The sequence below is a fragment of the Blastococcus sp. SYSU D00695 genome (genome assembly GCF_054050555.1).
The window spans coordinates 1-42709 of sequence record NZ_JBJGZP010000029.1; the positions used below are offsets into that span (position 1 = coordinate 1).

Here is a 42709-nt window from a genome sequence, read left to right on the forward strand (position 1 = left end):
CCCCCCCCCCCCCCCCCCCCCCCCCCCCCCCCCCCCCCCCCCCCCCCCCCCCCCCCCCCCCCCCCCCCCCCCCCCCCCCCCCCCCCCCCCCCCCCCGGTGAGCGTGCCCGGCGGCGTCCCCGCGGACGTCCTCGACGGGTGGACCAGCACGATCATCCGTACGCTCCGGGGGGTGCAGATCCCCTTCAACTCGTCCGAGCGCGCCAGTCTCGGCGTCGAGTGGGAGCTCATGCTCGTCGACCGCCGGACCCGCGAGCTGACCGCCGGCGCCGTCGAGATCCTGGCCGAGCTGACGCCCGAGGACGCCGAGGAGCCGGCCAAGGCCAAGCACGAGCTGCTGCAGTCGACCGTCGAGGTCATCACCGGGGTGTGCACCACGGTGGCCGAGGCGACGGCCGACCTCGCGGGCACCGTGGCCGAGGTGGCGGCCGCCGCGGACCGGCGCGGGCTGGACCTCGTGTGCGCCGGCACGCACCCGTTCACCGACTGGCAGACCCAGCTGATCTCCCCCAAGGAGCGCTACCTCCAGCTGGTCGAGAAGATGCAGTGGCTGGCCCGCCGGCTGCAGATCTTCGGCGTCCACGTGCACGTCGGTGTCCGCGCGCCGGAGAAGGCCGTGCCGATCGTCAACGCGCTCACCCAGTACGTGCCGCACTTCCTGGCGCTGTCGGCGTCCTCCCCGTACTGGGTCGGCTGCGACACCGGTCTGGCGTCGGCGCGCAGCAAGGTGTTCGAGGCGATGCCGACGGCGGGGCTGCCCTACCAGCTCTCCGGCTGGCCGGAGTTCGAGACGTACATGGAGACGCTGATCTCCACCTCGGCCATCGAGAGCGTCCGCGAGGTGTGGTGGGACATCCGCCCGCACCCGGACTTCGGCACCGTGGAGCTGCGGATCTGCGACGGGTTGCCGACCCTCGACGAGATCGGCGTCGTCGCCGCGCTGTCCCAGTGCCTGGTCGAGCAGTTCGACACCCAGCTCGACCGCGGCTACACGCTGCCCACCCCCGCCAGCTGGGTGCTGCGGGAGAACAAGTGGCGGGCGGCCCGCCACGGCCTGGACGCCGACATCGTCGTCGACGACAAGGGCACCGTCCGGCCGGTGCGGCAGGCGCTGCTGGACCTCGCCGAGGAGCTGGAGCCCACCGCCCGCCGGCTGGACTGCGCCGAGCAGCTCGCCGACCTCGAGCGCGTGCTGGCCGCCGGCGCCTCCTACCAGCGGCAGCGGGCGGTCGCCGCCGCGCACGGCGGCGACCTGCGGGCCGTCGTCGACTCCCTCGCCGTCGAGCGGCGCGACGGTCTCGGCGCCCGGCTGCCGGAGCCCTGGCCCCCCGCCGACCGGCCCGCCCCGCCGACGGGTGACCCGACCTGCGGGCCGGGATCGGCGGCATGACGGCGCTCGTCGAGCGGGCCGGGGCCGCGGTCGACGGGTGGACGGCGGCGCACGCGCAGCAGCTGGTGGCCGTCCGCCGCCACCTGCACGCCCACCCGGAGCTGGCCTACGCCGAGTTCGAGACCACCTCCTTCGTCGAGCGGAAGCTCCGCGAGGCCGGCCTGTCGCCCGAGCGGCTGCCCACCGGCACCGGGCTCGTGGTCGACGTCGGCCGGGGCGGGGACGGGCCGGTCGTCGTCCTCCGCGGCGACATCGACGCGCTGCCCCTGCCCGACCTCAAGGACGTCCCCTACGCCTCCACCCGCGACGGCATGTGCCACGCCTGCGGGCACGACGTGCACACGACGGTCGTCCTCGGTGCCGCGCTCGCGCTGGGGGCGCTGGACGACCTGCCCGGCACGGTCCGCTGCGTGTTCCAGCCCGCGGAGGAGACCGTGCCCGGGGGAGCGACGGGTGTGGTCGCGGCCGGCGTGCTCGACGGGGCGTCCCGGGCCTTCGCCGTGCACTGCGACCCGGCGATCCCGGTCGGCACGGTGGGGCTGCGGACCGGTGCGATCACCGCCGCCTGCGACCGCATCGACGTCGTCCTCACCGGGCCCGGCGGCCACACCGCGCGACCGCAGCTCACCGTCGACCTGGTCGACGCCCTCGGCCGGGTGATCACCGACCTCCCGGGGCTGCTGTCCCGCCAGGTCGACCCGCGCTCGGGCATGTCGGTCGTGTGGGGCGCGGTCGAGGCCGGGGTGGCGGCCAACGCGATCCCGCAGCGCGGGAGGCTGCGCGGCACGGTGCGGGTGCTGGACCGCGAGGCCTGGCAGTCGGCCGAGGACCTGCTGCGCACGCTGGTCGCGCGGGTCGTGGCCGCCACCGGTGCCGGCGTGGAGGTCGACTACGTGCGGGGCGTGCCGCCGGTGGTCAACGACCCGCGCGCGGTCGCGCTGCTGCGGGCGGCGGCCCTGGACACGGTCGGTCCCGACGGCGTCCGCCCGACGCCGCAGAGCATGGGGGGCGAGGACTTCGGCTGGTACGCCGACGTGCTGCCGATCGCGCTCGCCCGGCTCGGCACGCACGGCGGCGGCCCCCCGCTGGACCTGCACCGCGGCACCTTCGACGTCGACGAGCGCGCCATCGGCGTCGGGGTCCGGCTGCTGGCGCGGACCGCGCTGCACGCCCTGGTCGCCGACGCCGGCACCCCCTCGGAGGGGCGGTCCCCGGCCCCCGGCCGTCCCGCACCGCGCGAACGCCGGTAGAAAAAGCCCAGCGCACCGCCGCCGCGGCGGCCCACGAGCACCGGAGCCCGACGATGAGTTCCCCCGCACAGCCCGCCCCGGCGGACGCCACCCCGGTCGACGAGCACGTCCCGGCCGAGCACGCCGTCCCCGAGGACCTCGTCCTCGCCGGCGAGTTCCCGGCCGCCACCCGCGAGCAGTGGCGCGACCTCGTCGCCGGGGTGCTGCGCAAGGCGGGCCGCGACGACCTGCCCGAGCACGCCGAGGACGCGCTGCGCCGCACCGTCGCCACCGGCGTCGACGTGGCCCCGCTCTACACCGCCGAGGACGCCGGGGACCTGCCCACCGCGGTGGGCGTGCCCGGCGTCCCGCCGTTCGTGCGCGGCTCCCGCGCCGGGGCGGCGGGGGAGACCGCCGCGGGCGGTGCGGACGGCGACGTGCCCGGCGGCTGGGACGTCCGGCAGCGGCACGCCGACCCCGACGTCGCCGCCACCCGCGAGGCGGTCGCCGCGGACCTGGAGAACGGCGTCTCCTCGCTGTGGCTGGTGCTCGGCGACGGCGCGGTGCCGGTGGACTCCCTGGCCGCGGTGCTCGCCGACGTCTACCTCGACCTCGCGCCGGTCACGGTGCAGGGCGGCCCCGCGGCGGCGGAGGCGTTCCTCGCCCTCGTCGAGGGCCGGGACGACACCGCGCCGGCCCTGGCCCCCGGCGGCTCCCTGGGGCTGGACCCGATCGGCGTCCAGGCGGCGACGGGGGAGGAGCAGGACCTCGCCGGCCTGGCCGACGTGGCCCGCCGCGCGCAGGCCCACCCCGGGCTGCGCACCGTCGTGGTCGACGGCACCGTCTTCCACGACGCCGGCGCCGGTGCCGTCGAGGAGCTCGGCCTCTCGCTGGCCTCGGGCGCGGCCTACCTGCGCGCGCTGACCGACGCCGGGCTGGGCGTCGACGAGGCGTTCGGCCAGCTCGAGTTCCGCTACGCGGCCACCGCCGACCAGTTCACGACCATCGCCGCGCTCCGGGCCGCCCGCCGGCTCTGGGACCGGGTCGGGGAGCTGTCCGGTGCCTCGCCCGAGGCCCGGGCCCAGCGCCAGCACGCCGTCACCTCCTCGGTGATGACCACCCGCCGCGACCCGTGGGTGAACATGCTGCGGACGACGGTCGCCTGCTTCGCCGCGGGCGTGGGCGGGGCCGACGTCGTCACCGTGCAGCCCTTCGACGCCGCGCTCGGCCTGCCCGACGCGTTCTCCCGCCGGATCGCCCGCAACACCCAGAGCCTGCTCGTCGAGGAGGGCTCGCTGGCCCGCGTGATCGACCCGGCGGGCGGCTCCTGGTACGTCGAGTCGCTCACCGAGGAGCTGGCGCAGGCCGCGTGGGCGTGGTTCACCGAGATCGAGCGGGCCGGCGGCGTCGTCCGCGCGCTGGCCGACGGTCTGGTGCGCGACCGGCTGGCCGCGGCCTGGGAGGAGCGGCGCACGCGGCTGGCGACGCGCTCCGACGCCATCACCGGCGTCAGCGAGTTCCCGAACCTCACCGAGCGGCTGCCGCAGCGCCCACCGGCCGCGCAGGTGCTCCCGGCCGGGCCGGGCGGGCTCCCGCGGGTGCGCGCCGCGCAGGACTTCGAGGAGCTCCGCGACCGCGCCGACGCGGCCGCGACCCGCCCGCGGGTCTACCTCGCCACCATCGGCCCCGAGGCCCGGCACACCGCCCGCGCGTCCTTCGCCGCCAACCTGTTCCAGGCCGGCGGCGCGGAGACCCCGGCCGCCGACGGCGCCTCCGGCCTCGCCGGCGCCGGGACGACGGTGGCCTGCATCTGCGGCACCGACAAGGACTACGCCGGGTCCGCGGCGGCCCTCGCCGCCGACCTGCGGGCCGCCGGGGCCACCGCGGTGTGGCTGGCCGGCAGGCCGTCGCTGGACGTCGACGGCGTCGACGGGTACGTGTACGCCGGGTGCGACGCGCTGCAGGCGCTGCGCACCGTCCACGAGCAGCTGGGAGTCCAGGCATGACCGCCATCCCCGACTTCGGTTCCGCGGAGCTCGGCCGGCCGGCCGCGCAGGGGGTGGGCGGGTCCGATCACGCAGCCTGGGCGAAGCGCTACGAGGAGGTCACCGGCCGCAGCGTCGCCGAGGCCACCTGGCACACCCCCGAGGGCATCGCCGTCCCGCCGCTGTTCACCCCGGCCGACCTGGCCGGGGTCGACTTCCTGTCGACCTTCCCGGGTCTCCCGCCGTTCCTGCGCGGGCCCTACCCGACGATGTACACGACCCAGCCGTGGACGGTCCGCCAGTACGCCGGCTTCTCCACCGCCGCGGAGTCCAACGCGTTCTACCGGCGCAACCTGGCGGCCGGGCAGAAGGGCCTGTCGGTCGCCTTCGACCTGGCCACCCACCGCGGCTACGACTCCGACCACCCGCGGGTGCGCGGCGACGTCGGCATGGCCGGTGTCGCGATCGACTCGATCCTGGACATGCGGCAGCTGTTCGACGGCATCCCGCTGGACCGGATGAGCGTCTCGATGACCATGAACGGCGCGGTGCTGCCGGTGCTGGCGCTCTACGTCGTCGCCGCCGAGGAGCAGGGGGTGGCGCCGGAGCAGCTCGCCGGGACCATCCAGAACGACATCCTCAAGGAGTTCATGGTCCGCAACACCTACATCTACCCGCCCGCGCCGTCGCTGCAGATCATCAGCGACATCTTCGCGTTCACCGCGCAACGCATGCCGCGGTTCAACTCCATCTCGATCTCCGGCTACCACATCCAGGAGGCCGGGGCGACCGCCGACCTGGAGCTGGCCTACACGCTGGCCGACGGCGTGGAGTACCTGAAGGCCGGCCGGGACGCCGGGATGGACGTCGACACGTTCGCCCCGCGGCTGAGCTTCTTCTGGGCGATCGGCATGAACTTCTTCATGGAGGTCGCCAAGATGCGGGCCGGGCGCCTGCTGTGGGCCAAGCTCGTCAAGCAGGCCGGCGGCACCAACCCGAAGTCGCTGTCGCTGCGCACCCACTCGCAGACCTCGGGCTGGTCGCTGACCGCGCAGGACGTCTACAACAACGTCGTCCGCACCTGCCTGGAGGCGATGGCCGCCACCCAGGGGCACACGCAGTCGCTGCACACCAACGCCCTGGACGAGGCGCTGGCGCTGCCCACCGACTTCTCCGCCCGCATCGCCCGCAACACCCAGCTGCTGCTGCAGCAGGAGTCGGGCACCACCCGGGTCGCCGACCCGTGGGGCGGGTCCGCGTACGTGGAGAAGCTGACCTACGACCTGGCCCGTCGCGCGTGGGCGCACATCGAGGAGGTCCGCGAGCACGGCGGCATGGCGCGGGCCATCGACGACGGCATCCCGAAGATGCGCATCGAGGAGGCCGCCGCCCGCACGCAGGCGCGCATCGACTCCGGCCGGCAGCCGGTCATCGGCGTGAACAAGTACCGGGTGGACGCCGACGAGGCCATCGAGGTCCTGCGCGTGGACAACGCCCAGGTGCTGGCCGAGCAGACCGCGAAGCTCGAGCGGCTGCGGGCCGAGCGGGACGAGTCCGCGACCCGGGCGGCGCTGTCGGCGCTGACCGACGCCGCCCGCGCCGCCGCCGAGGGGCGCCGCGGCAACGAGCTGGACACCAACCTGCTCAAGCTCTCGATCGACGCCGCCCGCGCGAAGGCCACGGTGGGGGAGATCTCCGACGCGCTGGAGGCCGTCTACGGGCGGCACCAGGCGCAGATCCGCACCATCTCCGGTGTGTACCGCGACGAAGCAGGGAGTTCCGGCCCGGTGGAGGAGACCCGCCGCATGGCCGCGGCCTTCGAGGAGGCCGAGGGCCGCCGCCCGCGCATCCTCGTGGCGAAGATGGGCCAGGACGGCCACGACCGCGGCCAGAAGGTCATCGCGACCGCCTTCGCCGACCTCGGCTTCGACGTCGACGTGGGCCCGCTGTTCTCCACGCCCGAGGAGGTCGCCCGGCAGGCGGTGGAGGCCGACGTGCACGTCGTCGGCGTCTCCTCGCTGGCCGCCGGTCACCTCACGCTCGTGCCGGCGCTGAAGGAGGCGCTGGTCGAGCTCGGGGCGGACGACGTCGTCATCGTGGTCGGCGGGGTCATCCCGCCCGACGACGTGCCGACGCTCCAGGAGATGGGCGCCGCCGCGGTGTTCCTGCCCGGCACGGTCATCGCCGAGGCCGCCCAGGACCTGCTGCGCACGCTGTCCGCCCGGCTCGGCCACTGAGCGTCTTGGGCACCGACGTCCCGGCGCTCGTCGAGGGGGTCCTCCGCGGCGACCGGCGGTCGATGGCGCGCGCCATCACCCTGGTCGAGTCGCGGCGGGCCGACCACCGCGAGCGCGCCCAGGACCTGCTGGTCGAGCTCCTGCCGCACGCCGGGGGAGCCCGGCGGGTGGGCATCAGCGGCGTGCCCGGTGTCGGCAAGTCGACCTTCATCGACCAGCTCGGCAGCACGCTGACCGCCGCCGGGTCCACGGTGGCGGTGCTCGCCGTCGACCCGTCCTCGGCGCGCTCGGGCGGGTCGATCCTCGGCGACAAGACGCGCATGGCCCGGCTGTCGGTCGACCCGCACGCCTTCGTGCGCCCCTCGCCGACCGCCGGCACCCTCGGCGGGGTCGCTCAGGCCACCCGCGAGTCGATGGTGGTGGTGGAAGCCGCCGGCTACGACGTCGTCCTGGTGGAGACCGTCGGGGTCGGGCAGTCGGAGGTGACCGTCGCCGAGATGGTCGACTCCTTCCTGTTCCTGACGCTGGCCCGCACCGGCGACCAGCTGCAGGGCATCAAGCGCGGCATCCTCGAGATCGCCGACGTCATCGCGGTCAACAAGGCCGACGGGCCCGGCGCCGCCGACGCCCGCCGGGCCGCCCGGGAGCTGGCCGGTGCCATCCGGATGTTGCGTGGGCACGGCGAGGACTGGGACGTGCCCGTCCTCACCTGCGCCGGGCTCACCGGCGAGGGCCTGGACGTGGTGTGGGCGAAGCTGGTCGAGCACCAGGACCGGGCCCGGGCCTCCGGCGCGTTCGACGAGCGGCGGCGCAGCCAGCAGGTGCGCTGGACCTGGCAGCTGGTGCGCGGCGGCCTGGAGCACCGGCTGCGCGACCACCCCGCCGTCCGCTCGCGGGCGCCGGAGCTGGAGCGGGCAGTGCTGGCCGGGGAGGTCACCCCGGCGCTGGCCGCGCAGGAGCTGCTCGCCCTCTTCCTGGCCGCGCCCGGGGCCTGAGCCCCCGGGGCGGCACCCGCGGACGTGTGGCGTGCCCGACCGGGCACGTCCCGGCGGTGGCGGTCCGCAGCGGGGACAATGGCGCCGAGACGGCCCCCGGGCACGCCCGGCCAGCGCACAGGAGCATCCCCATGACCCGCATCGTGATCATCGGCGGCGGCCCGGCCGGCTACGAGGCCGCGCTCGTCGGCGCCTCGCTCGGCGCGGAGGTCACCGTCGTCGAGCGCGACGGCGTCGGCGGCGCCAGCGTTCTCACCGACTGCGTGCCCTCCAAGGCGTTCATCGCCTCCGCCGGCGCCATGACCAGCGTCCGCGACTCGATCGCCCTCGGCGTCCAGGGCAGCGACCTGCGCACCGCCGGCATGGACCTCGCCGCGGTCAACCACCGGGTGAAGGGCCTGGCGGTCGCGCAGTCGGCCGACATCCACGCCCGGCTCACCGCCGAGGGCGTGCGGGTCCTCGCGGGGCAGGGGCGGCTGGCCGACGACGTCCGCGGCCTGGTCGAGCACCGCGTGGAGGTCCTGGACCGCGACGGCGCCGTCGTCGAGGTGCTCGAGTGCGACGTCGTCCTGATCGCCACCGGCGCCGACCCCCGCGTCCTGCCCGGGGCCGAGCCCGACCACGAGCGGATCCTGGACTGGCGCGACGTGTACGACCTCGAGGAGATGCCCGAGCACCTCGTCGTCGTCGGCTCCGGCGTCACCGGCGCGGAGTTCGCCTCCGGCTACCTCGAGGCCGGCGTGCCCGTCACGCTCGTCTCCTCCCGCGACCGGGTGCTGCCCGGGGAGGACGCCGACGCCGCCGAGGTCCTCGAGCAGGTCTTCCAGTCCCGCGGCGGCCGGATCGCCCAGCGCGGGCGGGCGGCGACCGTCGAGCGCACCGAGAAGGGCGTGCTCGTCACGCTCACCGACGGGCGCACCGTCGAGGGCTCGCACGCGCTGATGACCGTCGGCACCGTGCCCAACACCGCCGGGCTGAACCTGGAGCGGTGCGGCGTGCGGCTGGGCGACAGCGGGCACGTCGTCGTCGACCGTGTCTCGCGGACGTCGGTGCCCGGCATCTACGCCGCCGGCGACGTCACCGGCGTCTTCCAGCTGGCCAGCGTCGCCGCCATGCAGGGCCGCATCGCGATGTGGCACGCCCTCGGCGAGGCGGTGCAGCCGATCCGGCTCAAGACCGTGGCGGCCAACGTGTTCACCCACCCGGAGATCGCCACCGTCGGCGTCCAGGAGGGGTCGTTCCCCGAGGGCATGCCGCTGGACGTCGTCCGGCTACCGCTGGCCACCAACGCGCGCGCGAAGATGGCCGACCTGCAGGACGGCTTCGTCAAGCTGTTCGCGCGGACGTCCACCGGCGTGGTCGTGGGCGGCGTCGTCGTCGCGCCCGGGGCGTCGGAGCTGGTGCTGCCGATCGCGCTGGCGGTGACCAAGGGGCTGACCGTCTCGGACCTGGCGCAGACGTTCGCGATCTACCCGTCGCTGTCGGGCTCGATCACCGAGGCGGGCCGGCGGCTGATGGGCGCCGACGCCCTCGCCTAGAGGAGGGCCCGGTCCCTCCCGTCACTCCTGTGCGCACGGCTGACTCCTGCCGCGGGGCCGGTGGGACGTGCGGGGACCGTGCGCCGGCTGTGACGGCGGGTTCGGCTCAACAGCGCCGATCCGGTGCCGACGCGCGCGCGGGCCGCCGATGGAGCAGGGGATGTCTCCCGTCCCCGCCGCCGGCCGCCGCCTGCCCGCGCTGCTGCTCGCCGCCGCCGCGCTGGTGTCCCCGCTCGCGCTCGGCGGCACCGCGCACGCCGACGAGCCCGGTGGCGACACCGTCGTCGGCGAGCTCGTCCGGGCCTGGCCGGAGGAGGCGCCGGCCGGTGAGGACGTGGCCGAGGGGCACGCCGACGAGCCGCTGACCTGGGTGCGCACCGACGCCGGCGACACCGTGCCGCTGCGCACCGGGGACGTCCCCGACCTGCCGGTCGGCGCCACCGTCGCGGTGACCCTCGGCGGGGACGACGACGCCGCGGCCGGCGAGGCGCGCCCGGTGGTGGACGGCGCGGTCGTCGCCGCCGCGGAGGTCGCCGCGCCCACGCCGGCCAACGCGGTCACCGTCGTCCGGGTGGTGCCGGCCGGGGGGACCGCGGACGGCACGCCCCTGTCGGCGCTCACCTCCGCCGTCGACGGCGTCGTCGGCCCCTTCTTCGCCGGCCAGACCGGCGGGCTGGTGCGCTTCGGCGTCGCCGCCGCCGTGCCCGGCTGGGTGCAGGCCACGGTGGGCTGCGAGGACCCCGCCCGGCTGTGGGACGAGGCCGCCGCGGCCGCCGGGTTCGTGCCCGGACCCGGCCGGCACCTGCTGGTCTACCTCGCGGCCCCGGACTCCTCCGGCTGCCCGGTCGCCCTCGGCCAGGTCGGCACCGGCCCCGGCGCCGGCGGGTCGGTCTACGTCCGCTCGACCCTGCCCGCGCTCATCGCCCACGAGCTCGGCCACAACCTGGGCCTCGGGCACTCCTCGGCCCACCAGTGCGACGGAGCGGTGGAGACCGGGTCCTGCCGCACCGCCGGCTACCGCGACTACTACGACGTCATGGGTGCCTCCTGGGAGCACCTCGGCTCGCTGAACGCCGCGCAGGCCGCCTCCCTCGGGGTGCTCCCCGCCTCGGCCCGGCGGACCCTCGCCGTCGGTGACGCCGCGGCGACCGTGGCGCTCGCCCCGCTGTCGGGCACCGCCGGCACCCGCGCGGTGCGGCTGACCACGCCCGACGGCAGCGACTACTGGCTGGAGTACCGGGCCGCCACCGGCCAGGACGCCTGGCTGGCCGGCGCACCCAACCGCTTCGGGCTCGACGCCGGGGTGCTGCTGCACCGGGCGGGCGCGGCTCCCGACACCGCGCTGCTGCTCGACGGCACGCCGGGCCCCGCGGCCGGCTGGGACGCCGACCTGCAGACCGCCCTCCCCCCGGGGGTGCCGGTGCCCGTCGGCGGCGGCTCGTTCACCGTCACCGTGCAGGCCGTGACGGACGCCGAGGCGACGCTCGTCGTCCTGCCCGCCGCCCGCCCCGTGGCGGTCCCCCCGGTCCCGTCCGCCGGCGGTCGTGCACCGGCGGTGCTCCCCGGCGGCCGCGGCACGGGCGGGACGACGGCGGGCAGCGGTGCCGACGCTGCCGCGGCCCCCGCGGACGCGTCCGCCGCCGCGTCCCGGCCGGCGCCGGTCGCCGTCCCCGGCACGGCCGCCGGCGCCGTCGACCCGGCCCCCGCGCTGGCGCCGCTGTCGCGCAGCACCTCGACGACGTGGCTGCTGCCGCTGCTGGCCGGCCTCCTCGTGACCGGCACCGTGCTGGCCGCCTGGCGTGGCGTGGTCCGGCTGCGGACCGCCCGCCGCTGACCCGCCCGCTCGGGTGGATCTGCTGCGCCTGCGTTCAGTCCGGTCCCGGGGGGGCCGATGACCTGGGCGGTGTCCCTCGACCTGGAGAAGCCCGTGCCCCTCGTCCCCCGCCTCCTGCGCGCGCGGTCGTTCGCGCTCGCCGCCGTGGCGGCCCTCCTGCCGATCGCCGCGGCCACCGGCAGTGCCCGGGCGGAGGAGCCCGACCCGGCCGGCGCGACCGCCGCCTCCGGGGACGTCGTCGTCGGTGAACTCACCCAGGCCTGGGCCGAGTACGCAGACCACGACGACGCCGCCGAGCACGCGGACGGCGCCCTGCTCACCTGGGTGACCGACGACGACGGCAGCAGCGTCCGGGTGGACCCGGCCGACGTCGACGACGTGCCGGTGGGTGCCACGGTCGAGGTCACCCTCGGCGCCGAGCTGCCCGCCGACCCGGGGGCGCCGCGGGCCGCCGAGCCGGTGCACGACGTCGTCTCCGCCACCGTCGTGGCCCCGCCCGAGCCCGACCCGGTCGCGCCGGCCAGCGCGCCGTACACCAACGAGGTCACCGTCGTCCTGACCGTCCCCGCCGGGCTGACGCGGGACACCACCACCGCGCAGGCCGTCATCGACCGGCTCAACGGGCCGGTCGCCGACTTCTGGGAGACGCAGAGCAACGGCGCCGTGCGCATCCACGCCGCGGCTGCCGGTACCGGGTGGGTGACGTCGACCGTCGGCTGCGGCTCGGCAGGGGCCCTCTGGTCCGACGTCGCCGGCAAGGTCGGCTGGACCCCGGGACCGGGCAGGCACCTGCTGCTCTACGTGCCCGGCTACCCGGCCGGCATGCCCTCGTGCGCGTACGGGCTGGCGCAGTTGGGCGCCTCGCCCGCGAGCGGCGGACTCCTCTACGTGCGGGACGTCGACACGTCCGTGATGGCACACGAGCTGGGTCACAACTTCGGCCTGGGACACGCGTCGGTGAAGAGGTGCGACGCCACTCCGGAGTCGGGCAGCTGCCAGACGGACCCCTACGCCGACCTCTACGACGTGATGGGCGGGTCCTGGTCGGAGGTCGGCTCGCTCAACGCGGCGCACGCCGCGCGCCTGGGGTTCCTCCCCGCGCCCGCGCGCCAGACCCTCGCGTCGAGCTCGCCGGGCGGCACGTACACGCTCTCCCCGATGGGCACCCGAGCCGGGCTGCGCGTGCTCGAGCTGACCGCCGGCAGCACCCGCTACTGGGTGGAGTACCGCGCCGCCGTCGGCCAGGACGCCTGGCTCGACCCGGCGCAGGGCTGGCCGTTCGACCCCGGGGTGCTCGTGCACGTCGACGGCCCCGGCCCCGCGAGCGACACCTCGCTGCTGCTCGACGGCACGTCGTCCCCGGTCGCGGGGTGGACGTCGGACGCGCAGTCCGTGCTGCCGGTGGGCGGCCGGATGACCCTGGCCAACGGAGCGCTGGTCCTCGACGTCACCGGGGCGACGGCTTCCGGCGCGACGGTCGCGGTGCACACGGCCGCCGACGACCCGGGGTCCACGCCGATCGCCGTGCGGTACCAGGAGCTCGGTGGCGCGACCGGTCGGCTGGGGTCCGCAGTCGAGGGCGAGCAGTGCGGGCTGCGCGGCGGCGGGTGTTTCCAGCACTTCCAGGGCGGGTCGGTGTACTGGTCGCCGGCGACGGGGGCGCGGGTGGTGTCCGGTCCGGTGCGGGATCGGTGGGCGGCGCAGGGGTGGGAGGGTGGCGGTCTGGGCTACCCGGTCACCGACACGGTGTGCGGGCTGCGGGACGGCGGGTGTTTCCAGCACTTCCAGGGCGGGTCGGTGTACTGGTCGCCGGCGGCGGGGGCGCGGGTGGTGTCCGGTCCGGTGCGGGATCGGTGGGCGGCGCAGGGGTGGGAGGGTGGCGGTCTGGGCTACCCGGTCACCGACACGCTGTGCGGGCTGCGGGACGGCGGGTGTTTCCAGCACTTCCAGGGCGGCTCGGTGTACTGGTCGCCGGCGGCGGGGGCGCGGGTGGTGTCCGGTCCGGTGCGGGATCGGTGGGCGGCGCAGGGGTGGGAGGGTGGCGGTCTGGGTTACCCGGTCACCGACACGGTGTGCGGGCTGCGCGGCGGCGGGTGTTTCCAGCACTTCCAGGGCGGGTCGGTGTACTCCTCTCCTGGCACGGGAGCGCGGCTGGTGGCGTTCGTGACCCGCCATCGGTGGGCGGCGCAGGGGTGGGAGGGTGGCGGTCTGGGCTACCCGGTCACCGACACGGTGTGCGGGCTGCGTGGCGGCGGGTGTTTCCAGCACTTCCAGGGCGGCTCGGTGTACTGGTCGCCGGCGGCGGGGGCGCGGGTGGTGTCCGGTCCGGTGCGGGATCGGTGGGCGGCGCAGGGGTGGGAGGGTGGCGGTCTGGGCTACCCGGTCACCGACACGGTGTGCGGGCTGCGCGGCGGCGGGTGTTTCCAGCACTTCCAGGGCGGGTCGGTGTACTGGTCGCCGGCGACGGGGGCCTGGGCCGTCTCTGGGGTCGTCAGGGACCGGTGGGCCGCGCAGGGTTGGGAGAACGGGCCGATGGGATATCCGGTCCGCCCGCTCTCCTGCGGAACCGGCTGCTACCAGGACTTCCAGGGCGGGCGGCTGTCGGCCGCGTGACGCGCTGTCGCTGACGGCGAGGGGCCCGGACCACCTGTCGTGGTACGGGCCCCTCGCCAGGCCGACTACTCGCTGTCGGCGATCGTGCAGATGACCGCGCCGCTGGTGACCGTGGCGCCGACCTCGGCGGCCAGGCCCGTGACCGTGCCGGCCTTGTGGGCGGTGATCGGCTGCTCCATCTTCATCGCCTCGAGGACGACGACGAGGTCACCGGCCGCCACCGTGGCGCCGTCCTCGACGGCGACCTTCACGATCGTGCCCTGCATCGGCGAGGCGAGGCTGTCGCCCGAGGCCGCGGAGCCGCCGTGCCCGCCACCGCGCTTGCGGGGCCGCGCGCCGCCGCCGGCCGCCGCGCCGTTGCCGCCCGCGCCGCCGCCGGCCGCCAGGCCCGCGGGGAGGGAGACCTCGAGCCGGCGGCCGCCGACCTCGACGACCACGGTCTGCCGCTCCCCGGGCTCCTCACCCGCGACGGGCGCGGCCGAGTACGGCGGGACCTGGTTGTCCCACTCGGTCTCGATCCACCGCGTGTGCACGGTGAACGGCTCGCTGGTGAACGCCTCGTCGCGGACGACGGCGCGGTGGAACGGGATGACCGTCGGCATCCCCTCGACGACGAGCTCGTCCAGCGCGCGGGCGGCCCGCTGCAGGGCCTCGGCGCGGGTGGCGCCGGTGACGATCAGCTTGGCGAGCATCGAGTCGAACGCGCCCGCGACCTCGCCGCCGGTCTCGACACCGGAGTCCCAGCGCACGCCGGGACCCTGCGGGATCTCCAGCCGGGTCACCGGCCCCGGGGCCGGCATGAAGTTGCGGCCGGCGTCCTCGGCGTTGATCCGGAACTCGATGCTGTGCCCCCGCGGGGCCGGGTCCTCGGTGATCTCCAGGGGGAGGCCCTCGGCGATGCGGAACTGCTGGCGGACCAGGTCGATGCCGCTGGTCTCCTCGCTGACCGGGTGCTCGACCTGCAGGCGGGTGTTGACCTCGAGGAAGGAGATCGAGCCGTCGGCGCCCACGAGGTACTCGACGGTGCCGGCACCGTGGTAGCCGGCCTCCTTGCAGATGGCCTTGGCCGAGGAGTGGATCCGGTCCCGCTGCTCGTCGGTCAGGAACGGCGCCGGTGCCTCCTCGACCAGCTTCTGGTTGCGCCGCTGCAGCGAGCAGTCGCGGGTGCCGACGACGATCACGTTGCCGTGCGTGTCGGCGAGCACCTGGGCCTCGACGTGCCGCGGCTTGTCCAGGAACCGCTCGACGAAGCACTCGCCGCGGCCGAAGGCCGACACGGCCTCGCGGACGGCGGAGTCGAACAGCTCGGGGATCTCCTCGATGGTGCGGGCGACCTTCAGCCCGCGGCCGCCACCGCCGAACGCCGCCTTGATGGCGACGGGCAGGCCGTGCTCCCGGGCGAAGGCCACGACCTCGTCGGCGCCGCCGACCGGGTCCTTGGTGCCCGGCACGAGGGGGGCTCCGGCGCGGGTGGCGATGTGCCGCGCGGCGACCTTGTCGCCGAGGTCGACGATCGACTGCGGGGACGGGCCGATCCAGGTGAGGCCGGCGTCGATCACCGCCTGCGCGAAGTCGGCGTTCTCGGACAGGAATCCGTAGCCGGGGTGGATCGCGTCGGCGCCGGACTGCCGCGCCGCGTCGATGATCTTGTCGATCACCAGGTACGAGTCGCCCGGGGTCGTCCCGCCGAGGGCGAACGCCTCGTCGGCGGTCCGCACGTGCAGCGCGTCCCGGTCCGGCTCGGCGTAGACGGCGACGCTGGTGAGCCCGGCGTCCCGGCAGGCGCGCGCGACGCGGACGGCGATCTCCCCGCGATTGGCGATCAGGACCTTCTGCACCGATGCACTCCCTCTCCGTGGACCGATCGGACAATAGTCACGGGCGGGCGGCCCCGTCCGGCGAGGTCCGTCGCGCGCGCTCCAGGGGTGCCCGGACCGGCGGTGCTCCGTATGGTCGCCGGGTGCGGGAGCGTGGTTCGGCCGACGGGCAGGCCCGGTGCAACGCCGGCTTCGACGAGGACCCGGCGGGCTACGACGACCTCCGCGCGGCCGGACACATGGCCCGCCGCCGGCTCGAGTACTTCCTCGGCGTCGTCGACGCGACCCCCGGCCCGGTGGTGGAGATCGGTTGCGGCACCGGCACGCTGCTGCGCGGGCTGGCGGCCGCGCGCCCGGACCGGACCTTCCTGGGCGTGGACCCGCTGCCCGGCTACGTCGGGCACGCCCGCGAGCACGCTCGCGCGGCGGCCCTGCCCGGGGTCCGGTTCGAGGTGGGGACGGCGGAGTCGCTGGACGACCTGGTGGACCCCGGTTCCGTCGGCCTGCTGGTCAGCGTCGACGCCCTGCACCACGTGGCCGACCTGGACGCCGTCGTCACCGCCGCGCACCGGGCCGTGGCACCCGGGGGGCGGTGGCGGGCCATGGAGCCCAACCGCCTGCACCCCTACGTCTGGGCGTACCACGTGCTGACGCCGGGGGAGCGGACGTTCGCGGTCGGGGACTTCCGCCGCCGGGCCCGCCGCGCCGGGTGGGCGGTGTGCGGCCGCGACGACCTGTTCCTCGTCCCCAGCGGGGTGGACCGGCTGCCGCCGTGGGCGCAGCGGCTGGAGCGGCGCGCGGAGTGGTTCCGGCCGCTCGCCGGGGCGGCCGTGCTCGACCTGGTCCGGCCGGTCAGCGCTGCCAGAGGTCGGTGACGGTCACGTCCCGGGCGGCGAGCTGCCGGCGCAGGGTCGCCAGGGACAGGCCGACGACCGCGGCCGGGTCGCCGTCCACCCGCCGGACGAACGACGCGCCCAGCCCGTCCAGGGTGAACGCACCGGCGACGGCCAGCGGCTCGCCGGTGGCCAGGTAGGCCTCCAGCTCCGCCGCCGTCGGCCGGGCGAAGTGCACGGTGGTGGAGACCACCGCGACGTCGCGGCCGACGACCGTGCCGTCACGCACGTCGTGCAGCGCCTGGCCGGTGTGCAGGACGCCGGAGCGCCCCCCCATGAGCTGCCAGCGGTCGCGCGCCTCCTGCGCGTCCGCCGGCTTGCCCATGGCCCGGCCGCGGAACTCCAGCAGCGAGTCCGCCCCGATGACCAGCGCGTCGGTCTCCCGCTCGGAGACGGCGCCGGCCTTGGCCGCGGCCAGCAGGGCCACCCGCTCGGCGACCCGTGGCGCGGTGACCGTCGACTCGTCCACGCCGCTGACCACCACCTCGGGACGCAGCCCCGCCTGGCGCAGCAGCGCGAGCCGGGCGGGCGACGCCGACGCGAGCACCAGTCGGCGCACGTCGCTCACGACGGCCGCCCGGAGGCCCGCCAGCCGCCCGGGCCCACCGGCGGGAGGGCGCGGTGGCCGTGCGCCGGGGAGGCCCACGCGCCGACCGGGGCCGGCCGGCGCCGCGGCGCGCCGCCCTGCGCCAGCGCCGCGACGACGACGGTCAGCGCGGCGAGCTCCTCGGCGGTGGGCTCCCCGCGGACGACCCGCAGCAGCGGACGCTGCGGCAGCTCCGTCTCCTCGGTCGCCATCAGAGCGGGATGTTCCCGTGCTTCTTCGGCGGCAGGGACTGGCGCTTGTTGGCCAGCAGCCGCAGCGCCTTGGTGATCTCGATGCGGGTCTCCGAGGGGCGGATCACCTGGTCGACGTAGCCGCGGTCGGCCGCGATGTAGGGCGACAGCAGCGCGTCCTCGTACTCGGTGATCAGCTCGGCGCGGCGGGCATCGGGCTCCGTGGCGTCGGCGAGCTCGCGCCGGTACAGGATGTTGACCGCGCCCTGTGCGCCCATGACCGCGATCTGGGCGGTCGGCCACGCCAGGTTGAGGTCGGCGCCCAGGTGCTTGGAGCCCATGACGTCGTACGCGCCGCCGTAGGCCTTGCGGGTGATGACGGTGATCTTGGGGACGGTCGCCTCGGCGTAGGCGTAGATGAGCTTGGCGCCGCGGCGGATGATCCCCTCCCACTCCTGGGAGGTGCCGGGCAGGAAGCCGGGCACGTCGACGAACGTCAGCACCGGCACGTTGAACGCGTCGCAGGTCCGCACGAAGCGGGCGGCCTTCTCGCTGGCGTCGATGTCCAGCGTGCCGGCGAACTGCGTGGGCTGGTTGGCCACGACGCCGACCGGGCGGCCCTCGACCCGGCCGAACCCGACGATGATGTTCGGCGCGAACAGCGGCTGCACCTCGAGGAACTCGCCGTCGTCGAGCACGTGCTCCAGGACGGTGTGCATGTCGTAGGGGGTGTTCGCCGAGTCCGGGATGAAGGTGTCGAGCTCCCGGTCCTCCTCGGTGACGCCCTCGGGGCTGGCGTCGACCGGCCCGACCTCGACGACCGGCAGCGGGTCGAGGTTGTTGCTCGGCAGGTAGGACAGCAGCGCCTTCACGTAGTCCAGGGCGTCGTTCTCGTCCTCGCCCATGTAGTGCGCGACGCCGGAGCGGGTGTTGTGCGTGCGGGCGCCGCCCAGCTCCTCGAGCGTGACCTCCTCGCCGGTCACGGTCTTCACCACGTCGGGACCGGTGATGAACATCTGGCTGGTCTGGTCGACCATCACGATGAAGTCGGTCAGCGCGGGGGAGTAGACGTGGCCGCCGGCGGCGGCACCCATGACCAGCGAGATCTGCGGGATGACACCGGAGGCGTGCACGTTGCGCAGGAAGATCTCGCCGTAGAGGCCGAGGGAGACCACGCCCTCCTGGATGCGCGCGCCGCCGCCCTCGTTGATGCCGATGACCGGGCAGCCGTTGCGGATCGCGAGGTCGAGCACCTTCACGATCTTCTCGCCGTAGACCTCGCCGAGGCTGCCGCCGAAGACGGTGACGTCCTGGCTGAAGACGCAGACCGGCCGGCCGTCGACGGTGCCGTACCCGGTGACGACGCCGTCGCCGAAGGGGCGCTTGGCGTCCATGCCGAAGTTGGTGGACCGGTGGCGGGCGAACTCGTCGAGCTCGGTGAACGAGCCCGGGTCCAGCAGCGCCTCGATCCGCTCGCGGGCGGTCATCTTCCCCGCCGCGTGCTGCTTGGCCACCGCCCGCTCGGAGCCGGCGTGCGTGGCCTCCTGGACGCGCCGCTCGAAGTCCGCCAGCTTGCCGGCGGTCGTGTGGATGTCGACGTCGCCCGGGACGCTGTCGCCCGCGCTCTCCAGTTCAGCCGCGCTCACAGACCCTGCCTCGCTCTGCTCGGGAATCAGGCCGGCCCGCTCGCCGGAGCGGCGGGGGCTCGCGGCCGTAGCGTAGGGGAGTGCCCCCGCAGCCCTCCTCCTCACCGTCGGACCCGCGCTGGTCGGACCTCGAGCGGCCGGCCCTCGACGGCACGGCGCTGACCGCCGCGCTGGTCCGCGACAGCCGTCTGTGGCGGTCGGTGGAGGTGGTCGCGTCGATCGGCTCGACGAACGCCGAGCTCGTGCGCCGGGCCGGTGAGGAGGCGCCGGGGGGCGCCGCGCCCGAGGGCACGGTGCTCGTCGCCGAGCACCAGGTGGCCGGCCGCGGGCGGCTGGACCGGGTCTGGACCTCCCCGCCGCGCGCCGGGCTGACCGTGTCCGTGCTGCTGCGCCCCGACGTGCCCGCGGCCCGCCGGGGCTGGCTGCCGCTGCTCACCGGGGTCGCGCTCGCCGAGGCGGTCGGCGCCGTCCCCGGTGTCCGCGCGGCGGTGAAGTGGCCCAACGACCTGCTCGCCGCCGACGGCAGCAAGCTCGCCGGGATCCTCGCCGAGTCCGTGCCGGCCGCCGACCCGCCCGCCGTGGTCGTCGGCGTCGGGCTGAACGTCTCCACCCGGCCCGACGAGCTGCCCGAGGGGGCCTCGTCCCTGGCGATGGAGGTCGGCCGGACGGTGGACCGGGCGCCGGTGCTGCTGCAGTTCCTGCGCGCGCTGGAGCGGCGGTACCGGGCGTGGACGGCGGTGCTCGGCGACCCGGTGCAGAGCGGGCTGGCGCACGACTACCTGGCGTGGAGCGCGACCGTCGGCACGGACGTGCGGGTGACCCTGCCCGACGGCAGCACGCTGGAGGGCACCGCCGAGGCGGTCGACTGGGACGGCCGGCTCGTCGTCCGCACCGCCGGGGGCACCGTCGACCTGGCCAGCGGGGACGTCCGGCACGTCCGTCCCCGACGGGCGCCGGGGGGCTGACCGGCGGGGACCGTGGGATCGGTGGGGCGGACACGGGCCCTCCCACGCGCTCCGGTGCCCCGCGCGGCCCGCGGCTGGGCCACCCTGGAGGCCATGGGCTACCCCGACAAGCTGCTGGCCGACGACGAGCAGGTCGTGCGCCACCTGCACCCGCACTGGCTGACGGTCTTCTGGCCGGTCGTGCTGTTCCTGCTCGTCGTCGGCGGCGCGTCCTTCGGCGTCGGCCTCGTGGACGCAGGCTCCGACCGGGCGACCCTGTACCGGCTGCTGATCGTGGGCCTCGCGGTCGTGCTGCTCGCGGTGTTCGTGCTGGTCCCGCTGCTGCGCTGGCGGACGACGCACTACGTCGTCACCACGCACCGGCTGCTGTTCCGCGAGGGGATCCTGGCCCGCAAGGGCCGCGACATCGGCCTGTCGCGGATCACCGACGTCTCCTACAGCCAGAGCATCTGGGAGCGGCTGATCCAGTCCGGGACCATCACCATCGAGTCCGCCGGCGACAGCGGCGCCACGGTGCTCAAGCAGATCCCCGACAGCGACGGCGTCCAGCAGCTGGTCAACCACATGATCGAGGAGGACGCCGACCGGCGCGGCCGGGAGAACGCGGGCTACCTGCGCGGCGACGACCAGGCCCACGGGGCGCCCACCCACTGATGCCCAGCGGCGGGTCGTCGGTCGCTGGACGGTGCGCACCCGGAGGGGAACCTAGGCTGCGGTGATGCTCTCCCCGTCCGGGCCGCCGTCGAACCGGCCGGAGCTCCTCGCCGACCGTGCCGGCCTCACGCTGTGGCCGGGGCACCGGGCCCGGCTCCCCGACGTGGTCGACGTCCTGCTGGAGGGGCAGCGGACGGTGTCCCTCCGCACGGGTGCCGCGGAGCCGCTCCCGGACGGCGGTGTGCGCCTGGCCTGGCCGGTCGCGCTCGCGGCCCGGCTGGCGGGGACCGTGGCGGTCACGGTGCGCGACCCCGTGTCCAAGGACGTGCTCGCGGCCGGGGAGGTCGTCCTCGACGGGTCCGCCGGCCGCCTCGACCTGCGCGACGACCGGGGCCGGTGGCTGTCGATCAACAAGTGGGGCCGCCTCGCGCCCAGCTTCGACGGCCTCGAGGCCGCCGCCCGGGAGGCGCTGCAGGACCGCCTGCTCGACGGGCTCCGGGTGGTGCAGGAGGAACTGGAGGCCTTCGGGCTCAGACCGTTCGTCTGCTACGGCACCCTGCTGGGGGGCGTGCGGGACGGGGACCTGATCCCGCACGACGACGACGCCGACCTGGCCTATCTGTCCGAGCACCGGCACCCCGCGGACGTCGTGCGGGAGAACCTCGAGCTGGCGCGGGCGCTGCGCCGCCGGGGCTTCGCCGTCACGCGGCACAGTGGAGGGCACCTCCAGCTGACCTTCGACACCGCCGAGGGGCCGGACCACTACATCGACGTCTTCACGGCGTTCGTGGTGGAGGACCGCACCTACCTGTGCTTCCAGGTCGGTTCCGACGACCTGGACCTGAGCGCCCTCGGTGAGGTGGTCATCCGTGGCCGCACCTACCCGGCGCCGGCCGACGCCGAGCGGCTGCTGGCCGCGACGTACGGGCCGGGGTGGCGGACCCCCGACCCCTCCTTCACGTTCACCACTCCCCACGCAGTGCGGTCCCGGCTGCGCACCTGGATCGGAGAGTTCAACATGCAGCGCGACTACTGGCAGGACTTCTACTCGAGCCAGGAGGTGACCCGTGTCCCCGCGGCGGAGTCGGACTTCGCCCGCTGGGTCGCCGACCGCCTCCCGGAGGACGTCGGGGTCCTCGACGTGGGCACGGGCACGGCCCGGGACGCCCGGTTCTTCGCTCGGTCGGGACGCCGGGTCCTCGCCGTCGACTACTCCGCTGCGGCGGTCGAGCGGGGGCGGGCCAAGGCGCAGGAGGAGGGCTGGGTGGCCGACTTCCGCGTCGTCAACCTCGCCGACCTGCACCAGGTGGGCGGCGTGGCCGCGGACCTGGACCACGGCCTCGCCTGGCACCTCTACGCGCGCTTCCTGGTGCACGCCATCGACGACGAGACGCGAGCCAACCTGTGGACGCTCGCGGCAGCGGTGGCACGGCGCGGCGGCGAGTGCTGGTTGGAGTTCCGCACGGCCGAGGACGCGAAGGCCCAGCACGTGTTCGGGGAGCACTTCCGCCGGTACCTGGAGCTGCCGAGTGTCGTGGCCGAGCTCGAGGAGCGCGGGCTGCGGGTGCTCGAGTCCACCGAGGGGCGGGGCATGGCCGTCTACAAGGACGAGGACCCATGGGTGGCCCGGCTCCGGCTGGGTGCTGCCTGATGGGGCCGCGGGCAGCGGCGTTCGGCGTGCTGCGCCGGCTCTCGCCGCGGACGGTCCGGTCGCTGGAGGCGGTGCCGGACCTCGTGCGCGAGGTCGAGGCGCTGCGCCGGCGGACGGACGAGGTCGCCGGCGAGGTCGTGGCCCTCCGCCGTGACCTCGACACGACCCGGGAGGTGCTCGACGACGCCCGGCGGCGCGCAGGAGTGGCCGACGACGCCATCGCCGCGCTCGTCGGCCGCGTGGAGGGACTGGAGTCCGGAGTCGCCGAGCTGGACTCGGGTCTGGCCGAGTCGCGGCGGCTGTCCCGGCGGGTGGCCCAGATGACCGACCTGGTCTTCGACCGGCTCGGCGCGTCCCCCTCCGACGTCGCGGAGCGCTGAGCAGCGATGACCGGGCGCACGGGGCGCCCACGCGCCGACCTCTAGCGCGTGCCCCACGCGGGGGCGAACGAGTCGGTGCCCTCGCCCCCGGTGGCCAGCTGCACCGGCTCGTCGCCGCCGTCGGCGTCGATCACCCACAGGTGGTCACCGGCCGGCGGCAGCGGCCCGGGCCGGTCGCTCTTGAAGGCGATCCGGCTGCCGTCGGGGGACCAGATCGGGTCCTGGTCGAACGACCCGCTGGTGAGGATGCGCTCCTCCTCGCCGTCGAGGGTCAGCCGGACGATGCTCCGCTGGTCCGCGGTGACCTCCCGGCGGAGCGCGAGGGTGGTGCCGTCGGGGGACCACGCCGGGTCGGCGTCCACCCCCGGCCCGACATCGGTGAGCTGCGTGGCCGCGCCGGAGCCGTCCACCGGCAGCACGAGGACGTCGCCGCCGTCGACGCCGGGGGTGTCGGTGCCCCAGTAGGCGACCCGGGTGCCGTCGGGGGAGAAGGTCAGGTCGCCTATGCGCGCCCGGCCGGGGTCGAGCTCGCGGACCACCTCGCCGCCGGTGGTCACCAGGCGCAGCGCGGTGGCGTCGCCGTCGGCGCAGGTGACCGCCAGCCGCGTGGGGTCGGCCCGGTCCCAGGCAGGGCGGCCGGGACGCACGCAGGTACCGGCGGGGAAGAGCTCCCGGTCGCCCGTGCCGTCGCTGGCCACGGCCCGCAGCACCCCGCCGGCGTCGTCGGCCCGGGTGTAGACGACGGTGGCGCGGTCGGGGGACACCACGGGGTCGACGTCGGTGCCGCCGCCGTCGGTCAGCCGCCCGACCGACTCGCCCGTGCCCGCGTCGACCAGGTACAGGTCCACCTCGCCGTCGACCTCGCGCGGCTGGACCAGCACGTCGTCGGCCAGCGGGGTGCCGCGGGGCAGGTCGTCGGCGGGTGCGGACGGCGGCGCGCCCGTGCCGGCCCCCGCGGTGCCCGTCGCCTCCGCGGTGCCCGAGCCGTCGCGCCCGCCGTCCCGCGTGAGCAGCCAGACGGCGCCCGCCACCAGGGCGAGGACGAGGACGGCCGCGAGCGCGAGCGGCAACCGGGCGGTGCGCCGGCGCCGTGCCGGGGGAGCGCCGGGTGGCTGCTGCCCGGACCGGTGCTGCGCCGCCGGCGGCTGCCCGGGCGGTGACCAGGCGGGAGGTGCGGCCGGTGGCGGGGTGGCGTCGCGCACGGTGGCCGGCGCCGGGCCCGGGGCCGTGGGGGGCGGGGCCGTGGGAGGTGCGGGCGCGGGGAGGGGCGCCGGTGCCGCGGTGGGCGGCGCGGGCTCGGTGCCGGCGCCGCCGGCCGGCAGCGGGCTGGTCGGGACCCGGGTGGTCGTCGCGGCGGCGGGCGTGGTGGCGGCGGGCATGGTGGCGGCGGGCGTGGCGGCGGCGGGCGTGGCGGCCGGGGCCAGCGCGGCGGCCGCGGCGGCGGCCAGCGCGCGGCAGGTGGGGTACCGGTCCGCCGGGTCCTTGGCCATGGCCCGGGCCACGACGTCGTCGAGCCCCGCGGGCAGCCCCGGCACGAGCGCGGTGGGCCGCGGCGGCGGCATCGTCAGGTGCCCGTGCAGCGCGGCGGCGACCGTGGAGCCCGGGAAGGGGACGCTGCCGGTGAGCAGCTTGTGCAGCACGCAGCCCAGCGAGTAGACGTCGGCGCGCGCGTCCAGCGGCTGCGACTCGATCTGCTCGGGCGAGGCGTAGTCGAACGTCGCGACGACCATGCCGGTGCGGGTCAGGCGGGTGCTCGCGTCGAGCGGCTTGGCGATGCCGAAGTCGGTGAGGAACACCTGCTCGGGCTCGTCGGGGGCCGGCGTGGTCAGCAGCACGTTGGCCGGCTTCACGTCGCGGTGGACCAGGTGCGCGCGGTGGGCGTGGTCCAGTGCGGCGGCCACCTCGCCGACGATGCGCACGGCCCGCTCGGCCGGCAGCCGGCCGCCGGCCTCGGCCAAGGCCTGCTCGGCGTCGATGCCGTCGACGTAGCGCATGGTCAGCCACAGCCGGCCCTCGTCCTCGCCGCGGTCGAGCACGGGGACGACGTTGCGGTGCTCCAGACCGGCCACGAGGTCGGCCTCGCGCAGGAAACGGCGGGCGAAGTCCGGGTCGCCGGAGTACTCCGGTCGCAGCGCCTTCAGCGCCTCGACCCGCGGCAGCCGCGGGTGGCGCACGAGGAAGACCGCACCCATCCCGCCGGCGCCCAGCTGACGGAGGACGGTGTAGCCGGCGAAGACCTCACCGGGCGCGAGCGGCACGGGCGACAGCCTCTCGCACCCGCCCGGCCCGCGGCCAGGGGCTGCGCCATGTGACGGATCGGTCACGGCGTGCCTGGGCGGTTCTGTCGGTACCCCGACCTACCGTCCCGGTCCATGCGGCTCCTGCACACCTCCGACTGGCACGTGGGCAGGTCGCTGCACGGCACCGACCTGCTCCGCGAGCAGGAGGAGGTGCTCACCGAGCTTGCCCGGGTGGTGGCCGCCGAGGGCGTGGACGTGGTGCTAGTCGCCGGCGACGTCTACGACCGCGCCGTCCCGTCGGCGGACGCGACGGCGGTGCTCGACCGCGTCCTCACCCGGCTGCGGGCGGCCGGGGCGACCGTCGTCCTCACCCCGGGCAACCACGACTCCGCGCGCCGGCTGGGCTTCGCCTCGGGTCTGCTGTCGGTCTCCGGCGTGCACGTGCGGGCGACCACCGCCGGGCTCGACGAGCCGGTCCTGCTCGCCGACGAGCACGGCGAGGTGGCCGTGTACGGGCTGCCCTACCTGGAGCCGGAGATCGCCCGTGACGAGCTGGGCGTGGCCGGGGCGCGGTCCCACGAGGCGGTCCTGACCGCCGCGATGGAGCGGGTGCGGGCCGACCTCTTCCTGCGACCGGGGACGCGCTCGGTGGTGCTGGCGCACGCGTTCGTCGGCGGCGGGCTGCCGAGCGAGAGCGAGCGCGACATCAGCGTGGGCGGGGTCGACCGCGTCCCGGTGCCGGTGTTCGACGGCGTCGACTACGTGGCGCTGGGGCACCTGCACCGGCCGCAGACCCTGACCGAGCGGCTGCGCTACAGCGGCTCCCCGCTGGCCTACTCCTTCGGCGAGGCCGGTCAGGCCAAGCAGGCGTGGCTGGTCGACCTCGACGCGTCGGGTCTCGCCGGGGTCCGGGCGGTCCCGCTGCCCGTGCCGCGGGAGCTCGTCGTGCTGACCGGCACCCTCGAGCAGCTGCTGTCGGACCCGGCGCACGCCGCCGCGGAGGAGGCGTTCGTCTCCGCGCGGCTGACCGACGCGGTGCGCCCGGCCGACCCGATGCGCCGGCTGCAGGCGCGGTTCCCGCACTGCGCCCACCTGGAGTGGGCCGGCAGTGGCCGGGCGACCGACGGCCGCAGCTACACCGAGCGGCTGGCCGGCCGCGGCGACCTGGAGGTGGTGGGCGAGTTCGTGGACCACGTCCGGGGCGGCGTCGGCGCGACCGCGGCCGAGCGCGAGCTGCTCGCGCGGGCGCTGGGTGCCGCGGCCCGCGAGGAGGTCGCCGGGTGAGGTTGCACCGGCTGTCGCTGACGGCGTTCGGGCCCTTCCCCGGCACCGAGGTCGTCGACCTGGACGAGCTGGCCCGCGACGGGCTGTTCCTGCTCTGGGGGCCCACCGGGTCGGGCAAGACGACGCTGCTGGACGCCGTGGTCTTCGCCCTCTACGGCACGGTGCCGGGCGCCCGCGGCGAGGAGAAGCGCCTGCGCAGCGACCACGCCGCGCCGGACACCCGGACCGAGGTCGGCTGCGAGCTCACGCTGGGCGGGGAGCGGCTGCTGGTCACCCGCCGGCCCGAGCAGGCCCGCCCGAAGAAGCGCGGCGCCGGGCTGACCACGGAGCCCGCCCGGCTCGTGGTGCAACGCCTGGGCGCCGGGGGCTGGGAGGCGGTGAGCACCCGCATCGACGAGGGCTCCGAGCACCTGCGCACCCGGCTGGGGCTCGACGTGCACCAGTTCTGCCAGGTCGTGCTGCTGCCCCAGGGTGACTTCGCCCGGTTCCTGCGCGCCGAGCCCGAGCACCGCGCCGAGCTGCTGCGCACGCTGTTCGACGTGGGCCGCTTCGCGCGGGCGGAGGAGTGGCTGGCCGGCGAGCGCCGCGCGGCCGAGGAGGCGTTGCGGGCCGAGCGGCTGCGGCTGTCCACGCTGCTGGCCCGGGTGGCGCAGACGGCCGACGCCGACGTCCCCGAGGAGCTCGCCCCCGAACTGGTCGGCGCCGACCCGGGCGGCCCGGTCGACGCGTGGGTCACCCGGTTGCGCACCGGCGTCGCCCGGGACCGTGCCGCCGCCGAGCAGTCGGCCGCGGCGGCCGCGGCGGCGGCCGCCGCGGCGGGGGAGGAGCTGACCGCCGCGCGGCTGCTCGCCGACCGGCACGCCCGCCGCGCGCGCGCCGAGCGGGAGCTGGCCCGGCTGACCGCCGAGGAGCCCGCGCTGGCGCCGGTCCGGGAGCGGCTCGACGCCGGCCGTCGCGCCGAGGCCCTGCGCGACGTGCTGGAGGGCGCCGGCCGTGCGGCGGCCGAGGCCGAGCGGGCCGCCGCCGCCCTGGCCACGGCCCGCCGGGCGTGGGCGGCGACCGGCGCGGGCGGCGAGCCGGCCGGCGCCCCGGCACCGGACCTGGCCCGCCGGCTGCGCGACGCCGCGGCCGAGGCCCGCGCCCTGCAGCCGGAGGCCGGCCGGGCCGCCGAGCTGGCCCGGCGGCTCGCCCGGCTCGGCGACGACGCCGCCCGGCTGGCCGGGCGCTGCGCCGAGGCCGAGCAGGCCCTGGGGGGCCTGCCCGGGGCGCTGGCGACCGCGCAGGAACAGGTGGACGGCGCGGCGGGCGCCGCCGCCGGGCTGCCCGGCCGGACCGCCGACGCCGAGGCCGCCCGGGCCGCGCTCGCCGCCGGCCGGGAGGCGGAGCGGCTGGCCGGGCGGCTGGAGCGCGACCGGGCCGCGGCCGACGCCGCCCGCGAGCGCTGGCTCTCCGCCCGCGAGGCGCTGCTGGACCTGCGCACCCGCCGGCTGGAGGGCATGGCCGCCGAGCTGGCCGCCGCCCTGGCAGAGGGCGCCGACTGCCCGGTCTGCGGCGCGCGCGAGCACCCGCGGCCGGCCACCCGCACCGGCCCGGCCGTCTCCGCAGAGGACGAGGACCGCGCCCGCGAGGCGGCCGACGCCGCCGAGGCCGCGGCCGGCGCCGCCGCCACCACCGTCGCCGAGCGGGCCCGCGAGCTGGCGGTGCTGCGCGCGCGGGCCGGCGACCGGCCGCTGCCCGAGCTCGAGTCCGCCGCGGCCACCGCCGAGGACGAGCTGGCCGCCGTGGCCGCGGTGGCCGCCGCGCTGCCCGGCGCCCGCGCCCGCCTCGCCGCGCTCACCGGCGAGCGGGACACCCTGACCGCCCGGCTCGCCGCCGACCGGGAGGAGCTGGGCGCCCGCACCGCCGAGCGCGCCGCGGTCGAGGCGGAGCTGACCGCGCTCGCGGAGCGGGTGGACGCCGTCCGCGGCGACGACCCCGACCTGGCCGCCCGCGCGCGGCGGCTCACCACCGCCGCGGAGCGCTGCGAGGCGGTGCTCGAGGCCGAGGCCGCCGAGCTCCGGGCGCGGGTGGCCGCCGGGGCCGCCCGCCGCGGCGCGGAGGAGCGCGCGGCCGTGGCCGGGTTCCCCGACGTCCTGGACGCGGCGGCCGCTCTGCTGGACCCCGCCCGGCTGGCCGCCCTCGACGAGCGGGTGACCGCGCACGGACGGGCCCGCGACACGGTGCGCGGCGTGCTCGCCGAGCCCGAGCTCGCCGACCTGGCGCCCGCCCCCGACCTGGTTGCCGCCGAGGAGCGCTGCGCCGCGGCCACCGCCGCCCGCGAGGAGGCCGTCGCCGCGCTGGACCGTGCCCGCCGGTGCGGGGCGGAGCTCGACGCCCTGGCCGGGGACCTCGTCGCCGCCGAGGTGCGGCTGCACGAGCGCCGCGGCGTCGCCGACCAGGTGGCGGGCCTGGCCGACCTGGTCAACGGCCGCGGCGCGAACACGCTGCGGATGCGGCTGCAGTCCTTCGTGCTCGCCGCCCGCCTGGAGCAGGTCGCCGAGGTGGCCAGCCGGCGGCTGCTGGAGATGTCGCGCAACCGCTACACGTTCCGGCACAGCGACGCCCAGGGCCGGCACGGCGCCCGCGGCGGCCTGGGTCTCGAGGTCTTCGACGAGTACACCGGCACGGTCCGGCCGACCAAGACGCTGTCCGGCGGCGAGAGCTTCATGGCCTCGCTGGCCCTCGCGCTGGGGCTCGCCGACGTCGTCACCGCCGAGAGCGGCGGGGTGCAGATGGACACCCTCTTCGTCGACGAGGGCTTCGGGACGCTCGACGCCGGTGCCCTGGACGCCGTGATGGACGTCCTGGACGACCTGCGCCGCGGCGGCCGCACCGTCGGTGTCATCAGCCACGTCGAGGAGCTGCGCACCCGCATCCCGACCCGGCTGGAGGTGCTCACCGGTCGGTCGGGTTCGCGCCTGGCCGTCTGACGTGACCTCCGTCTGCTCGGCAGTCGGTGCTCCGCCCGGGCCTGGGAGGATCCGACGTGTGTCCCGGGAGTCTGGTGCAGGCCGCTTCCTGCTCGTCCGCATGCATGCGGTGTCCTGTGCGCTCGTCCTGCTGACCGGTTGCGCCGGCGGTGGGGGCGACGCAGCGCCGGAGGTGGGTCCCGGGGCGACGAGCTTCACCGTCGTGGGGGACTCGCTCACGGCCGGCGTCGAGCCGCTCGCGGGCACCCGGGTGCCCCACGCCTGGTCCTGGCTCCCGGGGGCGGTGGGGGAGCCGCTGGACTACCGCGGCGGATGGGCCGTGCCGGGCGCCCGGACGGACGCGATGCTCGCCGGCACCGGGCGGGTCGAGGCCGACGTGCTGGTGGTGCTGGCCGGCACCAACGACCTCATCGGTGGCATCCCCTGGGACACCAGTCGCGACAACCTGCGGGAGATCGTCGAACGGATCGGGGTCGACGACGTCCTGGTCGTCGCCGTGCCCCCGCTGGACCCGGCGCCGGCCGCGGCCGCGGAGTACGACGCCCGGCTGGCCGAGCTCGCCACCGACGAGGGCTGGCAGTACCTCGACCCCTGGGACGAGGCCACCGACGGCGACCGGTGGGCGACTGGCGCGAGTGCCGACGGGGTCCACCCCACGGAGCCGGTGGCTGAGCGGGCCGGTGGGCGCATCCGCTCGGCCCTGCTGGACAGGGCCGCCGACGGTGACGACTAACCTCGCCGTCGCCATGACTGCCCGTTCTGCCGCCTCCGCGCCGGTCGACCCCCGTACCGGACTCCCCGTCGTCGCGATGGTCGGTGGTGGCCAGCTGGCGCGGATGACGCACCAGGCCGCGATCGCCCTCGGCCAGTCGCTGCGGGTGCTGGCCACCGACCCGGCCGAGTCGGCCGCGCTCGTGGCCGCCGACGTGCGCCTGGGCGACCACCGCGACCTCGACGCGCTGCGCGCGGCCGCCGACGGCGCCACCGTGCTGACCTTCGACCACGAGCACGTGCCGACCGAGCACCTGCAGACCCTGGAGGCCGAGGGCGTCCGCGTGGCGCCGGGCCCGGCGGCACTGGTGCACGCGCAGGACAAGCTGGTGCTCCGCCACGCCCTCGCCGCGGCGGGGGAGCCGCAGCCGGCGTGGGCGGAGGTGACCACCGACACCGGCATCGCCGACTTCGCCGGGGCCGCCGGCTGGCCGATCGTGCTCAAGCCCCCGCGCGGCGGCTACGACGGGCGCGGGGTCTTCGTCGTCGACGACCTCGACGCCGCCCTCGCGCTGCTGGCCGAGCACGGCCGGCTGCTGGCCGAGGAGCGGGTCGGCATGGTCCGCGAGCTGGCCGTCCAGGTCGCCCGCTCGCCGTTCGGCCAGGTCGCGGTGTGGCCGGTCGTGGAGACCGTGCAGCGCGACGGCATCAACACCGAGGTGCTCGCGCCCGCGCCCGGCCTGGACGAGGCCACCGCCACGGCGGCGCAGGAGATGGCCATCCGGATCGCCCACCGCCTCGGCGTGGTGGGGCTGCTGGCGGTCGAGCTGTTCCAGACGGCGGACGGCGTGCTGGTCAACGAGCTCGCCATGCGCCCCCACAACTCCGGGCACTGGACGATCGAGGGCGCGCGCACCAGCCAGTTCGAGCAGCACCTGCGCGCCGTCCTGGACTACCCGCTGGGGTGCACGGCGATGACCGCGCCGGTCGTCGTCATGGCCAACGTGCTGGGCGGGGACGCCGCCGAGGAGGGCTGGGCGGGCCCGGGGCTGGACGAGCGGGTCCACCACCTGATGGCGCACTGGCCCGACGTGAAGCTGCACTGGTACGGCAAGGGCCAGCGCCGCGGCCGCAAGCTGGGCCACGTGACGGCGCTGGGTGAGGACCTGGCCGAGGTGCGCGCCCGGGCCGTGGCCGCGGCCCGGTACCTGGCCGACGGCGTCGTCGACCCGGCGTTCGCCTTCCCCGAGGAGCACTGACGTGGCAGAACCGCAGGCCGGCCCGCTGGTCGGCATCGTCATGGGCAGCGACTCCGACTGGCCGATGATGCAGCCCGCCGCGCAGGCGCTCGCCGAGTTCGGCGTCCCCCACGAGGTGCACGTCGTCTCCGCGCACCGCACGCCGCACCGGATGCTCGAGTACGCCGGGTCCGCCGCCGGGCGTGGCCTGCGCGTCGTGATCGCCGGCGCCGGGGGAGCGGCCCACCTGCCGGGCATGGTCGCGGCAGCCACGCCGCTGCCGGTGATCGGGGTGCCCCGCCCGTTGGACCGGCTCGACGGCCTGGACAGCCTGCTGTCGATCGTGCAGATGCCGGCCGGGGTGCCGGTGGCGACCGTGTCGATCGGTGGCGGCCGCAACGCGGGGTTGCTGGCCGTCCGCATCCTGGCGGCCGCCGACGACGCGCTGCGGGCGGCGGTCGAGCGCTTCCAGGCCGACCTGGCCGAGCAGGTGCTGGCCCGCGACGCGGCGCTGCAGGAGCGCCTCGCCTCGGAGGCCCCCCGGGGCTGAGCCCGGCAGCTGTGCGTGGGTCCGGGCACCGGTCGCCGCCGCGTCAGGTCGAGGTGATGTGCGGTGGTGGCCGGTTCGGCGGCCGGAACCCGCCACCACCGCACGTCACCGCGCCGTCGAGGCCTGCGACCGCACATCTCCGGCCGAAGATGCGTGGACGTCCTAGCATCAGGGCGTGAGCGGCGCCGGGCTGTACCAGTTGACCGAGGAACACGACGCGATCCGCTCGGCGGTCCGCGAGATCGCCGAGCGGGAGATCGCGCCGTTCGCGGCCGAGGTCGACGCCGAGTCCCGCTACCCCGTCGAGGCGCAGAAGGCGCTGACGGCGGCCGGCTTCCACGCCACCCACATCCCCGAGACCTACGGCGGTGAGGGCGCCGACGCGGTGGCGACCTGCATCGTCATCGAGGAGGTCGCGCGCGTCGACGTCAGCGCCTCGCTGATCCCGGCGGTGAACAAGCTCGGGTCGATGCCGATCCTGCTGTCGGCGTCGGAGGACCTCAAGCAGCGCGTGCTGCCCTCGATCGCCGACGGCCGGGCGATGATCAGCTACGGCTTGTCCGAGCGCGAGGCCGGCTCCGACGCCGCGGCCATGCGCACCCGCGCCCGGCGCGACGGCGACACCTGGGTGCTCGACGGCACCAAGGCCTGGATCACCAACTCCGGCGTCTCCGAGTGGTACACGGTCATGGCCGTCACCGACCCGGAGCAGGGGGCCAACGGCATCTCGGCCTTCGTCGTGCACCGCGACGACCCCGGCTTCGAGGTGGGGCCGAAGGAGAAGAAGATGGGGATCAAGGGCTCGCCCACCTGCGAGCTCTACCTCACCCACTGCACGATCCCGGCGGACCGGATCATCGGAGCCGAGGGGACCGGGTTCAAGACCGCCCTGCGCACCCTGGACTTCACCCGGCCGACCATCGGCGCGCAGGCCGTGGGCGTCGCGCAGGGCGCCCTGGACGCCGCGGTCGCGTACACCCGCGAGCGCAGGCAGTTCGGCCGCGTGGTGAGTGACAACCAGGGCGTGCAGTTCATGCTCGCCGACATGTCCATGCAGATCGAGGCCGCCCGGCACCTGGTCTACGTGGCGGCCGCCCGCGGCGAGGCCGCGCACGAGGGCGGCCGGGTCGACCCCGACCTCGGCCGGCTCTGCGCCGCCGCCAAGGCCTTCGCCTCCGACGTCGCCATGAAGGTCACCACCGACGCCGTCCAGCTGTTCGGTGGGGCCGGCTACACCCAGGACTTCCCGGTCGAGCGGATGATGCGGGACGCCAAGATCACCCAGATCTACGAGGGCACCAACCAGATCCAGCGCATGGTGATCGCCCGGAGCCTCCTCAGGTAGGTGACGGGTTCCCGTCGCTGCGGCGCTCACCCGACGTCGTCGCGGCCGGGAGCGTGTGACGCCTGTGGACTGCGGGTCCAACGGGGCAGCCTGCCGCCTCCATCGCCGGCCGGGCCGCCTTCCGCGGCTACAGTCGACTGCGACGGTCCTGCGGCGTGACGGACTCGGCTCATCGGGGCTCCGCCCGTGCCGGTCCGGTGCGTGGCGTCCGGCCCTTGGGGGGCCTGCCCGCCCCGCCGGACACCTACGAGCAGGCGGGAACGGTGGTCGACGTGTCTGTCGCAGAGCGGGAGGACACACCGGCGACCGACCTCCCCGGGGTCGGGGACGCCGTGGACGGGCGTCGAGGCGACGCCCTGCGTCGGGGGTCGGCGGCAGCCGTCGGCTACCTCGGCCTGCAGGCGCTGATCCTGGTGTTCGTGGCCCGGGTCGCGCCACGCTTCTTCTACGTGGACGACTCGCTGGCCCAGTTCCTGCCCATGACCTGGTGGCTCGGCCGCACCGCCCAGGGCGGCCGGCCGCCGATCCTGGACCCCGAGCAGGGGATGGCGGGCAACGTCCTCGCCGACATGCAGTACGGCGCGCTGGACCCGCTGCACTGGCTCATCCAGGCCCTGGCAGCCACCAGTGACGACTTCCTCGTCGTGTCGTTCGGTTTCGGGGCTGCGACCGTCACCTGGATGGGGCTCGGCGCGCTCGCCGCGCTCCTGACGCACCGGGTGCCGGCGCCCCTGGCCGTCGCCGGTGCCGTCGGGATCTCCTCCAGTGGCTTCTTCCTGTGGTACGGCAGTTCCTGGTGGCCCCTGCTGTGGAGCATCGCCTGGCTGCCCTGGTTCTGGTTCGGCCTGAGCAGTCGCGGAGCGCTGGGGATCCTGGCCATCGGGGTGTCGAGCTGGGCGCTGCTGACCTCCGGCAACCCCTACGCGCTGTTCTTCGTCGTCGTCCTCGTCCTCGCTCGCCTCCTGGAACGGCGGCGTGCGATCGGCACCTGGAGAAGGGTCCTCGACCGGCCGCTCGTCCTGCGCCTGATCGCTGCCGTCGGAGGCAGCCTCATCGCCGTGCCGACTCTGCTGAGCACGCTGCAGCTGTCGAGCGTGATGGGTCGTCCCGAGGGGGATGCGTTCATCGGCAACGCGGGCTTCGCGGTCGCGAACCTGGCAGACGTCCTCCTCGGCGGGCCGACGCTGATGGCTCAGACGAACGCGTGGAGCGGGAACATCGGGCTGGTCCCCGCCATGGCGACGATGCTCGTGGCCCTGCCGATGCTGGCCATGGTGGACTGGCGCCGGGCGCTCCGGGTGCCCGGGGTCCTCGCCGCGGGCCTGACCTACCTGGCGGCGGTGGTGGCCACGCAGCTGCCCACCGTGGTCGTCGTCTTCCGCTACCCGTTGCGCTACGTCGTCGTCGCGGAGGTCTTCCTCCCCGCGCTGGCCCTCATCGCCTTCGCCGCCGCGGCCCGCGTGACCCGCGGACGGCTGCGCGTCGCCGGTGGGATCGTCCTCGCGCAGTTCCTGCTGGCCGTCTTCCGCGCGCCGGTGTTCTGGAAGTGGCACCTGCTGGCCACAGTCCTGGCCGCCGCGGGCCTCGCCGCGGTCGTGCTGTGGCACCGGCGCGTGGACCTGCGCCGGGTCGCCGGCGTGGCGGTCGCGGTAGTGGTGGCGCTGGCCCCTCTGGTCTCGCTGCAGTTGATGGTCTCCGTGCAGGACAGGGTCGACGCGATCGATGCCACCGACTCCGGCGGCCAGCCCTTCCGCGCCCTCTACAACGGGTACGGGATCGGCACGGACACCGCGGCCTATGCCGATCGCTCGGTGCGGGTCGACGCGACGGCCACGGTCATCACCTGGCGATTCGAGCCGGACTGGGGCTGGGGTGACGGCGTCATGGTGGGTAACGCCAACCTGGCCGCCGGCTTCCGCCCGGGGTTCGGCTCGCTCGCCGTCTGGCACGCCGAGGTGAACCGCCACTGGTGCCGCAGCTACCAGGGCGCCACCTGCTCGGATCCCGCGGACCTGCTCGCCGAGGCGGGGGACACCGGCGTCCCGTGGATCGACCTGCTCTCGTCGGACACGGTGTTGCTGAACGACAACGCCCCGACCGAGATCCGGCAGCACTTCGACGGCACCTGGGACCGGGGGACCACCACCGGGCCCTGGACCGAGTACCGGCGCGAGGACGACCTCCCCGGCCGGATCACGGCAGCCGACGGCGTCACGGTCTCGCCGAGCGGGTGGCGCGCCGACCTCGCCCGCGTGGGGAAGCCGATGGACGTCTACGTCGTGTCGACCGGCGACGACCCAGGGCGACTGGCGCTCCGCATCCCCTACTACCCCGGGATGCAGGCGACCCTCGACGGCCGGCCGGTCTCGGTGGGTTCCGTCGAGGGTGCGTCGCTCGCTGTCGAGCTGCCGGCCGGTGTCGAGGACGGACGCCTGGAGATCACGTATGCGCCGGCGGGGGCGGGACTCGTCGTGCCGGCCACCGCCCTCGGGCTCGTCGTGATGGGCGTGGCCTCGGTCGTCGGCGCCGTCACCCGCCGGAGGGACGCCGAGGACGCCTGAGTGGCGCCCTCCCGGACGCCCTCGGCGTCCGCACCGCCGTCGCGCTGCTGGCCGGGCGGTCGCGCCTGCCGCTGTGCACCGCCCCCGGACCGGCCCGGCCGTCCCTGGGCGGCGTTCCGGCCGCCCGGCCCTCCGGTGCGGCCGGACCGCGCCGCCGGTGTGACCGAGCCCGTCCGTCCCGGCCGGCACGCCGGCCGGTCGGGCCGGGGCTCCGCCGGCCGCCGGCCGGGGAGGTGCCGCCGGCCCGACGAGCCCGGGGACCTGCGACGCCCGATCCCCACGCAGGGAGGGGGCGCCCGGGAGAGACGCCGCCGAGGCGGCATCCCGGTCGCCGTCCCGGTCCACCGGAGCCACCCCGACGCCGAGGCACGACCACCCCGCACGGCACGACGCCCCTGGACCCGGCGGGTCCAGGGGCGTCTGCGCGCCGGCGGTCAGATCTGGCGGGCCAGGAACTGACCGAGGGTGCGCGAGAAGGTCGCCGTGACGTGGCTGCCGTCGAAGTAGACGACTGCGCCGCCGATCAGGGAGTGGCACTGCTGCGCGTCGCAGAAGGCGTCGGTCAGATCGATGACGTCGACCCGCTCGTCGTCCATCTCGAGCGCGGCGGCGGCGATCCAGTCGGGGGTCAGCCGCACGTCGCGCGGCCCGGCGCACGGGTCGTCGACCGTGCCCGCCGTGGCGATGCAGTCCGGAGCGCCGATCTCCAGCGTCACGAGCTCGGGGGCCGGTCGCACGCCGTTGGTCGTGGGCACGGCGCGGACCACGTGGACCTGCTTGCCCGCGTCGGCCAGGGCGCGCAGCGGCGCCTGCACCACGTCGGCCGGGATCGCGTCCTGCAGGTCGCCGTCGTCGTCGACGTACTTGTAGATGTCGGACCGGTAGCTGGTGAGGACATGGGTGATCGAGTCGTCCTCGGCGATCAGGCGCAGCGCCTCCTGGCTCCACAGCTCGCACGAGCGCGGCTCGTCGAGCGGCATGTCGACGCCCAGCATCCGGTCGGAGCCCAGCGCCGGGCAGCCGGCCTTCACGTACGTCACGACCGCCCAGCCGCGGTCGTCGGCAAGTTCCTGCGCGGCCTCGTAGAGGCTCGCGGTGTGCGAGTCGCCGAGCAGCGCCACGGTGTCGGTGGCGTCCGGGCTGCCGTAGCGGCAGGTGATGACCTCGGTGTTCGTGCCGCCCTGGAGGCAGCCCATGCCCTCCGACAGGTCGGACTTGGCGAACGTGGTGTCCACGGTGGGGGTCATTGCGAAGGGGTCCTCGCACCCCCGCTCGGGGTCCATCGCCCCGGCGCCGAAGCACGGGTCGCCCCCGGCGGCGAAGGCCGCGGCAGCGGCGCGGGCCTCGTCGACCTGGACCTTGACGTACCACCACCCGCCAGCGGCGACGCCGACCACCAGCGCGGTGGCGACGAGGGTGGCGGCGAAGGTCGTGCCGGCGCCCCGGCGTGCCAGCGGGGTGCCCGTGCGGACCGGGTCCTCGACGCACACCTTCGTGACCCACGCCGCGAGGGCGGTCCCGAGCAGGACGGCGATCTTGGACGTCGTCCCGAGCTCGTGGCCGAGCGCGAAGGGCAGGATGATCACGAAGGGCCAGTGCCAGAGGTAGGCCGAGTAGGAGATGTCCCCGAGGAACCGGACGGGGCCGAACTCGGCCAGCTTGGTCGGGCTCCAGTCGTCGCGAGGGGCGCCGGCCCAGATCACCGCGACGGTGCCGAGCACGGGGAGCAGCGCCGCGGTCCCCGGGAACGGCGTGGCCTCGGTGAAGGTCAGGGCGGCCACGGCGATGGACCCGAAGCCGGCCCAGCCGACCAGCGTGCGCAGCCGCTCGCGCCCGGCGAGCGGGGTGGCGGCCCAGATCGCGAGCAGACCGCCGAGGCCGAACTCCCAGGCCCGGGCGGGGGTCGTGAAGTACGCGTCCGGGTGTGACGTGTGCGTCGTCCACAGCGAGTACGCGAAGGACCCGGCGGTCAGGACGACGAACAGGCCCGCCACCGCGCGCCGGCGGGAGGCGCCGAACCGGGCGGTCACCGCGGCGGTGCCGAGGATGAGCAGGGGCCACAGCAGGTAGAACTGCTCCTCCGTCGACAGCGACCAGTAGTGCTGCGCGGGGGAGGCGGCGTTGGTGTGCGCCAGGTAGTCGACCGCGTCGTGGGCCAGGACCCAGTTCTCCACGTACAGGGCGGAGGCGCCGATCTCGCGGAGCCAGCCCTGCCAGTAGGTCTGCGGGACCCACAGCACTGTGGCGGCGGCGGTGGCCAGCAGCACCAGCAGGGAGGCAGGCAGGAGCCGCCGGGCCCGCCGCGCCCAGAACCGCGCCAGGGAGATGCGCCCCGAGCGGTCGACCTCGCGCAGCAGGTGACCGGTGATGAGGAACCCGGACACGACGAAGAAGACGTCGACGCCGACGTAGCCGCCGGGGAGCCGCAACGGCACCACGTGGTAGACGACCACCAGGGAGACGGCCAGGGCGCGCAGCGCCTGGATCTCGACGCGGACACCGGAGGCGCCCGACCCCGAGCCGGGATGCCGCGGGGGACGGGCTGGGCCGGCGCCGTCCACGACCGGCAGCGCGACCGTCTCGTCACCCACCGGGTCCTCCGGCCCCCCTGGCCGGTCCATGGTGGTGCTCCGATGTGCCGCCACGCTGCCTCATCTCACGTCCGCCAGGGCCCGGGGCCCGGCACGCGTCCACTGGGGTGTGCGGTGCGCCGGCGCAGTGCCTCGACCGCTGGGGAACGGGTCGCGGTGGGCCGCCTCCCGCTGCGTCGTCGCAGCAGGGGCTGCGCCGGGAGCCGACCGCAGGCCGACCCGCCGCATCGTGTCCGGAGTGTAACGAGAAGTGACCCACGGGAGGGGCTGCCGACCGGCCCCGGAGCACTCGAGCGTCGCCCTGCACCGCCCGTCCCACCCGTCCCGGTCACGCCACCCGGGGCCCGGCCCCGGCGCCCGGCCAGGAGGGACGGATCTCGGGCCCCAGTCGTCACACGTCCCCGACACGGCCGCGAGCCGGTGGTTATCGTCGTCCCGGATGATCTGTGCGTCCGGCACGAGAAGCGGCCCGTGACCGCCGTCCCCTGCCCGTGGAACCTGCGGCGTGCGCCCGGAACGGAGTCCCATGAGCCTGTCCCCCTCGACGACCGACGCCGGCACGGCGGCCGGCGCCGTCGACCGCTCGTCGGGCGGGCAGGGGGCGAGCGCGGTCCCCCGTGCCGAGCCCTCGTCCTGGACGGCCACCCGGCCGGGGGTGTGGGCCTTCCCGCTCTACCTCGGGGTCCAGCTCCTGCTCCTCGCGGGCCTGCGGGTGGCCGTGCCCCGCTTCTTCTGGTTCGACGACGCCCAGATCCAGTTCATGCCGATGTACTGGTGGCTGGGCCGGGGCCTCGGCGACGGGTCGCTGCCCCTGCTCGACCCCGACCAGGGGATGGCCGGCAACCTCACGGCGGACATGCAGAACGGGGTCCTCGACCCGGTCCGCTGGCCCTTCATGCTGTGGGCGGGCGGCCAGGAGGACCTCCAGCACGTCGCGACGGTGCACGGCTGGCTGTCGGTCCTCGCGCTGGGCTGCTCGGCACTGGCTCTCTTGCTCAACCACCGGGTGCGTCCGGCCTTCGCGGTGGCCACCGCCGTCGGAGCGGCCACCTCCGGGTTCTTCCTCTGGTACGGGTCGGCCTGGGCGCCGGCGATGTGGAGCCTCGCGGCCCTCGTCTGGCTCTGGGCCGCCTTGAGCTCTCGCCGCTGGTACGGAGTGGTCGGGGTCGCCTTCGCCGTCGCGGCCGTGCTGTGTGCCGGCAATCCCTACATCTGGCCGATGCTCCCGGTCCTGCTCGTGTGCCAGGTCCACGAGCGGTGGCGCCGAGACGGACGCCGCCTGTGGCGCGATCGGCGCACGTGGGCCACGGTCGTCGCGCTCGCGGCGGGCGCAGCAGCGAGTTTGCCCACCCTGTTGAACCTCGTGGACGTCGGGCCCTGGATGTGGCGTCTCCCCGCAGAGGAGACCATCGGTGCGGCCGGTGGCGGCACGAACGTGCTCGACATCGTGTTGGGGGGGACCACGTTGTTGAACTTCCCCAACGTCCCACTCTTCAGCACCGCCGTCATCGCACTACCCCTGCTGGCCTTCACGGACTGGCGTCGGGCCTGGGCCGGCCCGGGGGTCGTCACGGCCGGTGCCCTCTGGGTGGCGGCCGTCCTGTGGACTCAGCTCCCGCACTACTTCCTGGTGTTCCGCATCCCCTTCCGACTCCTGTCCGCCGTTGCTGTGGCATTCGCACTCCTCGCCGTGCTCGCAGTCACCGCTGCTCCCCGCCTCACCCGGAGGCGGGTGACCGTGGCGCTTGGACTTGTCCTCCTTCAGTTCGTCCTCACGTTGATGCGGGCACCGGTGTTCTGGCGGTGGCACGTGGTCGGTCTCTGCCTCGGAGTCGCCGCAGTGGTTGCGGTCGTGGTGCTGCTGCGCCCCCGGATCTCCGTCGGGCCGCGGAGGGACATCTGGCTGCGACTCGCGGCCGCTGCAACGGTCGTCGCCGTGTGCGCCCTGCCTCTCGCGGTGCAGTTCGGGATGCAGAGCGGCGTCCAGGAACGCTACGAGGCGATCGTGCTCGGGGCGAACGAGCCAGGGGTCCCGGTCTATCGGCCCAACACCGGCGGATACGGGGTCGGGACGACCGTGACGCAGTTCCGGGACAACTCGCTGGAGACGGACACATCACTGACGGTGTTCGCCTTCGGCGCCTTCGATGACCCCCGTGACCGCGGCTGGCAGCGTGGACTGCTCGGCGGGAACCTCAACCTGCTGGCAGGCCTGCGACCCGGCTTCGGCTCGCTCGCGGTCTGGCCACGTGGGGTCCAGCAACACCTCACGGCCAACTACCAGAGCGCCCTCGATCCCAATCAGCCTGGACTGCTCGAGGTGCCGGACGGCGTGGAGGTGCCGTGGGTCGACCTCCTCTCGTCCAACCGGGTGCTCCTCGGGGTGGACGGCGCCGTACCGGCCCCGATCGGGGCCTACTTCGACCAGAACTGGACGTTCGTGGCCGAACGGGAGGGCTACCGGGAGTACACGCGACGGCAGCCGCTGCCCGGCCGGGTCACGGCCGTTCTCGGTGGCGGCGTGACGGTCCAGGACGCGGCGGCGAACGACGGAGTGGCCACCCTCGACGGCCCGTTCGAGCGCTACACCGTGACGACGGGGGGCGAGGGCGGCAGCCTGGTGTTCCGGACGCCGTACTGGAACGGCTTCTCCGCGACCGTCGACGGCCGCCCGGTGGAGGTCACCGCGTTCGACGACGCGCTCGTGCAGGTGCGCCTCCCGGCCGGGGTGTCCGAGGGCTCGCTGGAGCTGACCTTCGCACCGCTCGGGGCGCGGATCCTCCCGGCGTCGCTGGTCGCGGGAGGTGCCCTGCTCGTCATCGCTGCCGTCCTGGCCGTGTGGAGAGGGCGGACCCGGGAGCAGGACGCCGCGAGCTGACAGCGCTCGCGACCCCGGGCGGTCCCGTGCCCCTGTGACGGTCGGGAGCCGCGGGGAAGGGGGTGCCACAGGGGCGGCGCCGATCGGGCGGAACGGCGCTCCGGCTCAAGAACGACCGGGCGGTTGCCGATGCTGGCGGTGGAGAGATGTGCCCTCGAGGGGGCACGCCGACCGACGCCCCACCGGAGGACCCCTTCGTGCGCCGCCTTCTCGCGGGATCCATCGCCTTCGCAGCGTTCACCGGGACGATCCTGGTACTGCCCGTCTACGCATCGCCCGCGCCCGAAGCGGTCCCCGTCGAGGCGACCAGTGCGGAGGTGGAGCTGGGGTCGGTCGAGGAGCCGGCCCCGGCTGCCGAGGTCCAGGAGGGGACGACGGACCCGGTCGCCGGCGTGAGCGACACGGCTCCGGTGCTCACCGTGCGCCGCACCGACGTCGACGAGTTCTCGCTCGTCGGCGTCACCTGGACCTACGACCCCGCGGTCACCGACGTCCGGGTGCAGGTGCGAGTCCAGGACGTGGGCGGTACCTGGGGCACCTGGACCGAGGTCGGGACCGAGGACGCGGGGCCGGACCCCGAGCGGGCGAGCGGCGAGGACGTCCGTGGGGGGACCGCGCCGCTGTGGACCGGGCCGAGCACCGGCGTCGAGGTGGAGGTCGTGACCCGGACCGGGGCCGCGCCCTCGGATGTGCAGCTCGACCTCATCGGCTCCGAGACCAGCCCGGCGGACAGCGCCCTGGGCACGCCCGACATCCAGGACACGGCGGACGCCGCCATGGCGATGCCGGACGTCTACTCCCGCGCGCAGTGGGGCGCGGACGAGAGCATCCGCACGTGGGCGCCTGAGTACGCGCAGACGATCAAGGCCGCGACCGTGCACCACACCGCGGACTCGAACGACTACACCGCCGACCAGGTCCCGCAGATCATGCGCAACATCTACACGTACCACGCGCAGAAGCTCGGTTGGGGCGACATCGGCTACAACGTCATCGTCGACAAGTTCGGTCGCCTCTGGGAGGGCCGCTCCGGCGGGCTGGCCAGCACGGTCATCGGCGCCCACGCCGGCGGGTTCAACACGGGGACGTTCGGGGTGTCGATGCTCGGCAACTACGACGTCGCGAACACCACCCAGCCGCTCGTCGACTCGGTCGCGGCCATCATCGCGTGGAAGCTGTCCCTGTTCGGGGTGGACCCGAACGGCACGACCACCCTGGTGTCCGGCGGCGGGGGCACCGCCCGGTACGCGCGCGGGACCGCGGTCACGCTGCCGACGATCTTCGGACACCGCGACGTGGGCGCCACCGCGTGCCCCGGCCGGTACGGCTACGCCCGGCTGGGGGAGATCCGGTCGAAGGTGACCGCCCTGCTCGGGTCGCCGACGTACCTGGTCCAGGACCGGTACGACACCGACTCCGCTGCCCGCGCCGCGCTCGGGACGGTCACGACGCGGCCCACCGCCCTGCCCGACGGCAGGGGCGCCTACGCCCACTACGCCAACGGGTCGATCTACGCGACCGTGGCCACCGGTGCCCGCGTCGTCCGCGGACCCGTCCGGGATCGGTGGGCGGGCCAGGGCTGGGAGACCGGGGCGTTGGGGTATCCGGTGAGTGACACGGTGTGTGGGTTGCGTGATGGTGGGTGTTTCCAGGCGTTCCAGGGTGGGGCGGTGTACTGGTCGCCGTCCTCGGGGGCGCGGGTGGTGTCGGGTGCGGTGCGGGACCGGTGGGCGGCGCA

General features: G+C 75.7%; 28 protein-coding genes. 22 read left to right on the top strand and 6 right to left on the bottom strand.

Annotated features, from left to right (window positions below):
- Positions 1-172: 172 nt before the first annotated feature.
- The 8 genes from ACI781_RS16335 (at position 173) to ACI781_RS16370 (ending at position 13821) form a co-directional block, all read left to right on the top strand.
- Positions 173-1390, top strand: a complete 1218-nt coding sequence (locus ACI781_RS16335; protein WP_456567178.1) for a glutamate--cysteine ligase — start codon at positions 173-175, stop codon at positions 1388-1390.
- Positions 1387-2640, top strand: a complete 1254-nt coding sequence (locus tag ACI781_RS16340) for an amidohydrolase (protein ID WP_456567179.1) — start codon at positions 1387-1389, stop codon at positions 2638-2640. The genes ACI781_RS16335 and ACI781_RS16340 overlap by 4 nt, the downstream gene beginning before the upstream one ends.
- Positions 2641-2693: 53 nt before the next feature.
- Positions 2694-4625, top strand: coding sequence for a methylmalonyl-CoA mutase subunit beta (locus tag ACI781_RS16345; protein WP_456567180.1), 1932 nt, complete (start codon positions 2694-2696; stop codon positions 4623-4625).
- Positions 4622-6841, top strand: a complete 2220-nt coding sequence (scpA, locus tag ACI781_RS16350; RefSeq protein ID WP_456567181.1) for a methylmalonyl-CoA mutase — start codon at positions 4622-4624, stop codon at positions 6839-6841. The genes ACI781_RS16345 and scpA overlap by 4 nt, the downstream gene beginning before the upstream one ends.
- Positions 6842-6846: 5 nt before the next feature.
- Entirely contained in the window at positions 6847-7836 is a 990-nt protein-coding gene (meaB, locus tag ACI781_RS16355) for a methylmalonyl Co-A mutase-associated GTPase MeaB (protein ID WP_456567182.1), read from the top strand.
- Between the two features lie 131 nt (positions 7837-7967).
- Positions 7968-9374: an NAD(P)H-quinone dehydrogenase gene (locus ACI781_RS16360; RefSeq protein ID WP_456567183.1), complete on the top strand. Its 1407-nt coding sequence runs from the start codon at positions 7968-7970 to the stop codon at positions 9372-9374.
- Positions 9375-9534: 160 nt separating this feature from the next.
- The gene (locus ACI781_RS16365) at positions 9535-11208 is read left to right on the top strand and encodes a reprolysin-like metallopeptidase (protein WP_456567184.1); all 1674 of its coding nucleotides are present in this window, start codon (positions 9535-9537) and stop codon (positions 11206-11208) included.
- A gap of 57 nt (positions 11209-11265) precedes the next feature.
- A complete protein-coding gene (locus ACI781_RS16370) occupies positions 11266-13821 on the top strand; it encodes a hypothetical protein (RefSeq protein WP_456567185.1) in 2556 nt (851 codons plus the stop codon).
- Positions 13822-13886: 65 nt separating this feature from the next.
- On the opposite strand, the gene ACI781_RS16375 is transcribed toward ACI781_RS16370, so the two are convergent.
- Complete coding sequence (locus tag ACI781_RS16375) at positions 13887-15659, bottom strand: acetyl/propionyl/methylcrotonyl-CoA carboxylase subunit alpha (RefSeq protein WP_456567186.1); 1773 nt, start codon at positions 15657-15659, stop codon at positions 13887-13889.
- 122 nt (positions 15660-15781) lie between these two features.
- On the opposite strand from ACI781_RS16375, the gene ACI781_RS16380 reads away from it, so the two are divergent.
- Complete coding sequence (locus tag ACI781_RS16380; protein WP_456567187.1) at positions 15782-16513, top strand: class I SAM-dependent methyltransferase; 732 nt, start codon at positions 15782-15784, stop codon at positions 16511-16513.
- Here ACI781_RS16380 and ACI781_RS16385 read toward each other — a convergent pair.
- From ACI781_RS16385 to ACI781_RS16395, 3 genes are read right to left on the bottom strand one after another with little or no spacing between them, the layout of a single operon-like run.
- The gene (locus tag ACI781_RS16385) at positions 16491-17099 is read right to left on the bottom strand and encodes a Maf family protein (protein ID WP_456567188.1); all 609 of its coding nucleotides are present in this window, start codon (positions 17097-17099) and stop codon (positions 16491-16493) included. The two genes, ACI781_RS16380 and ACI781_RS16385, sit on opposite strands and share 23 nt — an antisense overlap.
- Entirely contained in the window at positions 17096-17329 is a 234-nt protein-coding gene (locus ACI781_RS16390) for an acyl-CoA carboxylase subunit epsilon (RefSeq protein WP_456567189.1), read from the bottom strand. The genes ACI781_RS16385 and ACI781_RS16390 overlap by 4 nt, the downstream gene beginning before the upstream one ends.
- Positions 17329-18954, bottom strand: coding sequence for an acyl-CoA carboxylase subunit beta (locus tag ACI781_RS16395; RefSeq protein WP_456567190.1), 1626 nt, complete (start codon positions 18952-18954; stop codon positions 17329-17331). Before ACI781_RS16395 ends, ACI781_RS16390 begins: the two co-directional genes overlap by 1 nt.
- A gap of 80 nt (positions 18955-19034) precedes the next feature.
- Between ACI781_RS16395 and ACI781_RS16400 the strand changes: the two genes are divergently transcribed.
- From ACI781_RS16400 to ACI781_RS16415, 4 genes are all read left to right on the top strand, one after another.
- On the top strand, positions 19035-19919 hold the full coding sequence (locus tag ACI781_RS16400; protein WP_456567191.1) for a biotin--[acetyl-CoA-carboxylase] ligase: 885 nt from the start codon (positions 19035-19037) through the stop codon (positions 19917-19919).
- A gap of 93 nt (positions 19920-20012) precedes the next feature.
- Complete coding sequence (locus tag ACI781_RS16405; protein ID WP_456567192.1) at positions 20013-20573, top strand: PH domain-containing protein; 561 nt, start codon at positions 20013-20015, stop codon at positions 20571-20573.
- A gap of 64 nt (positions 20574-20637) precedes the next feature.
- Positions 20638-22224, top strand: coding sequence for a methyltransferase domain-containing protein (locus tag ACI781_RS16410; RefSeq protein WP_456567193.1), 1587 nt, complete (start codon positions 20638-20640; stop codon positions 22222-22224).
- Positions 22224-22604 carry a hypothetical protein gene (locus ACI781_RS16415; RefSeq protein WP_456567194.1) on the top strand — a complete coding sequence of 127 codons (381 nt, stop codon included), beginning with the start codon at positions 22224-22226 and terminating at the stop codon, positions 22602-22604. Before ACI781_RS16410 ends, ACI781_RS16415 begins: the two co-directional genes overlap by 1 nt.
- Before the next feature lie 41 nt (positions 22605-22645).
- Here the strand turns inward: ACI781_RS16415 and ACI781_RS16420 are convergent, their stop codons facing one another.
- Positions 22646-24862 (bottom strand): protein kinase domain-containing protein, encoded by a 2217-nt coding sequence (locus tag ACI781_RS16420; RefSeq protein ID WP_456567195.1) that lies wholly within the window; start codon positions 24860-24862, stop codon positions 22646-22648.
- A 114-nt stretch (positions 24863-24976) separates the two neighbouring features.
- On the opposite strand from ACI781_RS16420, the gene ACI781_RS16425 reads away from it, so the two are divergent.
- The 7 genes from ACI781_RS16425 to ACI781_RS16455 all read left to right on the top strand — a co-directional run bounded on the left by ACI781_RS16425 (position 24977) and on the right by ACI781_RS16455 (position 35502).
- Positions 24977-26128: an exonuclease SbcCD subunit D gene (locus ACI781_RS16425; protein ID WP_456567196.1), complete on the top strand. Its 1152-nt coding sequence runs from the start codon at positions 24977-24979 to the stop codon at positions 26126-26128.
- Entirely contained in the window at positions 26125-29097 is a 2973-nt protein-coding gene (locus tag ACI781_RS16430) for an AAA family ATPase (protein ID WP_456567197.1), read from the top strand. Before ACI781_RS16425 ends, ACI781_RS16430 begins: the two co-directional genes overlap by 4 nt.
- 202 nt (positions 29098-29299) lie before the next feature.
- On the top strand, positions 29300-29830 hold the full coding sequence (locus tag ACI781_RS16435; protein WP_456567198.1) for an SGNH/GDSL hydrolase family protein: 531 nt from the start codon (positions 29300-29302) through the stop codon (positions 29828-29830).
- Between the two features lie 13 nt (positions 29831-29843).
- Positions 29844-31067 carry a 5-(carboxyamino)imidazole ribonucleotide synthase gene (locus ACI781_RS16440; RefSeq protein ID WP_456567199.1) on the top strand — a complete coding sequence of 408 codons (1224 nt, stop codon included), beginning with the start codon at positions 29844-29846 and terminating at the stop codon, positions 31065-31067.
- Between the two features lies 1 nt (position 31068).
- The gene (purE, locus tag ACI781_RS16445; RefSeq protein WP_456567200.1) at positions 31069-31596 is read left to right on the top strand and encodes a 5-(carboxyamino)imidazole ribonucleotide mutase; all 528 of its coding nucleotides are present in this window, start codon (positions 31069-31071) and stop codon (positions 31594-31596) included.
- A gap of 175 nt (positions 31597-31771) precedes the next feature.
- The gene (locus ACI781_RS16450; protein ID WP_456567201.1) at positions 31772-32941 is read left to right on the top strand and encodes an acyl-CoA dehydrogenase family protein; all 1170 of its coding nucleotides are present in this window, start codon (positions 31772-31774) and stop codon (positions 32939-32941) included.
- Between the two features lie 272 nt (positions 32942-33213).
- A complete protein-coding gene (locus ACI781_RS16455) occupies positions 33214-35502 on the top strand; it encodes a hypothetical protein (protein ID WP_456567202.1) in 2289 nt (762 codons plus the stop codon).
- 434 nt (positions 35503-35936) lie between these two features.
- Here the strand turns inward: ACI781_RS16455 and ACI781_RS16460 are convergent, their stop codons facing one another.
- Positions 35937-38093 (bottom strand): acyltransferase family protein, encoded by a 2157-nt coding sequence (locus ACI781_RS16460; RefSeq protein ID WP_456567203.1) that lies wholly within the window; start codon positions 38091-38093, stop codon positions 35937-35939.
- Positions 38094-38619: 526 nt separating this feature from the next.
- Between ACI781_RS16460 and ACI781_RS16465 the strand changes: the two genes are divergently transcribed.
- Together ACI781_RS16465 and ACI781_RS16470 are read left to right on the top strand one after the other, a co-directional pair.
- Complete coding sequence (locus ACI781_RS16465; protein ID WP_456567204.1) at positions 38620-40971, top strand: hypothetical protein; 2352 nt, start codon at positions 38620-38622, stop codon at positions 40969-40971.
- Positions 40972-41168: 197 nt separating this feature from the next.
- Positions 41169-42709 (top strand): N-acetylmuramoyl-L-alanine amidase (locus ACI781_RS16470; RefSeq protein WP_456567205.1); only part of this gene is annotated, 1541 nt, incomplete at its 3' end.

Bases quoted from the DNA above. Each gene is read 5' to 3' on its own strand.
- ACI781_RS16340 (WP_456567179.1), top strand. From the start codon at position 1,387: ATGACGGCGCTCGTCGAGCGGGCCGGGGCCGCGGTCGACGGGTGGACG.
- ACI781_RS16345 (WP_456567180.1), top strand. From the start codon at position 2,694: ATGAGTTCCCCCGCACAGCCCGCCCCGGCGGACGCCACCCCGGTCGAC.
- scpA (WP_456567181.1), top strand. From the start codon at position 4,622: ATGACCGCCATCCCCGACTTCGGTTCCGCGGAGCTCGGCCGGCCGGCC.
- ACI781_RS16360 (WP_456567183.1), top strand. From the start codon at position 7,968: ATGACCCGCATCGTGATCATCGGCGGCGGCCCGGCCGGCTACGAGGCC.
- ACI781_RS16365 (WP_456567184.1), top strand. From the start codon at position 9,535: ATGTCTCCCGTCCCCGCCGCCGGCCGCCGCCTGCCCGCGCTGCTGCTC.
- ACI781_RS16370 (WP_456567185.1), top strand. From the start codon at position 11,266: ATGACCTGGGCGGTGTCCCTCGACCTGGAGAAGCCCGTGCCCCTCGTC.
- ACI781_RS16390 (WP_456567189.1), bottom strand. From the start codon at position 17,329: ATGGCGACCGAGGAGACGGAGCTGCCGCAGCGTCCGCTGCTGCGGGTC.
- ACI781_RS16405 (WP_456567192.1), top strand. From the start codon at position 20,013: ATGGGCTACCCCGACAAGCTGCTGGCCGACGACGAGCAGGTCGTGCGC.
- ACI781_RS16410 (WP_456567193.1), top strand. From the start codon at position 20,638: ATGCTCTCCCCGTCCGGGCCGCCGTCGAACCGGCCGGAGCTCCTCGCC.
- ACI781_RS16415 (WP_456567194.1), top strand. From the start codon at position 22,224: ATGGGGCCGCGGGCAGCGGCGTTCGGCGTGCTGCGCCGGCTCTCGCCG.
- ACI781_RS16425 (WP_456567196.1), top strand. From the start codon at position 24,977: ATGCGGCTCCTGCACACCTCCGACTGGCACGTGGGCAGGTCGCTGCAC.
- ACI781_RS16440 (WP_456567199.1), top strand. From the start codon at position 29,844: ATGACTGCCCGTTCTGCCGCCTCCGCGCCGGTCGACCCCCGTACCGGA.
- ACI781_RS16465 (WP_456567204.1), top strand. From the start codon at position 38,620: ATGAGCCTGTCCCCCTCGACGACCGACGCCGGCACGGCGGCCGGCGCC.